The sequence below is a fragment of the Pseudactinotalea sp. Z1748 genome (genome assembly GCF_049725185.1).
Lineage (GTDB): Bacteria > Actinomycetota > Actinomycetes > Actinomycetales > Beutenbergiaceae > CALKWS01.
This window is the reverse complement of the sequence record NZ_JBMPQB010000004.1, coordinates 1-57,091: the sequence shown is the minus strand read 5'-3', so window position 1 is coordinate 57,091 and position 57,091 is coordinate 1. Positions and strand designations below refer to the sequence as shown.

The 57,091-nt window shown below is 69.3% G+C and carries 50 protein-coding genes (1 of these 50 cut by a window edge); 27 read left to right on the top strand and 23 right to left on the bottom strand.

Going from position 1 to position 57,091, the window contains the following annotated elements:
* Positions 1-234, bottom strand: the start of a protein-coding gene (locus tag ACO0LU_RS10275) for a TetR/AcrR family transcriptional regulator (RefSeq protein WP_424791272.1). The gene continues 546 nt to the left of window position 1, outside the view; 234 of the gene's 780 nt are visible here — the first part of the coding sequence; the start codon lies at positions 232-234; the stop codon falls past the left edge of the window.
* Positions 235-485: 251 nt separating this feature from the next.
* Here ACO0LU_RS10275 and ACO0LU_RS10270 point away from each other — a divergent pair, with 251 nt between their 5' ends.
* Positions 486-872 (top strand): STAS domain-containing protein, encoded by a 387-nt coding sequence (locus ACO0LU_RS10270; protein ID WP_424791271.1) that lies wholly within the window; start codon positions 486-488, stop codon positions 870-872.
* Between the two features lie 99 nt (positions 873-971).
* Here ACO0LU_RS10270 and ACO0LU_RS10265 read toward each other — a convergent pair whose 3' ends face one another.
* The 4 genes from ACO0LU_RS10265 to smc form a co-directional block, all read right to left on the bottom strand.
* The gene (locus ACO0LU_RS10265) at positions 972-2,231 is read right to left on the bottom strand and encodes an ammonium transporter (protein WP_424791270.1); all 1,260 of its coding nucleotides are present in this window, start codon (positions 2,229-2,231) and stop codon (positions 972-974) included.
* A 165-nt stretch (positions 2,232-2,396) separates the two neighbouring features.
* The gene (gene ftsY / locus ACO0LU_RS10260) at positions 2,397-3,611 is read right to left on the bottom strand and encodes a signal recognition particle-docking protein FtsY (RefSeq protein WP_424791269.1); all 1,215 of its coding nucleotides are present in this window, start codon (positions 3,609-3,611) and stop codon (positions 2,397-2,399) included.
* A 122-nt stretch (positions 3,612-3,733) separates the two neighbouring features.
* Positions 3,734-4,015: a hypothetical protein gene (locus tag ACO0LU_RS10255; RefSeq protein ID WP_424791268.1), complete on the bottom strand. Its 282-nt coding sequence runs from the start codon at positions 4,013-4,015 to the stop codon at positions 3,734-3,736.
* A 97-nt stretch (positions 4,016-4,112) separates the two neighbouring features.
* On the bottom strand, positions 4,113-7,679 hold the full coding sequence (smc, locus tag ACO0LU_RS10250; protein WP_424791267.1) for a chromosome segregation protein SMC: 3,567 nt from the start codon (positions 7,677-7,679) through the stop codon (positions 4,113-4,115).
* A 162-nt stretch (positions 7,680-7,841) separates the two neighbouring features.
* On the opposite strand from smc, the gene ACO0LU_RS10245 reads away from it, so the two are divergent.
* Positions 7,842-9,089, top strand: coding sequence for a CehA/McbA family metallohydrolase (locus tag ACO0LU_RS10245; RefSeq protein ID WP_424791266.1), 1,248 nt, complete (start codon positions 7,842-7,844; stop codon positions 9,087-9,089).
* 32 nt (positions 9,090-9,121) lie between these two features.
* Here ACO0LU_RS10245 and ACO0LU_RS10240 read toward each other — a convergent pair whose 3' ends face one another.
* The gene (locus ACO0LU_RS10240; RefSeq protein WP_424791265.1) at positions 9,122-9,355 is read right to left on the bottom strand and encodes a hypothetical protein; all 234 of its coding nucleotides are present in this window, start codon (positions 9,353-9,355) and stop codon (positions 9,122-9,124) included.
* A gap of 194 nt (positions 9,356-9,549) precedes the next feature.
* Between ACO0LU_RS10240 and ACO0LU_RS10235 the strand changes: the two genes are divergently transcribed.
* The gene (locus tag ACO0LU_RS10235) at positions 9,550-9,957 is read left to right on the top strand and encodes a RidA family protein (RefSeq protein ID WP_424791264.1); all 408 of its coding nucleotides are present in this window, start codon (positions 9,550-9,552) and stop codon (positions 9,955-9,957) included.
* A gap of 7 nt (positions 9,958-9,964) precedes the next feature.
* Here the strand turns inward: ACO0LU_RS10235 and ACO0LU_RS10230 are convergent, their stop codons facing one another.
* Positions 9,965-10,873, bottom strand: a complete 909-nt coding sequence (locus ACO0LU_RS10230) for a LysR family transcriptional regulator (RefSeq protein ID WP_424791263.1) — start codon at positions 10,871-10,873, stop codon at positions 9,965-9,967.
* Positions 10,874-11,054: 181 nt separating this feature from the next.
* Between ACO0LU_RS10230 and ACO0LU_RS10225 the strand changes: the two genes are divergently transcribed.
* Both ACO0LU_RS10225 and putP read left to right on the top strand, forming a co-directional pair.
* The gene (locus ACO0LU_RS10225) at positions 11,055-14,525 is read left to right on the top strand and encodes a bifunctional proline dehydrogenase/L-glutamate gamma-semialdehyde dehydrogenase (protein WP_424791262.1); all 3,471 of its coding nucleotides are present in this window, start codon (positions 11,055-11,057) and stop codon (positions 14,523-14,525) included.
* 62 nt (positions 14,526-14,587) lie between these two features.
* A complete protein-coding gene (putP, locus tag ACO0LU_RS10220; RefSeq protein WP_424791261.1) occupies positions 14,588-16,102 on the top strand; it encodes a sodium/proline symporter PutP in 1,515 nt (504 codons plus the stop codon).
* Positions 16,103-16,175: 73 nt separating this feature from the next.
* Here the strand turns inward: putP and ndk are convergent, their stop codons facing one another.
* The 5 genes from ndk to dhaK form a co-directional block, all read right to left on the bottom strand.
* Positions 16,176-16,613: a nucleoside-diphosphate kinase gene (gene ndk, locus ACO0LU_RS10215; RefSeq protein ID WP_424788421.1), complete on the bottom strand. Its 438-nt coding sequence runs from the start codon at positions 16,611-16,613 to the stop codon at positions 16,176-16,178.
* Positions 16,614-16,651: 38 nt separating this feature from the next.
* On the bottom strand, positions 16,652-17,104 hold the full coding sequence (locus ACO0LU_RS10210; RefSeq protein ID WP_424791260.1) for a DUF4233 domain-containing protein: 453 nt from the start codon (positions 17,102-17,104) through the stop codon (positions 16,652-16,654).
* Between the two features lie 74 nt (positions 17,105-17,178).
* The gene (gene dhaM, locus ACO0LU_RS10205) at positions 17,179-17,904 is read right to left on the bottom strand and encodes a dihydroxyacetone kinase phosphoryl donor subunit DhaM (RefSeq protein WP_424791259.1); all 726 of its coding nucleotides are present in this window, start codon (positions 17,902-17,904) and stop codon (positions 17,179-17,181) included.
* The gene (dhaL, locus tag ACO0LU_RS10200; RefSeq protein WP_424791258.1) at positions 17,897-18,553 is read right to left on the bottom strand and encodes a dihydroxyacetone kinase subunit DhaL; all 657 of its coding nucleotides are present in this window, start codon (positions 18,551-18,553) and stop codon (positions 17,897-17,899) included. The genes dhaM and dhaL overlap by 8 nt, the downstream gene beginning before the upstream one ends.
* Positions 18,553-19,560, bottom strand: coding sequence for a dihydroxyacetone kinase subunit DhaK (dhaK, locus tag ACO0LU_RS10195; protein ID WP_424791257.1), 1,008 nt, complete (start codon positions 19,558-19,560; stop codon positions 18,553-18,555). Before dhaK ends, dhaL begins: the two co-directional genes overlap by 1 nt.
* A gap of 161 nt (positions 19,561-19,721) precedes the next feature.
* On the opposite strand from dhaK, the gene ACO0LU_RS10190 reads away from it, so the two are divergent.
* Entirely contained in the window at positions 19,722-20,960 is a 1,239-nt protein-coding gene (locus ACO0LU_RS10190; protein WP_424791256.1) for a DUF418 domain-containing protein, read from the top strand.
* Positions 20,961-20,972: 12 nt separating this feature from the next.
* Here ACO0LU_RS10190 and ACO0LU_RS10185 read toward each other — a convergent pair whose 3' ends face one another.
* Positions 20,973-22,646: a gamma-glutamyltransferase gene (locus ACO0LU_RS10185; protein ID WP_424791255.1), complete on the bottom strand. Its 1,674-nt coding sequence runs from the start codon at positions 22,644-22,646 to the stop codon at positions 20,973-20,975.
* Between the two features lie 137 nt (positions 22,647-22,783).
* On the opposite strand from ACO0LU_RS10185, the gene ACO0LU_RS10180 reads away from it, so the two are divergent.
* Positions 22,784-23,896, top strand: coding sequence for a DUF418 domain-containing protein (locus tag ACO0LU_RS10180; protein WP_424791254.1), 1,113 nt, complete (start codon positions 22,784-22,786; stop codon positions 23,894-23,896).
* A gap of 77 nt (positions 23,897-23,973) precedes the next feature.
* A complete protein-coding gene (locus ACO0LU_RS10175; RefSeq protein ID WP_424791253.1) occupies positions 23,974-24,336 on the top strand; it encodes a hypothetical protein in 363 nt (120 codons plus the stop codon).
* An 80-nt stretch (positions 24,337-24,416) separates the two neighbouring features.
* Here ACO0LU_RS10175 and ACO0LU_RS10170 read toward each other — a convergent pair whose 3' ends face one another.
* The 4 genes from ACO0LU_RS10170 to ACO0LU_RS10155 all read right to left on the bottom strand — a co-directional run bounded on the left by ACO0LU_RS10170 (position 24,417) and on the right by ACO0LU_RS10155 (position 30,037).
* Positions 24,417-25,841, bottom strand: coding sequence for a bifunctional folylpolyglutamate synthase/dihydrofolate synthase (locus ACO0LU_RS10170; RefSeq protein ID WP_424791252.1), 1,425 nt, complete (start codon positions 25,839-25,841; stop codon positions 24,417-24,419).
* On the bottom strand, positions 25,838-29,143 hold the full coding sequence (gene ileS / locus ACO0LU_RS10165) for an isoleucine--tRNA ligase (protein WP_424791251.1): 3,306 nt from the start codon (positions 29,141-29,143) through the stop codon (positions 25,838-25,840). Before ileS ends, ACO0LU_RS10170 begins: the two co-directional genes overlap by 4 nt.
* Before the next feature lie 353 nt (positions 29,144-29,496).
* On the bottom strand, positions 29,497-29,712 hold the full coding sequence (locus ACO0LU_RS10160) for a DEAD/DEAH box helicase family protein (protein WP_424791250.1): 216 nt from the start codon (positions 29,710-29,712) through the stop codon (positions 29,497-29,499).
* Positions 29,675-30,037, bottom strand: a complete 363-nt coding sequence (locus tag ACO0LU_RS10155; RefSeq protein WP_424791249.1) for a hypothetical protein — start codon at positions 30,035-30,037, stop codon at positions 29,675-29,677. The genes ACO0LU_RS10160 and ACO0LU_RS10155 overlap by 38 nt, the downstream gene beginning before the upstream one ends.
* A 145-nt stretch (positions 30,038-30,182) precedes the next feature.
* Here ACO0LU_RS10155 and ACO0LU_RS10150 point away from each other — a divergent pair, with 145 nt between their 5' ends.
* The 8 genes from ACO0LU_RS10150 to ACO0LU_RS10115 all read left to right on the top strand — a co-directional run bounded on the left by ACO0LU_RS10150 (position 30,183) and on the right by ACO0LU_RS10115 (position 35,322).
* Positions 30,183-30,440: a type II toxin-antitoxin system Phd/YefM family antitoxin gene (locus ACO0LU_RS10150; protein WP_424791248.1), complete on the top strand. Its 258-nt coding sequence runs from the start codon at positions 30,183-30,185 to the stop codon at positions 30,438-30,440.
* 2 nt (positions 30,441-30,442) lie between these two features.
* Entirely contained in the window at positions 30,443-30,703 is a 261-nt protein-coding gene (locus ACO0LU_RS10145) for a Txe/YoeB family addiction module toxin (protein ID WP_424791247.1), read from the top strand.
* A gap of 316 nt (positions 30,704-31,019) precedes the next feature.
* A complete protein-coding gene (locus tag ACO0LU_RS10140; protein ID WP_424791246.1) occupies positions 31,020-31,397 on the top strand; it encodes a YciI family protein in 378 nt (125 codons plus the stop codon).
* A gap of 5 nt (positions 31,398-31,402) precedes the next feature.
* Positions 31,403-31,789: a YciI family protein gene (locus ACO0LU_RS10135; protein WP_424791245.1), complete on the top strand. Its 387-nt coding sequence runs from the start codon at positions 31,403-31,405 to the stop codon at positions 31,787-31,789.
* A gap of 22 nt (positions 31,790-31,811) precedes the next feature.
* A complete protein-coding gene (locus ACO0LU_RS10130) occupies positions 31,812-33,047 on the top strand; it encodes an RNA polymerase sigma factor (protein ID WP_424791244.1) in 1,236 nt (411 codons plus the stop codon).
* 85 nt (positions 33,048-33,132) lie between these two features.
* A complete protein-coding gene (locus ACO0LU_RS10125) occupies positions 33,133-33,483 on the top strand; it encodes an ArsR/SmtB family transcription factor (protein ID WP_424791243.1) in 351 nt (116 codons plus the stop codon).
* A 2-nt stretch (positions 33,484-33,485) separates the two neighbouring features.
* A complete protein-coding gene (locus ACO0LU_RS10120) occupies positions 33,486-34,139 on the top strand; it encodes an SRPBCC family protein (RefSeq protein WP_424791242.1) in 654 nt (217 codons plus the stop codon).
* A gap of 124 nt (positions 34,140-34,263) precedes the next feature.
* Positions 34,264-35,322 carry an AI-2E family transporter gene (locus ACO0LU_RS10115; protein ID WP_424791241.1) on the top strand — a complete coding sequence of 353 codons (1,059 nt, stop codon included), beginning with the start codon at positions 34,264-34,266 and terminating at the stop codon, positions 35,320-35,322.
* A gap of 112 nt (positions 35,323-35,434) precedes the next feature.
* On the opposite strand, the gene ACO0LU_RS10110 is transcribed toward ACO0LU_RS10115, so the two are convergent.
* Positions 35,435-36,547, bottom strand: a complete 1,113-nt coding sequence (locus tag ACO0LU_RS10110) for an NYN domain-containing protein (protein ID WP_424791240.1) — start codon at positions 36,545-36,547, stop codon at positions 35,435-35,437.
* 59 nt (positions 36,548-36,606) lie between these two features.
* Positions 36,607-40,005: an efflux RND transporter permease subunit gene (locus tag ACO0LU_RS10105; RefSeq protein WP_424791239.1), complete on the bottom strand. Its 3,399-nt coding sequence runs from the start codon at positions 40,003-40,005 to the stop codon at positions 36,607-36,609.
* Positions 40,006-40,244: 239 nt separating this feature from the next.
* Here ACO0LU_RS10105 and ACO0LU_RS10100 point away from each other — a divergent pair, with 239 nt between their 5' ends.
* On the top strand, positions 40,245-41,063 hold the full coding sequence (locus ACO0LU_RS10100) for a hypothetical protein (RefSeq protein ID WP_424791238.1): 819 nt from the start codon (positions 40,245-40,247) through the stop codon (positions 41,061-41,063).
* A 30-nt stretch (positions 41,064-41,093) separates the two neighbouring features.
* Positions 41,094-41,909 carry a hypothetical protein gene (locus tag ACO0LU_RS10095; RefSeq protein ID WP_424791237.1) on the top strand — a complete coding sequence of 272 codons (816 nt, stop codon included), beginning with the start codon at positions 41,094-41,096 and terminating at the stop codon, positions 41,907-41,909.
* A 62-nt stretch (positions 41,910-41,971) separates the two neighbouring features.
* On the opposite strand, the gene ACO0LU_RS10090 is transcribed toward ACO0LU_RS10095, so the two are convergent.
* Entirely contained in the window at positions 41,972-42,718 is a 747-nt protein-coding gene (locus ACO0LU_RS10090) for an SDR family oxidoreductase (protein ID WP_424791236.1), read from the bottom strand.
* Positions 42,719-42,868: 150 nt separating this feature from the next.
* Between ACO0LU_RS10090 and ACO0LU_RS10085 the strand changes: the two genes are divergently transcribed.
* The 4 genes from ACO0LU_RS10085 to ACO0LU_RS10070 are packed head-to-tail and all read left to right on the top strand — an operon-like array spanning position 42,869 to position 47,072.
* Positions 42,869-43,891 carry a putative F420-0 ABC transporter substrate-binding protein gene (locus tag ACO0LU_RS10085; protein ID WP_424791235.1) on the top strand — a complete coding sequence of 341 codons (1,023 nt, stop codon included), beginning with the start codon at positions 42,869-42,871 and terminating at the stop codon, positions 43,889-43,891.
* Positions 43,888-44,988, top strand: a complete 1,101-nt coding sequence (locus tag ACO0LU_RS10080; RefSeq protein ID WP_424791234.1) for a putative F420-0 ABC transporter permease subunit — start codon at positions 43,888-43,890, stop codon at positions 44,986-44,988. Before ACO0LU_RS10085 ends, ACO0LU_RS10080 begins: the two co-directional genes overlap by 4 nt.
* Positions 44,989-44,996: 8 nt before the next feature.
* On the top strand, positions 44,997-45,779 hold the full coding sequence (locus ACO0LU_RS10075; protein WP_424791233.1) for an ABC transporter ATP-binding protein: 783 nt from the start codon (positions 44,997-44,999) through the stop codon (positions 45,777-45,779).
* 9 nt (positions 45,780-45,788) lie between these two features.
* Entirely contained in the window at positions 45,789-47,072 is a 1,284-nt protein-coding gene (locus tag ACO0LU_RS10070; protein WP_424791232.1) for a phospholipase D-like domain-containing protein, read from the top strand.
* Between the two features lie 30 nt (positions 47,073-47,102).
* On the opposite strand, the gene cofE is transcribed toward ACO0LU_RS10070, so the two are convergent.
* Positions 47,103-47,834 carry a coenzyme F420-0:L-glutamate ligase gene (gene cofE, locus ACO0LU_RS10065; protein ID WP_424791231.1) on the bottom strand — a complete coding sequence of 244 codons (732 nt, stop codon included), beginning with the start codon at positions 47,832-47,834 and terminating at the stop codon, positions 47,103-47,105.
* Positions 47,834-48,838, bottom strand: a complete 1,005-nt coding sequence (locus ACO0LU_RS10060; protein ID WP_424791230.1) for a TIGR03557 family F420-dependent LLM class oxidoreductase — start codon at positions 48,836-48,838, stop codon at positions 47,834-47,836. The genes cofE and ACO0LU_RS10060 overlap by 1 nt, the downstream gene beginning before the upstream one ends.
* A 163-nt stretch (positions 48,839-49,001) precedes the next feature.
* Between ACO0LU_RS10060 and lipB the strand changes: the two genes are divergently transcribed.
* Together lipB and lipA are read left to right on the top strand one after the other, a co-directional pair.
* Positions 49,002-49,673 (top strand): lipoyl(octanoyl) transferase LipB, encoded by a 672-nt coding sequence (lipB, locus tag ACO0LU_RS10055; RefSeq protein ID WP_424791229.1) that lies wholly within the window; start codon positions 49,002-49,004, stop codon positions 49,671-49,673.
* A complete protein-coding gene (gene lipA, locus ACO0LU_RS10050; RefSeq protein ID WP_424791228.1) occupies positions 49,670-50,653 on the top strand; it encodes a lipoyl synthase in 984 nt (327 codons plus the stop codon). Before lipB ends, lipA begins: the two co-directional genes overlap by 4 nt.
* A 27-nt stretch (positions 50,654-50,680) precedes the next feature.
* On the opposite strand, the gene ACO0LU_RS10045 is transcribed toward lipA, so the two are convergent.
* Positions 50,681-51,997 (bottom strand): 6-phospho-beta-glucosidase, encoded by a 1,317-nt coding sequence (locus ACO0LU_RS10045; protein WP_424791227.1) that lies wholly within the window; start codon positions 51,995-51,997, stop codon positions 50,681-50,683.
* A 56-nt stretch (positions 51,998-52,053) separates the two neighbouring features.
* Between ACO0LU_RS10045 and ACO0LU_RS10040 the strand changes: the two genes are divergently transcribed.
* From ACO0LU_RS10040 to ACO0LU_RS10030, 3 genes are all read left to right on the top strand, one after another.
* The gene (locus ACO0LU_RS10040) at positions 52,054-53,274 is read left to right on the top strand and encodes a carbohydrate kinase family protein (protein ID WP_424791226.1); all 1,221 of its coding nucleotides are present in this window, start codon (positions 52,054-52,056) and stop codon (positions 53,272-53,274) included.
* 72 nt (positions 53,275-53,346) lie between these two features.
* Positions 53,347-56,007 carry a valine--tRNA ligase gene (gene valS, locus ACO0LU_RS10035; RefSeq protein ID WP_424791225.1) on the top strand — a complete coding sequence of 887 codons (2,661 nt, stop codon included), beginning with the start codon at positions 53,347-53,349 and terminating at the stop codon, positions 56,005-56,007.
* A 135-nt stretch (positions 56,008-56,142) separates the two neighbouring features.
* On the top strand, positions 56,143-57,091 hold a 949-nt coding region (locus ACO0LU_RS10030), incomplete at its 3' end, for an IS481 family transposase (RefSeq protein WP_424791224.1).

The window sequence follows — 57,091 nt, the reverse complement described above, 5'->3', positions numbered from 1 at the left end:
GTACAGGGCCATCGCCTCAACGCCGATCTCCGCGCCCAGGCGGCGCATGCTGAGCGCGCCGACCCCCTCGGCGTCGACCAGGGCGATGGCGGTTTCGATGATCTGGGCACGCGTCAGGCCCCCGCGCGCGTCCGAACCGGAACCGTGGTCCTCGGGATCGCCGTCAGTTGCTGTGGAGCCCATGGCGCCGGCCGGGGCGCTATCGTCCGCGCGCTCGGCATCCGTATCGGCCATGACAACTCCTTGATCAGCCCTGGGCGTGAGGGCCCATTGTGGCATCCGCGGCAGACCCCGTCCTGCCGAGAGTTCAGTGCCCGCACTCCCTTGGTCACCGACGCTCTCCGCGCCCAGCGGGAGTGGCAACCCGCGCCCGGGTCCGTCCGCTCGGAAAGTTCCCGATGCGTGGCCGTAGCCACTTTCGCATTTACACTGTAAACTCCGCGTGAATGCGTACCATGACGACCACGAGAAGACACGAGGCCATTATGACAGCCACGGGCAAAGTCCTGCCGTCGGCCGGCGAACCCGGTTCGGTCGCCGTGCTGACGTCATCGAACCGCTCCCGTCTTGTGCTCGCCGGTGAGATCGACATCGCCGTCGAGGCCGAACTGGCGGAAGCCATCGGTGAGTTGCTCTCCCTGGGACTCCCAGTGGACATCGATGCCCGCAACATCAGATTCATGGACTCCTCGGCGCTGTCCGGGATCGCGAGGCTGAGCAGCCAGCTCGGGCACCGGCCGCGGATGATCTGCCCGCCCGAGTCGGTACTCTTCCTCCTCGACGTCACCAGGGTCGCTGAGGACGTGGACGTCCTGGATCAGGACCCGGGCTTCGAGGAGGACGCCACGCAGGTGCGGGTTTCGCAGGATTGACGGCCATTCGCGCCTCGGCGCGCCGCGGACGTCGGCCATAACGCCCTGGTGGGCTCCGCGCCTACGTGGCACGGAGCCCACCTCCGCCGGGGCCGGCGGTTAGTTCGTCGGGACGATTCCCTCGTACGCGCTCTCGGCGTGTTCGAGCAGGTCGATTCCGGAGAGTTCCCCCTCCTCGGGGACCCGCCATCCCAGGGTGGCCTTGAGAGTGAGGCCGATGATCGCCGTGACGACCCCTGAGAACACGATCGCAACGAGCACCACCAGGGCCTGGACGAGGAGCAGGCTGGGTCCACCGCCGTAGAAGATGCCACCGTCGGTCGCCAGGAACCCGATCATCAGTGTTCCGATGAGCCCGCCGACAAGGTGGACACCGACCACGTCGAGTGAATCGTCGTAGCCCAGCGTGTACTTCAGGCCCACGGCCAGCGCACACGCGGTGCCGGCGGCGAGGCCCAGCACGATGGCCCCGACCGGGCTCAGCGACCCGGCTGCGGGGGTGATCGCGACCAGACCCGCGACGATGGCCGATGCGACCCCCAGGGCGGTCGGCTTGCCCTGCCGGATCTTGTCCACCACCATCCAGCCGCAAACCGCAGCGGCGGTAGCCACGGTGGTGTTCACCCAGGCCAGACCCGCCTCACCGTTGGCTCCATAGGCAGATCCGGCGTTGAATCCGAACCAGCCGAACCACAGCAGCGCAGCACCCAGCATCACGAAGGGCAGGTTGTGTGGCCGGATCACCTCGGTCTTGAAGCCCCGGCGCACGCCGATGATGAGCGCGAGCACCAATCCGGCCACGCCGGCGTTGATATGCACCACGGTGCCGCCGGCGAAGTCGATCGGTTCGGCGATGCGCGCGAACGGACCATCCTCGGAGAGCAGGCCGCCGCCCCAGACCATGTGAGCCATGGGGAAGTAGGCCAAGGTGACCCACAGGCCGGCGAACACCAGCCAGGTTCCGAACTTGACGCGGTCGGCGATCGATCCGGCGATCAGTGCGGTGGTGATCATCGCGAAGGTGACCTGGAATCCCACGTCGACAAGCGTCGGAATCGCCTGGCCGGTCTCCTCATCGACCACCGTGAGTTCGGCGAAACTGCCCCCCAGGCCGAACTGGTCCAACGGGTTGCCCACGATGCCTCCGAGGGAGGCGCCGTAGGACATCGACCATCCCCACAGGACGTAGATGACCCCGATCACGGCCATCGCGCCGAAGCACATCATCATCATGTTCAACACGGACTTGGAGCGGGCCATACCGCCGTAGAACAGCGACAAGCCGGGGGTCATCAGCAGTACCAAGGATGCCGAGACGAGCATCCAGGCGCTGATACCGGTATCGATGAACGGTTCCATTCGCTTCTCTCCCAACGCCAGCCCGGGCGGCTGGTCCGCGCTAAATCGTCGGGGGAAACTTATGGTGTTGTCAAGACTTTGAGTTTACTATCTATATATCTTTGAATGGGCTGGACTTGGCTGCCATAGGCAGCAAGAATGGTGTTCGACTATGCTGGATCCGGCTCAGGTCAGGAGCGCATCCACGAACTCCTCGGCGTCGAAGGGCGCCAGATCGTCCGGCCCCTCTCCCAGACCGACCAGTTTGACCGGAACTCCCAGTTCACGCTGCACCGCGACCACGATGCCGCCCTTGGCGGTGCCATCCAGCTTGGTCAGCACGATGCCGGTGACGTCGACCACCTCGGCGAACACCTGCGCCTGTCGCATCCCGTTCTGGCCGGTGGTGGCGTCCAGGACCAGCAGTACCTCGGCCACCGGAGCCGATCGGGAGACCACCCGCTTGATCTTGCCGAGTTCGTCCATCAGTCCGGACTTGTTCTGCAACCTGCCGGCCGTGTCGATCATGACCACATCGGCCCCCGCCTCGCGGCCGGCGCGCACCGCGTCGAAGGCGACCGAGGCAGGATCGGCTCCCTCGCGGTCCGAGCGGATCACCGGCACGCCCACGCGATCTCCCCAGGTGGTCAGCTGCTCGGCGGCGGCGGCCCGGAAGGTGTCGGCGGCGCCGAGATAAACGTCGCGGTCCTCGGCGACGAGTAACCGCGCGAGCTTACCGATCGTGGTGGTCTTCCCGGTGCCGTTGACGCCCACCACCAGGATGGTGGCCGGGTGGGGTTCACCGTCGTCTCCCAGGCCGGCGTCGATACTCAGGCTCCGGTCCATATCCGGGTCCACGATGTTCAGCAGTTCGGTGCGCAGGATGGCTCGGACCTGCTCGGGTTCCTGGGCCGCATCGACCCGAGCCCGGGTGCGCAGCGCCGCCATCAGGTCATCGGTGGGTCCGGCACCGACGTCGGCCAGGAGCAGGGTCTCCTCGATCTCCTCCCAGTCGGCCTCGGTCAGGGAGTCCTTGGACAGCAGGTTCAACAGGGTGGTACCCAGGGTTCCGGAGCGCGCGAGCCGGCTGCGCAACCGGGCCATCCGGCTTCCGGCCGCCTCCGGGCGGTCCAGCACAGGCTGGGCAGGTTCGGTCACCGTCGCTTCGGGCTCGACCGTCCCGGTCGCGGTCGGTGGTGCGGTATCGACGCCGGTGCCGCCGCCGCTGGGCTCAGCGCCCTCCGGTTCAGTCTCGGGCGGTCGCGCCGGTGGTGCCTCCTGCTCGCGCTCAGGTGCGGTCGGGGCGCCGCCACGGCGGCGGCCCACCGCCACCAGGGACAGGCCCAGCACCACGAGGGCGAGCAGGCCGAGGAGCAGATACAGCCAGATGTTCTCGATCACGAGATCCAGTGTGGACCACCGAAGCCACTACCGGCCAACCGCAGCGCACGGGGACACGTCGGTGCCGCCGAGCCCCGGGGCGTGCGTCGGAGCGGTCGCCCCGAGCGTGGGCGCAGCCGGGATCAGTCCCGGCTGCGGTGCCGGCGCAGCATTTCACGCAGGTCCGGCGCTTCCTCGTACCCGTTGCCCTGCTCGGCCAGCGCGGCGAGGTCCTGGACCAGGAGTTCCTCGCCCTCATCCTCCGACAGGCCCCAGCCGGGTCCGCCGGTGTCGCGCACGGCCGTGAACGCCTCCGCAACCCAGGCCCGGTATCCGCCGTCCGGTGCGTGTGCGCGCAAGAGCACCACCGCCACCAGGGTGGCGATGAACGTGCTGAGCACGACGACGGCGACTACTTCCCACACGCTGAGGATTATCACCCGGCGTTGCCCTTCCGGGGACGTGTGGGGCAGCGTGTCGCGAGCGTGTTGCCGGTGACGAGCAGCACACCGTGATCCGGGCTTACTTGTCCTCGCGCAGCCGCTGGGAGATCACTTGGGTCACTCCGTCCCCGCGCATCGTCACCCCGTAGAGTGCGTCGCCGACCTCCATGGTCCGCTTCTGGTGGGTGACCACGATCAACTGGGAGTCCTGGCGGAGTTCGGTGAAGATCTCCAGCAACCGGCCGAGGTTCACATCGTCCAGGGCGGCTTCGACCTCGTCCATCACGTAGAACGGACTCGGCCGCGCCTTGAAGATCGCGATCAGCAGCGCCACCGCGGTCAGGGACCGTTCCCCGCCCGAGAGCAGCGAGAGCCGGTTGATCTTCTTGCCCGGGGGCTGGGCCTGCACCTCGATGCCGGTGGTGAGCATGTCGTCCGGATCGGTCAGCACCAACGCGCCCTTGCCGCCGGGAAAGAGCCGGGCGAAGACCTGCTCGAACTGCGCGGCGGTGTCGTGGTAGGCAGCGGTGAAGACGTGCTCCACCCGTTCGTCGATCTGGGCGACGATCTGCATCAGGTCGGCCTTGGACTTCTTCAGGTCGGCGAGTTGCTCGGCCAGGAACTGGTGACGCTCCTCCAACGCCGCGTGCTCCTCCAGGGCCAGCGGGTTCACCTTGCCCAACAGGCTGAGGGCCCGCTGGGCGGCCTTGTACCGCTTCTCCTGCTCGGCCCGCACATAGGGGCGCGGCTCCTCGGCGTCGGCTTGGTCGCCGTCGGCGGCCGCCGTACCCCGTGCAGGGACCGGTGGCACCAACTGGTCCGGCCCGTACTCGGATACCAGTACCTGAGGGTCCAGGCCCAGTTCCTCCACCGCACGTTGCTCGAGTTGTTCGATCCGCAACTTCTGCTGGGCGCGGGCCACCTCGTCGCGATGTACCACATCGGTCAGTTCGCTGTGCCGTGCGCTGAGTTGCTCCAACTCTTCGCGCACAGCCCGAAGGGCCTGCTCCCGCTCTTCCCGGGCGGCCTCTGCCTGCTCACGGCGCTCGCCGGCCAGGGACAGGGAGTGCTCCAGGTGCTGCAGCGCCGTCTCGGCGGCCGCGTGCACCTCGGTGGCGATCGCGGCCTGCACCGCACGACGCCGCGCCCGCTCCTGGGCCACCTCACGGGCGTGCCGTTCCGCAGCCGCGGCGCCCTCCAGGGACTCGGCTCGGGCGGTGACGGCGCGGAGGCGTTCCTCGAGGGTGCGCAGGGCAAGGCGCGCCTCGGTCTCCAGACCGCGTGCCTGCGTCGCGGCCTCGGCGGTGCGATCGCGCTGTGCGGTCGCACCCTCCAGGTCGGTCGCCTGCTCCTCCGGTTCGGCCTGCGCCCGCTCGAGCCGCTCGGCGAGTTCGGCCAGTTCGGTGCCCACCTGCTCCTTGGTGAGTTCGGCCGTCTCGATCGCCGGCCGGATTCGATCGGCCTCGGCGCCGGCGGCGCGTATGGCGGCCTGGTACTGCCCGAGTTTCTCGGCCACGGCCGCCAACTGGGCGTCGGACTCGTGCAGGTCGGCCAGGGTGGCGTCGACCCGCTCCTGAGCGGTCTGGACCTCCTCGCGTGCCGGACCGAGGGCGAACCGGACCTGCTCCGCCCGTCCCACCGCTGCCTGCAGGTTCTGCTCGGCCTCGTCACGCGCAGCGTGCAGTTCCAGCACCGAAGGGCCCCCGGGTGAGCCGCCCCGGATCTGGGTGCGGGCCACCACATCACCCTCCAGGGTGACCGCCATCACGTCATGGGCACCGACCACCCGGCGGGCCTGGGCCAGATCCTCCACCACCACCACACCGGCGAGTAGCCGGGCGATAGCGGGTCGCAGCATCTCGTCGGCGGAGACCAGATCGTTGGCCCACTTCCCGGCGGGCGCCGCTGCGGCCGCGGGTTCGCCGTCACCGGGTTCACCGGCCACCACCAGCCGTGCCTGACCGGAGTCATTGCTGCGCACCAGCCGGACCGCGTCCACCCCGGCGGCCACCGACTCCACCGCGGCGGCATCGGCCAAGGGCCCCAAGGCAGCCGCGATCGCGTTCTCGTACCCGCTGGCCACGGTGATCAGATCGGCCAGCGAGCCCAGCAACCCGGCGGGCCCGTCCGCACCGAGCAGCGTCCCGGTGCCGTCCTTACGGTCCATCGACAGGTCCAGCGCGTCCCGCCGGGCGGCCCAGGTGGACCTGGCCGACTCCGCCTCACGTTCGGCCTCGGTCAATTCGACGACCTTCGCCTGCGCCGCCTCCAGGGTCTCCAGGGCCGCCTCATGGGCGGCATCCAGTCCGACCTCACCCTCCTGGGCCCCGACCACGGTCTGCTCCAGCTCGGCGTAACCGGAGCGGGCCTCCTCCTGGCGGGCTTCAGCCGAGCGCAGGTCCTCGCGCAGGCGCGCCAGTTCGGACTCGATCCCCTCCAGGCGGCTCCGCCGGGCGCCGACCTGCCCGGTAAGCCGGGCCAGCCCTTCGCGCCGATCGGCCACGCCCCGGTGCACTTCGGCCAGTTCCCGCTCCGCCGTGGCGGCGGCCTCCTCGGCCTCCTGGCGCGCGGCCTGCGCAGCGGCCAGACCCTGCTGGGCCTGCTCCCGCTCCGCGCTCAGTTCGGCTGCGGCCTCCCGGGTGCGCTGGGCCTGGGCCTCAAGGTCGTCGGGATCCTGGCCCTCCTGCGGCGCCGCCGCCGATCCCAGCAGCCGGGTGCGCTCGGCCGCCAGCGTGGCGGTGCCGCGGAGCCGTTCGCGCAGACCGGACAGCCGGTACCAGGTCTCGGTGATCTCACTCAGCCGGGGTGCGGCTGCGGCGGCCTCCGCCTCCAAGTGAGCCAGCCGCCGTCGTCGGTCCTGCTTTGCCCGCTCGACCTGCTCCCGCTCGGTGCGCAGCGCCGTCTCGTCCGCGATCTCCGCCGCGAGCGCCGAGGAGAGCTGGATCAGATCGTCGGCGAGCAGCCGGGCGCGGGCGTCGCGCAGATCCACCTGCACCACCTGGGCCCGGCGCGCCACATCGGCCTGCTTGGCCAGTGGCCCCAGCTGCCGCCGGATCTCCGCCGACAGGTCGCTGACCCGGGCCAGGTTCGCCGACATGGTGTCGAGTTTGCGCAGGGCGCGTTCCTTGCGCTTGCGGTGCTTGAGGATGCCGGCCGCCTCCTCGATGAAGTGCCGCCGTTCCTCCGGTCCGGCCTGCAGCACCGAGTCCAACCGCCCCTGCCCCACAATCACGTGCATCTCCCGGCCCATACCGGTGTCGGAGAGCAGGTCCTGGATATCCAGCAATCGGCAGGGGGTGTTGTTGATCGCGTACTCCGAGGCGCCGCCGGAGAACAGGGTGCGCGAAATCGTCACCTCCGAGTACTCGATCGGCAGCACACCGTCGGAGTTGTCGATCGTCAGGGAGACCTCGGCCCGGCCCAACGGCGGACGCTTGGAGGTGCCGGCGAAGATCACATCGGCCATCGCCCCACCGCGCAAGGACTTCGCGCCCTGCTCCCCCATCACCCAGGCCAGTGCATCGACCACGTTGGACTTCCCGGACCCGTTCGGGCCGACCACGCAGGTGATCCCGGGCTCGAAGTGCAGCGTGGTCGCCGAGGCGAAGGACTTGAACCCACGCAGCGTCAACGTCTTCAGGTGCACGTCGGTCACTCTAGCCGTGCCGGTGGTGACCTTCGTGGCGCACGCGCGCGAACGTCCGGGCCCGCGTGGCATGGCCCGCAGCCGGGCGCTCCAGGCACCGGGGGCGCGGGTGCATTAGCATCAGCCGGGCCCCCGCCACGCACGCTTGGATGCCCGCCGCGCATGATCGACAGCCGCCACCTGACCATCGATGACCAGATCGCCGACCGCTACCGCGCGGTACCCGTGGAGGTGCCGGCCGGGGCGGGGGGTCTGCACGTGGAGTTGGACTATGACGATTCGGCGGCCGTGATCGACCTGGGTTGTGCCGGCTCCCACGGCTGGCGTGGCTGGTCCGGCGGGGCGCGACGGGAGTTCTGGATCGGGCCGAATGCCGCCACCCCCGGGTACGTCCCCGGGGAACTGGAGGGCGGCACCTGGGAGGTGATCCTGGGGCTGCATCAGATCCCGGCCGCCGGGGTGGGGGTGCAGGTGCGCGCCGAGGTGGTGCCGTCGGTGACCGTCCCGGACGAGCCGCTGGCGCCGGTGGCCACTCAGCGGGTGCGTGGTTCGGACCGGCAGGTACCCGCGGAGCCGGGGCTGCGCTGGTATGCCGGGGACTTCCATGCCCACACCACCCACTCCGACGGCGTCGAGAGCATCGATGAACTCGCCGCCCGCGCCGCCGCGGCCGGACTCGACTTCCTGGCCGTGACCGACCACAACACCATCAGTCACCACACCCACCTTCCCGGCTCCGGAGCCCGGCACGGCATCACCCTCATTCCCGGCCAGGAGGTCACCACCGCAGACGGGCACGCCAACGCCCTGGGGGATGTCGGCTGGGTGGACTTCCGCGCCCCGGCCAGGCACTGGGCCGAGGCGGTCCATCGCGACGGCGGGGTGCTGAGCATCAACCACCCCCTGGAAGGCGACTGCGCCTGGATACAGCCGCTCGACCGCGCTCCCCGCGCGCTGGAGGTGTGGCACATCGGCTGGTTCCGGGACCTGAGCGCCACCGGCCCATGGGCGATCTGGCAACGCTGGCGCGAGGCCGCCGGCGGCGCCCCGGTGGTGCCGTTGGGCGGCAGTGACTTCCACCGGCCCGGACAGGGCTTCACCGTGGGCACGCCCACCACATGGGTCGCGGCGCAGGACGATTCGCCCGAGGCGATCCTGGCCGGAGTGGCCGCCGGGCGCACCGCGATCAGTGTCGGGGTGCGCCCCGACGCCACGCCCGACCCGCTGCACAGCCCGTTGCTGGTACGCGTCGAGGGCGATCTGATCGCCCTGGGTGCCGCGGGTGCCTTTCTCGTCGATGCCGAGGGACGGCGCCGGCGACTGGCCGGTTCCGCCGAGCGCCTTGCCGCGGGGTCCGGTCCGTACCGGATCGTGGACGACCAACGCCGGATCCTCGCGATCAGCCCGTAGGCCCGACTCCTCCGGCGGCGTCCCCGGCGCACTCAGCCGTCGTCGTCGTCGTCCAGGTCCTGGGCCGGGACGGCCGCCGCGGTGTCCGCCACATCGGCCTCGCTGGCCCGCCCCTCCAGATCCGGTCGTGCGGTGCGGGGACGGTAGTCCTCACCGGACTCGGGGGACGGAGCGGACGTCTCATCGGCCAGGCTGACCGGTTCGTGGGCATCGGGATCGACCAGCCCGGCATCCTGCCAGGACTGCTCACCGGGGACGGTGCTCATGTCTCCTCCTTCGGCTCACCATGTCGAGGACTCAGCCACCGGTACACCGGCGGGGCGCCGGCGGCGATGCCAGCCTAACCCGCGAGATGCCGGCGCGACAGCGGGGTGCGCGAGGGCGGCTGGTGCCGGACCGATCCGAAGAGGCTCCGTTATCCCCTTTACGGCGCCGGCCCCTGCCTGCCAGGGTCGCCACCATGCCCTCCGCCGTTGAACTGATTCGCTCGGCCACACTGTCCGACGTCGCCGAGTATGCCTATGCTGCCACCGCGCCCCAGGATGCCCGGTTGATCTTCCTGGCCGGCGCGTGCCCGTTGGACGCCGGCGGCGGCACCGTCGCGGTTGGCGATTACGCCGGCCAAGCCGCCGCGTGCGTGGCGACCATGAACCGCGCACTGGCCGATGCCGGGGCCTCGATCACCGACGTGATCAGCACCCGGGTCCTCGTGGCCTCGGCTGACCAGGCCGATCTGGTCGCGGCTTGGGAGGTGGTGCGCGATGCGTTCGGCAACCATGACGTGCCCTCCACCCTGATGGGGGTCACGGTGCTGGGCTACGACGATCAACTCGTGGAGATCGAGGCCATCGCCGCCGTCGTGGACTGACGGCTGCTCACCCGGCTCCATCCGGTGGTGTGCGCTGGACCGCCTCGAGCGCACCGCGCAACGCCGCGCGTACGGTCACGATCGCCGGGCGGGTGACCGCGGCCCGGCGCACCGAGGTGAACAGCTCCCGGTAGAAGGGGCCGGGCAGGCTGATCCGGCGCACCCCGCGCGGCTGCGTCGTCCAGATCAGGTCCGGGAGCAGGCTGACCGCGTGCCCCGCCCGGATCAGGTGGATGTGCACGCTCAGGTCGGCGGAGTAGTACCGGATGTCGGGCTCGAACCCGGCGGCCCGGCACTGCTGGACCACCCAGTCCTTGGCCGCGGTCCCCTTCGGCTCGACCACCCAGGGCACGTTCCGGGCATCGCTCAACGACTGGATGCCGCTGCGCCCGGGCACCACCAGGCGCATGGTGTCGGTGCCCAGGAGCTCCCGGTGCAGTTGATCGTGGTGCGCGCGGGTGTACCCGGGGTACTGCTCGGCCATGGCCAGGTCGAACCCGCGGGTGGGCAGTTCGGAGAGGCCGAACTCCGGAGGCACCACCGACGCCTCGATCCGCAGGTGTGCAGCCTGCTTCTCCAGGGTGGTGAGGGCGTAGGGAACCAGCGCCCGCGCCGCCGTCTCCAGCGTGGCCAGCCGGATCGTCTCGGGCACCGGACGCTCCGGTGCCAGTTCGCTCTGCACGCCTTCCTGCAGTTCGATCACCTGAGCGGCGTAGCGGGCCACCCGGGTGCCGGCCGGGGTCAGCCGTACCCGCCGTCCGTCCTGCTCCAGCAACGGCACACCGACCTCGCGCTCCAGGCGCGCCAACTGCTGGGAGACCGAGGACGGGGCATAACTGAGCGTCTCGGCAACGGCGGTGATCGTGCCGCGCAGCTGCAGTTCCCGTAGCAGGCGCAACCGGTGCAGATCCCACACTTCGCTGACCTTTCGTCAGAACCGAACGGTATCATTCACTTTTTCACGCTTATCACGAAACGTATGTCCTGACACACTGACAGATCAGGATCAGTCGGGAAGGTCATATCGGCGTGGGCTACCCGCTCGAAGCCGATGACCGGCCCGCAACCGAGTCCGACCTGGACGTGGAGGTCAGAACGTGAACGAGCAGTCAACACCCGGTATTGACCAGGCACTGGCGAACGAAGCCGTGGAACTGGTGCGACGATGGCTGCACGCCAGCCGCGACGAACCCGTCGACGCCGCCGCCAAGCGGTTGTCCGATGTGCTGCGCGATGAGAACGGTCTGGCCTTCACCGTCGGATTCGTCGACGGGGTGATTCGTCCCGAGGACCCGCACGCCGCGGCGCGGCACCTGCAGACCCTGGTGCCACTCATCCCCCGGTTCCTGTCCTGGCCGCTGCGCACCGCCGTGCGCCTGGGCGCCTCCCTGAGCACGGTCGCCCCCGGCATCGTCATCCCGATCGCCAAGGCTTCGTTGCGCCAGATGGTGCGCCACCTGGTGGTGGACGCCTCCGAACGCAAACTCGGACCAGCGCTGAAGCAGATCCGCGCCAAGCAGCCCGGTGCCCGGCTCAACATCAACCTGCTCGGCGAGGCCATCCTGGGCAAGGAGGAGGCGGCTCGGCGGGTGGAGGGCACTCGGCGCCTGCTGGCCCGTGACGACGTCGACTACATCTCGATCAAGGTCTCCTCCACCGTCGCCCCGCACAGCCCGTGGTCCTTCGATGAGGCCGTGGCCGAGGCCGTGCAGGCACTGGTGCCGCTGTTCGAACTGGCTCGGACCGCCCCGGGCGGGCCCAAGTTCATCAACCTGGACATGGAGGAGTACAAGGACCTCGACCTCACCCTCGCCGTGTTCATGCAACTGCTCGACCGGCCGGAGTTCACCAACCTGCCCGCCGGCATCGTGCTGCAGGCCTACCTGCCCGATGCCCTGGGCGCGACCATGCACCTGCAGGAGTGGGCCAGCGCCAGGGTGGACGCCGGTGGCGCACCGATCAAGATCCGCGTGGTCAAGGGTGCGAACCTGCCGATGGAGCACGTCGACGCCGAGGTGCACAACTGGCCCGTGGCCACCTGGGATTCGAAGAAGGCCACCGACGCCTCCTACAAGGCGGTCCTCGACTACGCCCTGCACCCCTCTCGAACCCGCGCGGTGCGGGTGGGCGTGGCGGGGCAGAACCTGTTCGACCTCGCCCTGGCCTGGCTGCTGGCCGAGCGCCGAGGCTGCACCTGCGATGTGGACATCGAGATGCTGCTGGGCATGGCCACCGCAGAGGCTGCCGCCATCCGCAAGGACATCGGCAACCTGCTGCTCTACACCCCCGTCGTGCACCCACAGGAGTTCGACGTGGCGATCGCCTACCTGGTGCGACGGCTCGACGAAGGCGCCTCGGATGAGAACTTCATGTCCGCGGTGTTCGACCTGAGAAGCGATGAGTCGCTGTTCGAACGTGAGCGCGCCCGGTTCATGGACTCCCTGGCGATCATGCCCACCGAGGTGCCGGCCTCGAACCGGGACCAGGATCGCAGCCGGCCCCAGCCCGCCGGTCCGAGGGAGGGATTCCGCAACACCGCCGACACCGACAGTTCGGTGGCCGCGAACCGCGACTGGGCCGAGCAGATCCGGTCCCGGATGCCCACCAGCACACTCGGGGTGGAGACCGCCGAAGCCGGGCTGCTCACCACCCGGGAGGCGCTGGAGGAGGTCATCGGCACCGCCCGGTCCGCCGCCAAGGGCTGGCAGGAGTTGGGCGCCGGCGCCCGGGCCGAGATCCTGCACCGGGCCGGCGACGCCCTGGAAGCACGCCGGGCGGACCTGCTGGAGGTGATGGGGGCCGAATGCGGCAAGGTGATCGAGCAGGGCGACCCGGAGGTCAGCGAGGCGATCGACTTCGCGCACTATTACGCCGAGTCCGGTCGGCGCCTGGAGCAGGTGGAGGGAGCCGCCTTCACCCCCTCGGACCTGACCGTGGTCACCCCCCCGTGGAACTTCCCTGCCGCGATCCCGGCCGGATCCACCCTCTCCGCCCTCGCGTCCGGTTCGACGGTGGTAATCAAGCCCGCCGAGCAGGCCAAGCGCACCGGCGCGGTGATGGTGGAGGCCCTGTGGGAGGCCGGTGTGCCCAAGGACGTGCTCCAGTACGTCCAGCTCAGCGAGCGCGATCTGGGCACCGAGTTGATCTCACATCCCGGCGTGGACCAGGTGATCCTCACCGGTGGTTACGAGACCGCCGAACTGTTCCGCTCGATGCGCCCGGACCTGCAGTTGCTGGCCGAGACGAGCGGGAAGAACGCGATCATCGTCACCCCCAGTGCCGATCTGGATCTGGCCGCCAAGGACGTGGCCAACTCCGCCTTCGGTCATGCCGGACAGAAGTGCTCGGCGGCCTCCCTGGTGATCCTGGTGGGGTCGGTGGCCACCTCCGCACGCTTCCACCGCCAACTTCTCGATGCCGTCACCTCCATGGAGGTGGGCATGCCGTGGCAGGAGTGTGCCCAGGTGGGCCCGGTCATCGCCCCGCCGGAGGGCAAACTACAGCGCGGCCTGACCACGCTGGGTGCGGGTGAGAACTGGGTACTGCCGCCCAGGAAGCTCGACGACGACGGCCGGTTGTGGCGCCCGGGGGTGCGCGCCGGGGTGGCCCCGGGCTCGGAGTACCACATGACCGAGTACTTCGGCCCGATCCTGGGCGTGATGACCGCCGAGACGCTCACCGAGGCCATCGAGATGGTCAACGAGGTCGAGTACGGGCTGACCTCGGGTCTACACTCCCTCGATTCGGCGGAGATCGATACCTGGTTGCAGAGCGTGCAGGCCGGCAACCTTTACGTCAACCGCGGCATCACCGGTGCGATCGTGCAGCGCCAGCCCTTCGGAGGGTGGAAGAAGTCGAGCGTGGGCAACGGCACCAAGGCCGGGGGCCCCAACTACCTGGTGTCCTTCGGCACCTGGGCCGATCGGCAGGTCACGGCCACCGACGTCACTGATCCGGTCAGCCTGCGCGCACTACGCGCGGCGGAGGATGCCGGGATCTCCCAGGAGGACCGGGACTGGCTCGCCGGTGCCCTGCACACCGACGTGAACGCCTGGGAGCAGGAGTTCGGCATCGTGCGCGATGCCACCGGTCTGCAGAGTGAACACAACGCCCTGCGCTATCACCCCACGCCGGTGACGGTGCGGTTCGAGAGCGAGCGGTTGCGGGATCTGCTGCGCATCCTGGCCGCCGCCGCTCGCAGCGGCGCACACGTGACGGTCAGTTCGGACACCGACGTCGCACCCGCGCTGCAGCCGTACGTAGGCGAACTCGGCATCGACGTCTTCCACGAGGACGGCAGCACCTGGCGCGCCCGGGCGAACGGGTTGGCCCGCGTCGGCGGGCGGGTTCGTCTGATCGGCGGTTCCGGTAACGACCTGGCCCGGGCCACGGACGGCTCCCCGCTACTGGCGATCTATTCCGGCCCTGTGGTCAGCGCCGGACGAGTAGAGTTGCTGACATTCTTGCGGGAACAGGCTGTTTCAATCACCGCACATCGCTTCGGAACGCCTCGACCGCACAGAATTCCAGCATCCGTGCCGGTGCCCGCGGGGGGTGTCTCGGGCTGATTCGACGATAACCAGAATTCCTTTATCACCCACCATCACCCAATTGGCAAAGGGGCCACGAAGTGTCTGATCAAACATTCCAAATCATCGCCCTGCTCCTCTACTTCGCAGCAATGATCGGGATCGGCGTCTACGCCTTCCGGCAGACGGCCGATCACGAGGATTACATGATCGCCGGGCGCAAGTTGAGCCCGACGACGGCAGCGCTGAGCGCCGGTGCCTCCGACATGTCGGGCTGGCTCATGATGGGCCTGCCCGGCGCAATTTACGTTGCCGGGCTGATCGAGTCCTGGATTGCGATCGGTTTGACCATCGGCGCTTATCTGAACTGGAAGTTCGTGGCCCCCCGGCTGCGTTCCTATACCGAAGTGGCGAAGAACTCGATCACTATTCCGAGTTTCTTCGAGAACAGGCTGCATGACACATCCCGCGCGCTGAGGATCGCCTCGGGTGCCATTGTGCTCATCTTCTTCACCTTCTACGTGTCTTCCATGATGGTGGCGGGTGGCGAATTCTTCATCGTCTCCTTCGACACCTCCTACATGACCGGGATGCTGATCGTTGCCGCGGTGACCCTCGCCTACACCCTCATCGGCGGCTTCCTCGCCGCCTCCCTGACCGATGTGGTGCAGGGCACCCTGATGATGCTGGCGCTGTTGATCATCCCGGTGCTCACCATCTTCGCCGTCGGTGGCTTCGGGGACACCCTGGACGCCATCCGCGCGGCCGAGCCGGGCGCGCTGTCCTTCACCGCAGGGCAGGCCGTCACCGGTGGGGCGACGGTTGCCATCATCTCAGCACTGGCGTGGGGACTGGGGTACTTCGGTCAGCCGCACATCATCGTGCGGTTCATGGCGATGCGCGAGGCCGCCTCCGCCGGTTCCGCGCGCCGGATCGGGATCGGCTGGATGGTGATCTCCCTGTTCGGCGCGACCGTCACGGCGTTGGCCGGCATCGCCTACTTCCAGGTCAGTGACCTCACGCTGGGCAACGCCGAGCACGTGGTGCTGGCCCTGTCGCAGATCCTGATGCACCCCTTCCTGGTCGGCCTCGTGTTCGCTGCGGTGCTTGCGGCAATCATGTCCACGGTGTCCTCCCAGTTGATCGTCAGTTCCTCGGCGTTCGTCGAGGACCTCTACCGGGTGTTCAAGAAGGACTCCTCCCCCAGGCACCTGATGATCCTGGGACGGGTAGTCGTGTTCGCGGTGGCCATCATCGCGATCATCCTGGCGATCGATCCCGGTGACACCATCCTGGGCCTGGTCGCCTTCGCCTGGGCCGGGTTCGGTGCCTCCTTCGGACCGGCCATCCTGCTGTCGCTGTTCTGGCGCAAGTTGACCAACTGGGGCGCGCTGGCCGGGATGGTGACCGGTGCGGTGACGGTATTCCTGTGGAGTTCCTTCGGACCGGAGATCTTCGGCGCTTCCCTGTACGAGATCGTGCCCGGGTTCGGCCTCAACGTCCTGGTGTCCGTTGTGGTCAGCAAGTTGACCTACAAGGCCAACCCCAACCTGGAGCACGAGTTCGACCAGGCCGTGGAGTTGGCCAAGCGCAAGATGAAGGCGCCCGCCGCCTGATGCTTCGCAGATCACCATGAGGCGGGCCGCCTGCCCCGATAGGGGTAGGCGGCCCGGTGGACCGGCGGTTGGTTCAGGCGCTGGCGCGGTCAGGGAACCACAGGGCGATCTCCCGAGCCGCCGACTCCGGTGAGTCCGAGCCGTGCACCAGGTTCTGCTGCACGTTCAGGCCCCAGTCCCGGGCCAGATCACCGCGGATCGAGCCGGGTGCGGCGGCCGTGGGATCGGTCGCCCCGCACAGGGCGCGGAACCCCTCGATCACGCGCTGGCCCTCGACTACCGCGGCCAGCAGCGGACCCGAACTCATGAAGTCCATCAGCGGGCCGTAGAAGGGCTTGCCCTCGTGCTCGGCGTAGTGTTCGGCGAGCAGGCGCACGTCGGCGGTGCGCAACTCCGCGGCGGCCAGGGTGTATCCCTTGGCCTCGATCCGCCGGAGGATCTCACCCACCAGGCCACGCCGCACGCCGTCGGGCTTGATGATGACCAGGGTTCGCTCGGTGTTCAGGCTCATGGATGCACACACTACTGGCCAGGGCGCAGTGTGCCGACTCAGCCCGCGTCGGTTCCCCCGGCGGGTTGGTCCTGCGCCGGTGCGGCGCCGGCCCGCTCGGCTTCGTCGCACTCGGCGCGCTCGACGTCGATCCGCCGGCCCAGCCGCAGCGCCACCACCCAGATCACGGCGAAGATGATGCCGACCACGACCATCATCGGGATGATCAGACCGGAGGCGATCAACAGTCCCTGCATCACCGACCCCAGGATGCGTCCGATACGGTGGCGCGCCAGTCCGGCGAGCACCAGGCAGGCCAGCGCGCTCACCCCGCCCACGGCCCAGACCAGAGCCGGCTCGCCCAGGTCCAGGCCGATCCCCACCAGGGTGGCGAACAGCACCACGAACGCCTCCAGGGTGAGCACGGTGGTGCAGAAGATCACCCGGGCGGACCGTCTGGGTCGCTCGCCCGGTGCGGTCTGGCCGGCCTGGGTGGCGCCGGAACTGTTCATCCCTCCAAGATACTGCCGGGGCCGGCATGCCCACGCCTGCCCGCGAGCGCCACGAGGGCTCCGCGGCCGGCGCCTCACTCCTCCCCGAAGCCGGCCTCCACGTCTGCTGTGATGGTCTCCACCGCCTGCTCGGCCTGTGCGCCACTGGCTACCAAATCGATTCTGGCCCCCCCGGTCAGGCCCAGGCCCATCAACGCGAGCACGCTGGTGGCATCGACGCCGTTGATACTGACCCGGGCATCGAACTCAGCGACCTGACGGGCCAGCATCGCCGCCGGGCGCGCGTGCAGACCGAGGCGATTGCGCACCGTCAGGGTGCGCTCGATGGTCATCCCGGTGCCGTCCTCGCCGACTGCTGCCCCGTCATCTGCTGCGTTCCCGGGTGCGGACCCGTGCCCCTGCACCTCCGGTGGGCCGAATGTGTCGATGGCGTCGTGGGCTGCCGCACGCACCTGTGCTCCGACGGCGCCGGACTGGGCCGATACCGCCGCTGCGACTGCGCCCTCCACGAAGGGGGCGTGGGCGATGAGTACGCGCTCGTCCGCGAGCATCTCCAGCACCGACTCCGCCGTGAGCAGCGCCGAGCCGAGGTCGGTCAGCAGCACGACGTACCCGGCACCGTCGGCGAGCGCGCGCCGGACACTGGACTCCACGAGGTCATAACTGGTGCCGATACCGCCCTCGCTGGTGCCGCCGGCCGCCAGGATGGTCACGTCCGGCGCCATCTGCGCGGCGACCTGGGCACAACCACGGGCCAGGTGCCCCGAGTGCGACACCAGCACCAGTGCGGTCTCAACCATCGGCGGACTCCTCCGCCCCGGCCAGGCTCGCCGGTATAGCCGCGGCCAGCATCAGGGCGCTGGATTGTGCCCCGGGATCCCGGTGCCCCCTGGCCCGCTCGCCGAGGTAACTCGCCCGGCCTTTGCGCGCGACCCAGGGCTCGGTATCCCTGGCCCCCTGCGCGGCGGCGGCGGCCGCCGCGTTGAGCACCTGGGTCACATCTGCACCCTCCTGGGCCGCAGTCCGGGCGGCATCGGCCGCCGGCAACCAGGCGTCGACCATGGTCTTGTCGCCGGGTTCGGCCCTTCCGCGGTCGATGATCCCCTGCACGGCGGCGGCGAGGACCTGGGCCAGTCCGGTGGCGTCCAGGCCTCCGGTCCCGGCTGCCTTGGCGGCGCGCAGGAACGCGGTCCCGTACAGCGGGCCGGCCGCCCCGCCCACCGCGGACATCAGGCCCGTTGCCACCAGGCGAAAGACCTCCCCGGGAGTGTCGGTGGGAGTCTGCGCCAACGTGGCCGTCACCGCGCTCAAGCCCCGGTCCAGGTTCTGCCCGTGGTCACCGTCCCCGATCGCCCGGTCCAACTCGTTCAGCGCCACCCGATGGTTCGCCACGTCCTCGGCGCAGGCCTTGATCCAGGCCCTGGCCCAGGTCACATCCAACGTGCTCATCAGGCACCCCACCGTAGGGCCGGAGTGATCACCGGCGCGTCGAAGAGGCCGGTCAGTTCCTCGTCCAGGCGCAGCACCGTGACCGAGGCGCCCTGCATCTCCAGGGAGGTCACGTAGTTGCCGACCAGGGACCGGTGCACCGTGATCCCGGCTGCCTCCAGCCGTTCCCGGGCGTGCCCGTAGACGATGTAGAGCTCACTCAGGGGCGTCCCGCCCATCCCGTTCACGAGCAGCAACACCTGCTCCCCGGCCTGGAGGTCCATGTCGGCCAGCACCGCGTCCAGCAGCAGGTCGGTCACCTCATCGGCCCCGGCCATCGGGACGCGCTCGCGCCCCGGTTCACCGTGGATGCCGATCCCGATCTCGATCTCACCACCGCCCAGGTCGAAGGAGGGCCGGCCCGCGTGCGGGACCGTGCACGCGCTCAGCGCCACCCCCATCGTGCGCACGTTCCCCACGACCCGCTCAGCGATCGCGACCACCGATGCCAGGTTCTCACCTCGCTCGGCGGCGGCGCCGGCGATCTTCTCCACCAGCACCGTCCCGGCGACCCCGCGACGCCCGGCGGTGTACAGCGAGTCCTGCACCGCCACGTCGTCATCGACAGTGACCGAGGCCACCTCGAGTCCCTCCATCTCGGCCAGTTCGGCCGCGGTCTCGAAGTTCAGCACGTCCCCGGTGTAGTTCTTCACGATGTGCAGGACACCGGCGCCGCCGTCGGCGGCCCTGGTGGCAGCCAGGACGGGGTCGGGGGTAGGTGAGGTGAACATGGCCCCGGGTACGGCGGCGTCGAGCATGCCCACCCCCACGAAACCCCCGTGCAACGGTTCGTGACCGGAACCACCCCCGCTGACCAGCCCGACCTTGCCGGTCACGGCACCACCGCGCCGGTGGATGAAGAGCGCGTCCTGCCCACCACCGGCGCTGACCAGGTCGGCATGGGCGCACACGAACCCGGTGACACTCTCGGCGACGATGTCGTCGGCGTGATTGATCAACTTCTTCATGAGGGCTCCTTGGATGCGCCGTGGAGTGTTACGTCCCACTGTGGACCGGATGGACCGGCTTGGCCAGATCGCACCCCCATTCTCCCAGCCGAACCGCCCACGCGTGCATTGGTGACAGGCGTCAGATGTGCCCATCCGGGCCGTCTGCCACGATCTCGTGCATGAGCCGCACACCGCGAACCACCATCCCCGCGCCACGGGGCCCGGTCGGTTCCGGTGAACGTGCCCTGGCCCCGGACCTGGCCCGGGGGGCGATGCTGCTGCTGATCGCCCTGGCGAACGTCCCCTGGTTCCTGTACGGGTCCACCCAAGGCGCCACCACGATGCACCCGGTGGAGGGGTCCGGCCCGGACCGGGCCGTGCAAGCGGTGATGATCGTGGCCGTGGACGGGCGTATCTACCCGCTGTTCGCGTTCCTGTTCGGGTACGGCATCGTCCAGCTCTACCGCCGGCAGCGCGAGGCCGGAGCCGATGACGGCGCGGCGCGGCGACTGTTGCGGCGACGGCACCTATGGATGATCGTCTTCGGCTTCCTGCACGCCGCCCTGCTGTGGGTCGGTGATGTGGTCAGCGCCTACGGCCTGGCCGGGCTGGTGCTGGTGGCGCTGTTCTTCCGCCGCAGGGACAAGACCCTGATCATCTGGGCTGCTGTGATCACCGGGCTGCTGGCGCTGATGGCCGTGGTGTCGCTGATCAGTCTGCCGTTCGTGCCCACCGACATGGTTGCCGAGGAGACCCTCGGCGCGGAGTTCTACGGGATGGGGGTGGCCGTCAGCGCAGAGTCGAACTACGTGACATCGGTGCTGATGCGAGGCGCCGGCTGGCCGGTGACGTTGCTGACCCAGGCGTTCGTCAACGTGGTGGTGCCGGTGATGATCCTGCTGGCGTTCTGGGCCGCTCGGCGTGGGATCCTGGAGAACCCCGGGGCGCACCTGCCGCTGTTGCGCCGTACCGCGGTGATCGGCCTGGGGGTGGCCTTCGGCGGCGGCCTTCCGCACGCGCTGTACCACGTGGGCGCGTTGCAGGTCGGTGATCACGTCTCGTGGATCTTCGGCAGCGTGGAGATGCTCACCAACGTCTTCGGCGGCCTGGGCTACGTGGCTCTGTTCACCCTGCTCGCCTACCGGATCCAGAATCGTCCGGTGGCCTCGAGCCTGCCGGTGGTGGCGGTGGCCGCGGTGGGCAAGCGGTCCCTGTCCAGTTATCTGGGCCAGTCGGTGCTGTTGGCTCCGGTACTGACGGCATGGGGCCTGGGTCTGGGGGCCACGATCGGTTCGGCCGCGGCGGCGGGTCTGGCCATCGCGACCTGGGCCGTGCTGGCCGTGCTGGCCTACCTGTGGGAGCGGCAGCACTACCGCGGCCCGGCCGAGACCCTCCTGCGTCGGCTGGTCTACCGATGAGCGGTGCGCCGGTCACGGCTCTGCGATGACCACGGCCGCCTCCCGTCGTTCGTCGACCGGTCCGGTGACCTCCCCGGTGTCGTAGTCGACCTCCAAAGCCTGCAGGGAACCGAAGTAGGCCCACTCCCGCGGGACCACCTCGTAGGACTCGCTCACCCCCTGGGCGAACCCGGCCGAGGGTTCGGCCTCGAGCAGCAACTGACCGTCCTCGTAGGAGAACCGCGGGGCTTCGGTGGCCTCCGCCAGGGTCTGGTCATGTACCGCCCAGCGGCTGATCACCTGGGCCAGGACCTGCGGGATCCGCTCGGCGCCCGGGGTGCCGATGCCCAGGACCGCTCTGCCCTCGGCGTCGACGAGCACGGCGGGCAGGGACCAACTCACGGAGCGTCTGCCCGCTTCGGGCTGGTTGGCCGCGGTGGTGCCGATGGCGTCGAACCGGGTGAGCTGGTTGTTCAGGAAATACCCACCGATGTGCTGTTGGGAGCCCCAGAAACTGGTGATGGTGTTCGTCATCGAGATCAGCAGCCCGTCGGTGTCCACGGCGGTCAGGTGGGTGGTGTTGCCGGCGGTCCCCGGATCGGGCGGCCCGAAGGTCGGCGGCTGCACCGTGCCGCCGGCCAGTCCGGCGTTGGCCTGGGCGTTGGTGAGTTCGTCCACCGGCACGTCCACGAACGCCGGATCGCCCAGCACCGTGGTGGTGGTCTCGTAGCCGGACTCCCAGCCCCGGCCGATCAGTTCGATGAACGCCGCCGACCCCGGGTCGGTGCCGGCCAGCCCCCCGGCCTCGGCGATCTGCAGCATCTGGATCAGCGACACCCCGGGCAGCGGGGGCGCCGGACCGAGCACCTCGTACCCGGCGAACTCCCCGCGCACCGGTGCGGAGGTCACCACCTCATAGTCGGCGAGCGACTGTGCGTCCAGGCCGTCGACGACGCTGAGATCCTGTGCCAGGGAGCCGGTGTAGTAGGCATCCGGGCCCTCTTGGGCGATGGTTGACATGGTGGTAGCCAGGTCGGCCTGCACCAGCAGGTCGCCCTGGTCAAGAGGCTGCCCGCCGGGGGCGTAGTGCTCCAGGCCGCTGATCGCCTCCGGCCCGTAGTCAGAGCGCATCCGCAACGCCAGGAACGGGCTGACCTCGAAACCGTCCTGGGCAAGGTCGATGGCCGGAGCCAGTACCTGGTCCCACTCCAGCTCGCCGTATTCCTCGTGCAGATGACCTAGGCCCGCCACGAATCCCGGAACTCCGGCACCACCGGCGCCGATCGTCCCCGAGTTCGCCACGACCTCGCGATAGTCGTAGGCCTGCGCCTGGCCCTCGGCGGGCACCACGATGGCCGAACCGCCGCCACCGATGCCGGAGGCAAACGGTTCCACCACCGACACCGCGAAGGCAGCCGCCACGATCGCATCGGCGGCGTTGCCGCCGGCATCGAAGATCTCCTCCCCCGCGGCCGCTGCCAGTGGGTGAGCGGCACTGATGCCGTACTGGGCCAATGGACTCTCCGGCTCCGGCTCCGGTTCCGGCTCCTGCGTGGGCTCGGACGGTTCATCGGTCGGCTCGTCGGTGTCGGTGGGCGCGGGCTGCTCCGCGGTCGGGGTCGGTTGGACGTCGTCCTCCGGCGGCGCCGAACAGCCGGCCAGCAGCAGGGCCGCGGCCGCCACGGTGATGGTGAGTTGTCGGGACATGGCCAGGTCCTTCCCGTCGATCGGCTGCCACCGTACCCGCCCGATCACGTCCTCGCGTGTCGGGCCGGGTCAGCAGCCCCTGCGGCAACGGCGTGCCTGAACGGGCAGCGCCAGGGGGCCACGGCTACATTGAATCGGTGGACTCGGCACCGGATTCGCACCTGGGAAAGCCCGGCGGGAGCGCGCACTCTCCCACCGCGGAATCCTCCGGGCGCCGGGTCGAGGGCCTGGATGCCGCCCGTGCGTTGGCGATTCTGGGCATGCTCGCGGTGAACGTGGGCCCGCTGGACGGTTCCGGGATCACGGGCAAGTTGCTGGTGCTCCCGCACGGACGTGCCTCATTGCTGTTCGTGCTGCTGGCCGGAATCGGCTACACCCTGCTCACCCGCCGGGCCCGCCAGGGTGGTCCGGTGCCGTGGCAGCAGGTGCTGTGGCGGGCGGTTCTGCTGGGCCTGATCGGACTGAGCACCCAACTGCTCGACCACGAGATCGACGTCATCCTGACCACCTACGCCGCGCTGTTCGTCGTGGCATTGTTGTTCGTGCGCGCTCCGAACTGGCTCCTTCTGGCTAGCACCGGTGTCGTCACCTTGGCGGGGCCGGTGTTGTGGCTCGTGATCCAGTCCGGTGGTGCCGAGTTCGACCGGGAGCCGGCCACCGTGCTGGATCCGCCCCTACAGATCCTCGTGTCCACGGTGGCCTCCGGGCCTTACCCGATGCTGACCTGGCTGGCCCCGTTCCTGTTCGGGATGTGGCTGGGGCGCCTGCGCCTGGGTGAGCGAGACGTGCAGTTGCGCCTGCTCACCCTCGGCGGCGTGGTGGCCGTGGCCGCCGAGGTGCTCACGCGGGTGCTGGAGGCGGCCGTGGGCCCTGCGGGTGAGGCCCTGGGCGCCGAGCGGCTCATCTCCGGGGGGGCCCACTCGCAGATGCCGCTGTGGCTGGTAGCCGGCACGGCAGCAGGAGTGTTCGTGCTGGGGTTGGCGCTCCTGATGCAACCCGCCTTGGGGTGGGCGGCGTGGCCGCTGGTGGCCACCGGGCAGATGGCCCTCACCGTGTACGTGGCGCACATGGTGCTCCTGGCGGTGTTCGTACGCCCCGGCCCGCACACCCTGATCGGTGGTGCGCTGACGGCGGTGGCGCTCGCCCTGGTCCTGGTCGTTGCGGCCACATTGTGGCGCCATTTCGTGGGCCGTGGCCCCCTGGAGGCACTACTGCGCTGGGGACCGCGAAGGTCGCACACGGCCCCCTGAACCACCCCGTGCGCCCACCCACTCCTGAGCGGGCCGTTGATCCCAGGGATGCGGTCATCGGTCGCCGTAGCCTGGCGGTGCAGCACTCAACCTGGGATGTGAACTATGACCACGACCACGGTCCGGTCCGGACTCCAACCGCCGTGGCGCGGGCTCTGCGCGGGGCCATGGACATGCTGCGGATGCGCGACGATCAGGCGGTCCGGGCCGACGACGTGCTGGCGCTGGTGCGCCGGTACCGCGCCGTGTTCGCCGCGACCGGCGGCGAACACACCCTCTCCGGCGGCGAGGTGCTGATGCAGCCGGCCTTCGCCGCCCGGGTCCTGACCGGGGCGCGACAGATGGGCGTGCACACCGGGGGTTGCGGCTCAGGTGGCCGCGTGGTCGTCCGTGGCCCGGGTGGAGGTGCTGCCGTTCCTGCCCGCCGTCCCCGGAACTGATCGAGCGAGTGCGCGGGCAGTTCCGGGCACGCGGGCTCAGGACGTACTGATCACACGACCGGCGCGAGGTGCGCGGCCACTCACCCGTGACCGAGAATCGCACGCGCCTCTGCGGCCAGGATCACCGATCCGGCCACCAGCACACCGGTGCCGGAAGCGATCTGATCGGCCTGACCCTGCTCGGCCAGATCCGCGGCGAGGGCGATCGCATCCCCCACGAACGGGGCCACGTGCACCTGATCGGGGTCGAAGATGTCGCGGGCGATCTCGGCCAGATCCTCGGCATCCATCGACCGCATCGAGGTGGACTGGGTGATCACCACCTCATCGAGCGCCGGTTCCAGTTCGACCAGGATCCCGTCCACGTCCTTGTCCGCCATGATGCCCACCACCCCGACCAGGCGGGTGAAGGAGAAGGCCTCCTGCAGGGCCTCGACCAGCGCCTTGGCCCCGGCCGGGTTGTGCGCGGCGTCGAGCAGCACCGCCGGGCTGGATCGAGCCAGCTCCAACCGTCCCGGTGACGTCACCGCGGCGAAGGCTGCCTCGACCAGGCTGCCGTCCAGCGCCCCGCCGCCGAAGAAGGATTCCACCGCAGCCAGCGCCAGCAGCGCGTTCTGTGCCTGGTGTGCGCCGTGCAGTGGCAGGAAGATCTCGGTGTACAGGGCCCCGGCGCTGCTCAGGTCGAGTAACTGGCCACCCACCGCCACAGCCCGGTTGGCGATCCCCAGGTCGAACCCCTGGGCCAATACCCGGGCCCGGCGCCGGACGGCGGTGCGGGCGATGATCGAGGCGACCTCCTCGGTCTGCTCGGCGCTGATCACCACCACTTCGGGATCGAGTTCCTTGATGATGCCGGCCTTGACCTCGGCGATCTCCTCCAAGGTGTCCCCCAGCCAGCGCTGGTGGTCCCGGGCGATCGGGGTGAAGACCGCCACCTCGGCGTCGGCAACGTTGGTGGAGTCCCAGAGGCCGCCCAGACCCACCTCCACCACCGCGACGTCAACGGGGGCGTCGGCGAAGGCGGCATAGCCCATCGAGGTGAGCACTTCGAAGAAACTCAGCCGGGACTCCCCCCGCTCGGCGAGTTGTGCATCGACCATCTGCACATACGGCTCGACGTCGTCCCACACGGCCACGAACGCCTCGACCGAGATCGGCTCGCCGTCGATGCTGATCCGCTCGCGCACCGTGTGCAGATGCGGGGAGGTGAACCGTCCGGTACGCAGACCGGCTTCGCGCAGGAGTTGCTCGATCATCCGAGCGGTGGAGGTCTTGCCGTTGGTGCCGGCCACCTGGATCACCCGGAAGGCATCCTGCGGGCGTCCGAGCAGGTCGGTGAGCATCTGGACCCGCTCGATGGTGGGCTCGATGTCGTGCTCGGGCCTGCGCTGGACGATCAGCTGATAGATCTCCTCGGCGCGGGCGGCGAGTGCGGGATCCGCCGGTGCGGCATCTCCTCCGGTCCCGGGCCGATCCGGGCCGGGAACTCCGGGCAATCGGCTCATGCGCCCCACTCCTCATCCCGGGCCAGGTCCACCCCGAGGTCTGCGCCGTTGCCGGAGTGGACCTGCACCGAGGTGGCCAGCGTCTCGGCGGCGATGAAGTCGGCGTGAGCCTGCACGGCTGCAGCCCATTGCGCCGGCGCGGTCAGCGTCAGGGTGATCCGGTCGGCCACGTGCAGCCCCGCACTCTTGCGGGCGTCCTGGACCTGGCGCACCACGTCACGGGCGTAGCCCTCGGCACGCAACTGCTCGTCCAGTGCCAGTTCCAGCACCGCGAATCCGCCGCCGGGCAGTATCGCCACCGCTTGCCGGCCGTCGGCGGCCTCGGCTACCTGGGTGACCAGCTCGTACTCGCCGTCGTGCAGTTCGATGCCGCCGGCCACGACGGTGCCGTTCTGCTCGGCCCAGTCCCCGGCACGGGCGCCCTTGATCGCCGTCTGCACGTCCTTGCCCAGGCGTGGTCCGGCTGCCCGGGCGTTCACACTCAACCGGGTCGTCACCCCGAACCGGTGTGCCGCTTCTTCTCCGGCACGGAGCAGTTCGACCTCCTTGACGTTGAGCTCCTCGGCGATCAAGCCGCTGAAGGGCTGGACCGCTCCGGGCTCCTCCACCGCGATGTACACCCGCCGCAGGGGCTGGCGGACACGTAGTTGGTGGGCCTTGCGCAGGCCGTGGGTGGCCGAGACCGCGGCCCTGGCCTGGTCCATCGCCGCGACCAGGTCCGCGTTGGGAACCAGGCCGTCCTCCATCACGGCATCGCCGACCGATCCGGCGATGCCGCTACCGTCGCGCACCGGCCAGTCGGTCAGGTGCACCGACCGTGCACCGGTCAGTCCGCGCCAGATCTCCTCGGTCACCAGCGGGGCCAACGGCGCCATCAGCCGGCACAGCACTTCCAATGCGGTCCAGAGGGTGTCGTAGGCGTCGGCGTCCTCGGCCCAGAACCGGTCGCGTTGAGTACGCACGTACCAGTTCGTCAGCACATCGAGGTGGTCGCGGATGAGTTCAGCCGCCCCGGCGATGTCGTACTCATCCAGCGCCGTGGTCACCGCCAGCGCCAAGTCGTGGGTGCGGGCCAGCAGGTACTGATCCATCTCCCCCAGTTGCGCCACCCGCTCGGTGGTGACGGGCTTGGCCTGGTACCCCGCGCCGTCATTGGTGGTGTTGGCGTACAGGCTGAAGAAGTACCAGGTGCTCCACAACGGCAGCAGGATGGTGCGCACCGCGTCACGGATGCCGTCCTCGGTGACCACCAGGTTGCCGCCGCGCAGGATCGGGGAGGCCATCAGGAACCACCGCATCGCATCGGAGCCGTTGCGATCGAACACCTCGCGAACGTCCGGGTAGTTGCGCAGCGACTTGGACATCTTCTGCCCGTCGTTGCCCAGCACGATGCCATGGCTGACGCACGCAGAGAACGCCGGCCGGTCGAACAGCGCGGTTGCCAGGATGTGCAGGGTGTAGAACCAGCCTCGGGTCTGGTTGATGTACTCCACGATGAAGTCGGCGGGGAAGTGGTGCTCGAACCATTCGGCGTTCTGATACGGGTAGTGCACCTGGGCGAAACTCATCGACCCGGAGTCGAACCACACATCCAGCACGTCCTCGATCCGGCGCATCGTGGAGGAGCCCGTGGGGTCGTCCGGGTTGGGCCGGGTGAGTTCGTCGACGAACGGACGGTGCAGGTCCACCTCGCCGTCGGCGTTGCGGGGTAGGCGCCCGAAGTCGCGCTCGATCTCCGCAAGCGAGCCGTACACGTCGGTGCGGGGGTAGTCGGGGTTGTCGCTGCGCCACACGGGTATCGGGGTGCCCCAGAAGCGGTTACGGGAGATCGACCAGTCCCGGGCGTTGGAGAGCCACTTGCCGAACTGGCCGTCCTTGACGTGTTCGGGCACCCAGGTGATCTGCTGGTTCAGTTCGACCATCCGGTCCTTGAACTTCGTCACCTCCACGAACCAGGAGGACACGCCCATGTAGATCAGCGGTTGGCGGCAGCGCCAGCAGTGCGGGTAGGAGTGGTCGTAGGTCTCCCGGCGCAGCAGCACCGTGCCGGTGGTGACCGACCCGGAATCCCCGTGCCCGGTGGTGGCGGCCTTGAGGTGCTCGATGATGGGCAGGTTGGCGTCGAAGACGAGCATCCCGGCGTACTCCTCCACCGGGGCGGTGAAGGCGCCGTCGGTGCCCACCGGCCGCACCGGTTCGATGCCCTCGCGGTCGGTGGTCTGCTTGTCCTCCTCACCGAAGGCGCCGGCGTTGTGCACCAGCCCGGTGCCGTCGGTGGTGGTGACGTAGTCATCGGCCACGATGCGGTGGGCCCCTTCGTGGCCCTGGAAGTAGGTGAACGGCGGGGTGTAGGACCGCCCGACCAGGTCGGCGCCCTTGAGCCGGGCCACGATCCGGGAGCGGGCCAGGTCGGCGTCGCCGCCGGCCAGTTCCCGGGCGTAGGCCTCCAGGCGCTCCTCGGCCAGGATGTAACGCTCGGTGCGCGAGTCATCGCCCGGGTGGGGTGCTTCGACGACGACGTAGTCGATGTCCTCCCCGACGACGACCAGCAGGTTCGACGGCATCGTCCACGGGGTGGTGGTCCAGATCAGCGCGAGTTCACCGGTCTCCAGGCGGTAGCCGACGGTGACCGAGGGGTCCTGGCGGGACTGGTAGACGTCCTCGTCCATGCGCAGTTCGTGGTTGGACAGCGGGGTCTGGTCGTTCCAGCAGTAGGGCAGCACCCGGAAGCCCTCATACACCAGGCCCTTGTCGTAGAGCTTCTTGAACGCCCACAGCACCGACTCCATGTAGTCGGGGTTGAGGGTCTTGTAGTCATTGTCGAAGTCCACCCAGCGGGCCTGGCGGGTGACGTAGTCGCGCCACTCGTCGGTGTACTTCAGCACCGACGCCCTGGAGGCGGCATTGAACGCCTCGATGCCCATATCCAGGATCTCGTCCTTGGTCTTGATCCCGAGCTGGTCCATCGCCTCCAGTTCGGCGGGCAGGCCGTGGGTGTCCCAGCCGAAGCGGCGCTCCACCCGCTTGCCCCGCATGGTCTGGTACCGGGGCACCACGTCCTTGACGTACCCGGTGAGCAGGTGGCCGTAGTGGGGCAGTCCGTTCGCGAACGGGGGCCCGTCGTAGAAGACGTACTCGTTGGCGCCGTCGGTGCCGGCCTCACGCTGGTCGATGGAGGCGGCGAAGGTGTCGTCGCGCGCCCAGTAGGCCAGCACTTGCCGTTCCAGGGCCGGCAGGTCCGGGGAGGACGGCACACCCGAGATGTCGGTGTGCCGGGGGTAGTGGTTGGCCTGATGCGCCATCGTGGTCCTTCTCCTCGTCGCCTTCTCGCTCGAGGACGAGGCCCGGCGTCCTGACCGGCTCCCGCGGTACCACCTCGATTGCCGCGCGCACCTGCGCCCGGCCTCTCGTCGTCGGCTGTGACGGGCCTACCCGTCCGGGTCTAATGAGGCCTGCGCACCCGCGCCGGCCCGTTCTTCCGGATGGCTCGCCGGTGATCGCCGGGTCACTGCCAACGGCCATTCTATCGCGTGGCACACACTCGGGTACACCGCAGGCGCGAGGTGTCCATCACCCGGGAGCGCACGGCGACGTGGCCGGGCAAGCATGGAAGGCACCCGCGCGCTCGGTGCCGGGAACGCAGCAGCGATGCTCTTTACGCCGCTTCCTGGACCTCATCCCTCGCGGTGGCGGTCAGGCCCACGAGCATCGCATCGAAGTACTCGAAGATGGCTCCGTACTTGGCGTAGACAGACCGATGGGCCTCATCGATGATGACCAAGTCGAAGTGTCCGGGCCCGAAGCGCTGCACCCGGGCACCGTCGTCGTCGGCCTCATTGAGGATGTTCAGCATGGTCGGGTAGGTCGACACGTACATTCGCTGTCTCGTTCGGTGACCAGGTTGACGGTGGTGACGGCGCGCAGGTGCTCCCTGCTCCTGGAATGAGGTTGAGTTTCTGGTTGATGCCATCGCCGGTGCGGGTCTTGAACGCCCCGTCGTTCATCCGTGCGACCAGGTCGTTCCGGTACGGCTCACTCAGATTGAGTACCTCGTAGAGGTAACCGACCAGGTGCTCAATGGCGCGCCTGCTGGAGAAGCACGCCGCGCGGGGATCAGTGGTGAGGTAGGGCTCAACTTTGAGGCAATCGGGATGTGCGGTGGGCAACGCAACCTTGGCGAAGGCGAAGTTGCTCACGGCGCTCCCTCCCCCGAACGATCCATCTCGGTTCGCCCTGCAACTCTAGTTCGGTTTCGGCGGACGTTTCGCGGAAAGACGATCCTCTTTACTCGGCAGCCCGGGAGGCTGTACAGTTTTTTGTACAAACAACGTGGAGGCCTACGTGCGAACAATGAGTTATAGCGAGTCCCGACGTCGCTACGCCGAGGTTCTCGATTCTGTGGTGCAGGACCGCGAGGAGATCGTGATCACCAGGGCGGGTCACGACCCCGTCGTCATCATGTCCCTGGACGATTTCGAGGCACTGCGCGAGACCGCGTACCTTATGCGCTCCCCCGCCAATGCTCGGCGCTTGCTGGATGCGATGGAGCGACTCGAGGCGGGCGAAGGTGAATCGCGCGACCTTGTCGATGCCGACTGATCATGCGGCTGGTCTGGGACCGTAACGCCTGGGAAGACTACCTCTGGTGGCAGGCGCAGGACCGGAAGACCCTCAAGCGCATCACTGCCTTGATCGAGGATGTCGTTCGCAACGGCAACCAGGGCATCGGCAAGCCCGAGCCGCTCAAGCACGACTTCGCTGGATACTGGTCCCGGCGCATCACCGATGAACACCGGCTCATCTACAAGGTGACCGAGACCGAGGTACGAATCGCTGCGTGCCGATATCACTACGGGCGATGAAGCCAAGGAGGCACCTAACGCCAAGGTGATCGGCTACTCGAAGAAGTCCTCGTCGATCTGGACGATCTGCACGGTGCGCTTGGCCTGCACGCCGACTCCGTAGTGGATCATCAGGGCGGGGCGCGGGTCAACCTGCCAACTCCGTACCCCTGGGCGTCGATCTCCGTACCTCAGGCACCGGCACGAACGGCACCGAGGTGAGCACCTCCGGGAAACTGTCGTATCGGAACAGCCCCGTTCGTGGAATATATGCCGGACCCCACCGCGGCCCGTGCAACAAGCCGATGTCATTCGAACTACCCGAGAGGAGAGGATCATGCCGGAGTACCTGATCGCGTTCAACGACGAGTGGGTGCCCGACCACACGCCTCAAGAGGTGCAGCAGAAGAGCGAGGCCAGCATGGCAGTGGTCGAGGAGATGAGGAACGAGGGTGTCTTCGTCTTCGGGAACGGGGGGATCGATGCCTCCTCCGTGGTCTGCAGCGTGGAAGCCAGGGAGGGAGAGCCTGTCTTCACCGACGGCCCCTACGTGGAGACCAAGGAGCATCTCGGCGGCTTCTGCGTCGTGCGCGTGCCCGATGACGCCACTGCGCGGTACTGGGCCGGCCGCCTCGCCGTCGCGCTCGACTGGCCGCAGGAAGTGCACCGCTTCCCGGGTCGACCACCACAGGCCGCCGGCCTCGATAAGGACTGATCACCATGCCCAGGTATCTCTTGGCCGTCTACGGACCCGCCGAACCCACCGACTACGGCCCCTACCCCTCCAAGGAGGCGATGCTGGAGTCCTTCGCCGACACCGGCGCCTTCAATGACAAACTCCAGCGCGAAGGCTACTTCGTGTTCGCCGACGGGCTGGAGCCCGCGACGACCGCCACGACGGTGGACGGTCAGGGCGAGAGCCCGGTGATCCTGGACCGGCCCTACCTGGAGACCAAGGAATACATCGGCGGCTTCTGGGTGATCGAGGCCCCGGACCTGGACGTGGCCCTGAAACTCGCCGCTGAGGGATCGAAGGCATGCCGGGGCAAGGTGGAGGTGCGTCCCTTCCAGACCGCAGAGTCCGTGCAGAGGCTGCTGCACTCGTGAGGCTCCTGCAATAGTGAGCAGGATGCGCCTCGAGGAAGCGATGACCCGCATCCACAAGCAGGAGTGGGCGCGGGTCGTCGCCAGCCTTGCGCGCCGGTTCGGTGACCTCGATATCGCGGAGGACGCCGCTGCCGAGGCATTCGTCACGGCGGTGCAGCGGTGGCCGCGCGACGGGATACCCGCTCATCCCGGCGGGTGGCTCACCACGACCGCGAACCGCAAGGCGATCGATCGGATCCGGCGCGAGTCCCTGCGCGAGACCAAGCACCGGGCGGCCCGGATCCTGCACGATGACACACCCGCCGAGCCGACCGGTCCGATCGAGGACGACCGGCTCCGACTGATCTTCACCTGCTGCCACCCGGCCCTGGCGATGCAGGCCCGGGTGGCCCTGACCCTGCGCCTGCTCGGCGGGCTGACCGTCGCCGAGATCGCCCGGGCGTTCCTGGTGCAGGAGACCACGATGGCCCAACGGATCACCCGTGCGAAAAGGAAGATCAAGGCGGCGCACATCCCTTACCGGGTGCCCTCCTCCGAGGACATCCGTGAGCGGCTGGCCGGGGTGCTCACGGTGGTCTATCTGATCTTCAACGAGGGCTACCTCGCCGGCGAGGGTGTTGAGCCGCTCCGCCCCGATCTCATCGATGAGGCGATCGTACTTGGCCGCCTGCTGCACGACCTGCTGCCCGAGGACGGCGAAGTGGCCGGCCTCCTGGCCCTGATGCTCCTCACCGACGCCCGCCGGCCAGCACGCGTCTCGCGCACCGGAGAGTTGGTGACGCTCGAGGAGCAGGACCGCAGCGCGTGGGACCGGTCTCTCCTCAACGAGGGCCATGACCTGGTCCGCGGCCGACTCGCAGCGGTGGCCGGCGGCGATGAGCAACCCGGACGCTACCAACTGCTGGCGGCGATCAACGCTGTGCACACCTACCACCTTTCGGCGCGGGACACCGACTGGTCCCAGATCCTCACCCTCTACGACCGTCTGATGCTGGTGGACCCCTCCCCGATCGTACGGCTGAACCGGGCGGTCGCAGTCGCCGAGGTTGACGGCCCCGATGTCGCACTGGCCGAGATCGACCGGTTGGCCGGACCTCTTCACGGTTACCACGCGTTCCATGCCGCACGCGCCGATCTGCTACGTCGGCTCGGCCGCGGTGGCGATGCGCTCGGCGCCTATGACCGGGCCATCGAACTGGCCGGGAATCGCGCCGAGCGGACCTACCTCACCCGCCGGCGCGACCAACTCGCGACCTGAGGCGAACCCTCGGCCGGAGCGGCGAGCCCGAAGTCACCTCATTTAACCATTGCCTTATATAAGCAGAATCTAATACTGTCGTGCCATGCACGCGCTCGACGTCCTCGGTGACCCGGTTCGACGCCGCTTGCTGGAGTTGCTCGCCGAAGGTGAGCGACCAGCGGGTGAACTCGCCACCTGGATCGGTGCGGAGTTCGGCATCAGCCAGCCGGCGGTGTCCCAGCACCTACGGGTGCTGCGCACGCAGGGCTTCACCACGGTGCGCGCCGACGGCTCCCGGCGGCTGTACGCCGTCGACACCGAGCCGTTGCGGCAGGCCGATGACTGGCTCTCACCGTTCCGCGCGTTCTGGGCGCCCCGCCTGGCTGCCCTCGAGACCGAGATCGCCCGCGGCAAGCGCGAGCGACGCCACCACCCCATTGACGGAAAGGAGTAACCATGACCGATAACGTCACCACCATCAGCGCCGGACAGGCCGACCACGTCACGCGTGGCCTGACCGTGACCGAACACGGCGAGACCGCGACGGTCGTCGCCACGATCAGCCAGGTCTACGCCACCAACGTGGAGGACCTCTGGAACGCCTGCACCTCCACCGAGCGGCTCCCCCGCTGGTTCGGGCCCGTATCCGGCGACCTCGAACTCGGCGGTAGATACCGGATCGAAGGCAACGCCGATGGCACGATCGAGGCGTGCGAGCCTCCGTCGCGTGTCAAGGTCACCTGGGAGTTCGCCGGGAACATCTCCTGGGTCACCCTCCGCATTACTGAGGACGACGACGGCGCCCGCCTCACCCTTGAGCACGAGACGACCGAGGACTTCCCGAGCGACTTCTGGACCACCTACGGGCCGGGCGCGACCGGGGTGGGCTGGGACCTGGCCTTCCTGGGCCTGGCGCTGCACATCGCCACCGGAGCCTCGAAACCGCCGGAGGGCTCGGAGTGGGAGCGCAGCGAAGCCGCGCGCGAGTTCATCGCCGATAGCAGCCGGCGCTGGGCCGATGCCTCGGTCGCCGCGGGCACGCCCGAGGACGCCGCCCGCGCCGCCGAGCGCAGGACCACTGCCTTCTACACCGGCCAGGAGGTCGAGTAGCACGCGAGACGAGTGATCGCGCCAAGCAGTGCTCACCTTCGCAAGCACGGGGCCATGACGGCGTCCGATCCGTTCACCGTGACACCGGCACCCGGACCGGGTGGTGCGCACTAATCTAACCAGCATGCCCCTAGCGCCCGACCGTCCCGACGTCGTCGCCGGCCTGGAGCGGTGGGGGCGCGGGGCCTGGTACCTGGTCGGGATCGCGTTGGCGGTCATCATCGCCTACTTGGGCTTGTCGCTCATCTCCGGACTGGTGGCTCCCCTGATCGTGGCGGCCGTGATCGGCGCGTTGTTCGCGCCGCTGTGCCAGTGGCTGGGGCGGTGGGTACCGCGACATCTCGCGGCACTCATCGTGCTGGTCGGGCTGCTGACCATCGGTGTGGGCACGGTCGTGGTGGCGGTGCGCGGTGTGATCGCCCAAGCGGGCGAGATCGCACGGCAAGTCACGGTCGGACTGGAGTCACTGCAGGTGTGGGCCGCTGAGCTGGGCGTGGGCGATCTCAGCCTCGATGACGCCCAGACGACGATCCAGAACACGGGGCAGAACCTCGCCTCCGGACTGGGCACCGTGTTCTCCGGGACCGCGAGCCTGGCCCTCGGGTTGTTCGTCGGGCTCTTCCTGCTCTACTTCATCCTCGCCGACTGGAACCTGCTGGTGATGTGGACGGGGCGCAACCTCGGGCTCCGCAGCGACGTCGGTGCGGGCGTCATCAACGACGCCACCTGGGCGATGCGCCGCTACTTCGTGGCGCTGACCGCCTCGAACATCGTCTCCTCCACGATCGTGGGAGTCAGCGTGTGGGTCATGGGCCTGCCCTTGGCGTTCCCGATCGCGGTGGTGACGATGGTGACCTCCTACATCCCCTTCCTCGGGGCTATCTTCTCCGGAGCATTCGCCGTGCTGGTGGCACTCGGCTCCGGAGGGATCACCGACGCGATCATCATGCTGGTGATCGTGCTTGCCGCGCAGAACGGCGTGCAGACCGTCATCCAGACCTTCATCACCCAAGGAGCCCTGAAACTGCACCCGATCCTCATCCTGGGCACCACGATCGCCGGTGGTGCACTGTTCGGGATCCTGGGCGCAGCGTTGTCGACACCGGTATTCGCCAGCGGCCTGAAGATCATCGAGCGGTTGCGGGACCACGGTGACGCAGGACCAGCGCCGGCTCGACGTTAATGGACCGCCACCGGGTACGGCTCGGAACCCAGCACCTTGATCCCGGTACTGAACACCCCCGAGAGGACCGGGGAGGTCATGATCTCCGCTTGGGTGCCGGAGCGGATGATGTTCAGGGCGCGGGTGTGAGCAGGTAGTCTTCCGCGTCCCCGTCCCAGCGCAGGTCCACGAAGCCGTCGGCATTGGCGGCGCGCACGAACTGCAGGAAGTTGCGGTACCCGAGGGTCTTCTCGGAGAAGCCGGGGCGCTGCTTGCGCATTTGGTCCTTGAAGCCGGACAACGGCACCGCCTCCCCTGCACCACCGACCAGGTCAGCGACCGCAGCGAACGCCAGTTCACGTTCACCGCGCTCGGGCAGGGACACCTCGGGGTCCCCGGCCGCGGGGCCGGAACTGATCTCCACCACCCCACGCTCGGCCAGGTGGCGCAGACATTCTCCGAAGGAGCGGAACCCGTAGTCGGACTCGCTGAAGGTGGGATCCTTGCGCAGCAGGGTGCGCTTGAGCACCGAGGCGGTCACCGCCCCGGAGGACGAACTCAGGTCCGCCAGGGTCTGGGCCACCAACACCGCCAACGACGGCGAGCGCTCCTCCGCGTTCGCCTGCTCGGTACCGGTGGCATCGTCCTCGGTCGGCTCGGTCGGCTCGCTCGGGTCCGGCCGCTCGGACTGCTCCGGCTGCTCGACCGCGGCCTCCGGGGGCTTGGGCGCCCCGGGGCGGCGGCGCCGCCCGGAGCGTTCGGAACCGCTGGGTAGGTCCACGCCCTCCAGTCGGTCGTAGAAGAGGAACTCATCGCAGGCCGAGGGCAGGAGTTTCGAGGTGGAGTTGGCCACCCCGATCCCGATCACCTGCTTGTTCATCTCGCGCAGCTTGTGCACCAGCGGGGAGAAGTCGCTGTCGCCGGTGCAGAGCACGAAGGTGGAGATGTAGTCGCGCTCGAAGGCCATCTCCACCGCGTCGACCACCATCTTGATGTCCGCAGCGTTCTTGCGTGAGGCCCCCTGATGTTGGGGCATCTCGATCAGTTCCACGTGTTCGCTGGTCAGGTCGTGGCGATCGGAGGCGAAGAACGACCAGTCCGCATAGGCCCGGCGTACCACCACACGTCCGCGAGCGGCGAGGGCATCGGCGATCGAACGGAACTGGAACGTGGTGCCCAGATCACGCACCCCCAGCGCGAGGTTCTCGTAGTCCAGGAACACGGCCAGACGCTCATCAGATTCCATGCCGCCACCCTAGCCCTGGGGCCTGTGCGGTGCTGACCGGGACAGCGCCCCCGCGCTCCTCAACGTTTGCGAGCCCGTCGCCAGCGGCGCCGGGCCCTGGACTTCTTCGCCGTGGCACCGCTCTGCTCGGTGTCGGTGGCCGGGGCCGCCGCCACGGCCGACGGCGTTGCCGCCCCCGTCGTAGCACCGGCACCATGGCGCACCCGGGGCGGGTCGTCGAAGGCGTCCACGTCGGTGAACTCCACGCCACGCCGCTGCTTCCGTGCCTCGACGAGCCAGTAGAGCACTGGCACCAGCACCAGGGTGAGGATCGTGGAGGTGAACAACCCACCGATCACCACCAACGCCAGGGGCCGGGAGATGAAGGCTCCCCCACCGGTGATTCCCAGCGCCATCGGGACCAGGGCACCCATCGTGGCGAAGGCCGTCATCAGGATCGGGCGCAGTCGGTGCCGGGCGCCGTCCTCGATCGCCCGGGCCAGTCCCATCCCGGCTCGGCGGTACTGGTTGATCAGGTCGATCAGCACGATGGCGTTGGTGACCACCACACCCACCAGCATCAGAGCACCGACCAAGCCGGCCACGCCCAGCGGGGTGCCGGTGATCAGCAGCAGGCCGATCGAGCCCGTGGCCGCGAACGGCACCGAGATCATCAGGATCAGCGGCTGCACCAGGGACCGGAAGGTGCCCACCATCACGAGGTAGACGATGGCCAGGGACAGCAGCAGGGCCAGGCCCAGGTTGGCGAAGGCCTCGTCCTGGTCGGCCATCACGCCCCCGACCTGAACGCTCGCACCCTCGGGCAGGTGGAGGTCGTCCAGGGCTTCCTGAAGTGCCGCACCCTGGGCGCCCAGGTCGGTTGCGGTGGAGGACGCGGTGATCGTGGCGGACTGGATACCTCCACTACGGGTGACCGAGGTAGGCAGGTCGACTTCCTCGACCTCGGCGATATCTGCCAGCAACACCGGGTCGGGTTCACCGACCGGCGCCGGACCGGGCTGGTCGAGGCCTTCGGGAAGGTCGCCGGGGGCCATTCCCTCGGGCGCGTCCGTCGGTGCATCGCCGGGAATCTGCCCCGGGGCATCCCCTGGTGCCGGGGAACCGGCGGGTTCGGCGGGCACCGTACCCACCGGCAGTTCTTCCAGCTCGGTCATCGACAGCGGCGCCTCGCCGATCTGCATGACCACGTCGATCTCACCGGTGTCGGTGATGATCTGGCCCAGCGGGATGCCGTTCAGGGCGGCCGCGACCGACTGCCCCACCTGAGCCTCGCTCAGGCCCACCTCCGCGGCCCCGTCGCGGTCCACGCTCACCGTCACCGTCGCCAGGTCCTCGGCCAGGTTGCTGGCCACGTCGGTGGTGTCGGGCACCTCGACGACGGCGTCGCGCACCTGCTGTGCGGCATCGGCCAGATCCTCGGAATCAGCGGCGGTGACCACCACTTCCACGCCTCCGGCCAGAGCCGCCTGTCCCGGGCTGACGGTGAGTTCCCCCGCGTCGGAGCCCAGGTCCGCCAACTCCTCGCGCAGCCGCTGTTCCACCTGCGCCGCGTCGGCTTCCAGGTCCAGGCTCACCATGAACGTCGCGTCCTGGCCCGCGCCGACGAACGCCATCACGCCCTCGGCCTCACCGCCGGTCACCTGATAGGTCTGGACCTCCTCGATGTCCTCCAGGATCGCCTCGACCTGGGCAGCCGCCTCGTCGCGAGCCTGCAGCGAGGTGCCGCTGGGCAGCGACTGGGCGATGCTGACGGTGTTGTCCCCGGAATCCCCGATGAACTCGGTCTCCATCTGCGGCACCAACGCCACGGTCCCGCCGAGCAGGCCGGCGGCGATCAGCAGAGTGATCACCGGGTGGGCCAGGGCCAGGCGCAGCGTCGCCAGATAGCCGCGCTGCAGCGGGCCCCGGCGCTCCTGGGCCTGCTCGTGCGCCCCCACGTGCCCGCGCTGCCCGGCACCGGCCGTGGGTTCGGCTTCTGACGGGGCGCCCTTGGCAAGGGGCAGCAACCACCACGCGAGCACCGGCACGATCGTCAACGCGACCAACAGCGAGACGAGCAATGCGGCGGCAGCGGTGAAGGCGAACGGGCGGAAGAGTTCGCCCACCAAACCCCCGACCAGACCGATCGGCACGAACACCGCTGCGGTGGCCACGGTGGCCGAGGTGATCGCACCGCCCACCTCCCGCACGCCCGTCAGCACCGCCTGGTGCTTGGGACCGCCGTAGGACAGGTGCCGTTCGATATTCTCGATCACCACGATGGAGTCATCGACCACCCGGCCGATGGAGACCGTCAACGCCGCCAGGGTGAGCAGATTCAGGGTGTACCCCACCACGTTCACGCCGATGATCGTGATCAGCAGGGACAGCGGGATGGACAGCGCCGTCACCCCGGTGGGCCGCCAGGCGCGCATGAAGATGAGGATGACGATCACGGCGAAGATCAGACCGAGCATGCCCTCGACCCCCAGGTCCTGCACGGACTGGGTGATGAACGGGGCTTGGTCGATGATGACCGAGATCTCCGCGCCCTCGGCCAGGAACTGCTCCAACTCCGGCAGTAGGTCGGCGACCTGGTCGGAGATCTCTACCGTGTTTCCCTCCGGGGTGGCCGTCACCGCCAGTCCGAAGGAGGTCTGGCCGTTGGTGCGGGCGAAAGAGGTGGCCTCCTCCTGTTCCACCGAGACCTCGGCCACCTCATCCAGGCGCAGCACCTCGCCCTCGGCATTGCGCAGGGGTAGGGCGGCCACGTCGTCGACACCCTCGAGTGCCTCACCCACCTGAACGTTGAGCGCGCGCGGATCATCGCGCAGGGTGCCCGCCGGGATCACCATGCCGTGGGAGTCCAGGGTGCTGACGATCACGTCCGGGGACAGTCCGGCCATAGCCAGAGCGCCCGCGTCCACATCAATGGTGACCACCTCATCGACCGCACCGCTCAGGGACACGTCCCGTACGCCGTCGAGCGCCTCCAGTTCCGGCACCACCACGTCACGCAGCGTCTGCACCGTCTGCTCCGGATCCTCGGGCGCGGTCACCGCCAGTTGCACTACCGGCAGATCGTCGAAACTACCCACCATCACCTGCGGGTCGGCCGCCTCGGGCAGTGACAAACGGGACAACGCCATCTGCATCTGCTGCTGTGCCGTACCCGCCTCGGTGCCGTACGCCAGTTCCAGCAACACCGTGGACACGTTCGCGTTCGACGTCGCCGTGGTGGATTCCAGGCCCTGCACAGCCGTGGCCGCCTGGCTGATCGGCACGCTGACCTGGTCATCGACCACATCCGGGGAGGCTCCCGGGTACGGGGTGATCACCACCACGATGGGCAACTCGAAATCCGGGATGAGTTCTTGTTTCAACGTCGCCGCCGACCAGAGGCCCCCGAGGACGGCGATGATCGCGGCCAGGGCCACCAGGGCACGGTTGCGAAGGCTGAAGCGAGCGAAAGCGATCACGGCGTGGTGTCTCCGGTGCAGGTACGGGCGCAGAGGTGCGGCCTCGCGCGGGAGGAGGGGCTCGGGCGGGCCGCGCCTGAAGGCGTTGCCGTAGCCACCTCAGATTACCTGGGTACCCGGCCGGCCGGCACCGGCGCCAGCGCGCCTGGCACAACGGTGTACCTCGCCGTGAAACACTCGGGACACTCACAACACAGACCATGTGCACCGGCGTTAACCCATCAGCAGGGAGGCTGACGATGCTCCGCACCCGCGTCTGCGCCGCCGTCCTGGCCGCGGGCCTGGCCCTGGGGCTGGGTGCGTGCACCGGCGATGAGTCCGAACCGGACGGCGAGACCGGTGCGGACCAGTCCCCCACCGCCGACGACGCCGGGGACAGGGCCGACGGTGATGTCGAGGACGGCGAGGACAGCGAGGACGGCGAGCCGGAGACTGACGAGGGCGGCTCCAGCGCCGGTGGCCACAGCGACGACCTGCCCGGTGAGGTCATCGAGATCTTCCCCTGGGAGGGCGATGAACTCGCCGTGGTCGTGGTCGATCATGACGACGTCCTGAACGTGCGCGAACTCCCCGACCCGGGCGCCACCGTGGTCGCAGAACTTGATCCGCTCACCCGGCCCGTGGTGGCTACCGGGCACAACCGCAGCGTGGACGACTGGGGGATCTGGGCCCAGGTCCAGGCCGAGGGCGTGACCGGGTGGGCGAACGTGACGTTCCTGGGCTACCTGGGCCGGACCGCCGACGCCGATGAGGACTTCTCCGATGTGGACCCGGCCGACTCCGTCGAGGACCTGGCCCTGGCCGTGGGCGCCCGAGCCGCCGAACTCAACGGTGCCGCCGAGATCGACAACGCCCGGATCGCCGTTTCCGGCATCTCCGGCCCGGTCAACTCCCCCGACGTCACCGTCGATGTGACCGGTATCCCCGACGACGCCCAGAAGGGTGAACGACTCCTGATGCGCGCCGGGACGACCGCATCGGGGACGATCCAGGTCGAGTTCGTCGAACGCACCATCATCTGCACGCGCGGGGTCTCCGAGGATGGTTTGTGCCTCTGACCCGCAGGACCACGAGCCCAGGAGGCTGACATGCTCCGTACCCGAATCACCGCCACCGCTGCCGCGGCTCTGGCCGCCGCACTCCTCCTGAGTGCCTGCACCGGCGACGGCGAGGAACCACCGCCGCAGGAGACCACCACCGAGGCCGAACAGGACGAGACCGGACCGGACTCGGACGAGACCGACCCGGACGAGACCGAACCGGGCGAGGGCGAGCAGACCGATGAGGAGGAGAACGGCTTCGGCGGCCCGGGGACCGAGCCCGCCGACCAGGCAGATCTCCCGGGCCAGACGGTAGACCTGTACACCGAGGGCGAGACCGTCGACGTGGTCGGGGTGGCGCACGACGACGTGTTGTACGTGCGCGAGTTGCCCGACCCGGCCTCCCCGGAGGTGACCGCCCTGGCCCCGCTGACCTCCGACGTCGCCCTGACCGGGCGCGCCCGGCAGCTGGATGACATGGCGATCTGGCTGGAACTGGACGTCGAGGACCGGGTGGGCTGGGCGAACCTGCGTTACCTGGCCTATCTGGGCATGGTGACCGACGAAACCTCGCAGATCAGCGACCCCGGGCCCCAGGACTCGATGGCGGACCTGGCCGCCGCCGTGGTCGAGGAGCTGCAGGAGGACGGCGCTCCCGACTTGGACATGACGGTGGCCGAGGACGTCCAGGAAGGGGACCTGACCACCATCGTGGTCGACGTCCAGGGCTATGCCGACGACTCCATCAACGGCCACCGGCTGCACATCTTCGCCAGCGACGAAGGTGGTGACGGCTACCGGCTGGTCAGCGTGGAAGCCACCCAGATCTGTACGCGGGGGGCCACCGAGCAGGGCTGCCTGTAAACGGAGTTGTCCGGGGCTGCTCGGGGCTGCCGGTCAGCCGCGGCCGGCGGCCAGGGGCCCGCTCAGCGACGGGCAACCACGGTGTTGGAGGCCTGGGCGACCGGCCGGATCGTCAGGGAGTCGATGTTGACGTGCCGGGGCCGGCTCAGGGTCCAGGCGATCGCCTCGGCGACATCGTCGGCCACGAGCGGCTGGTCCACTCCGGCGTAGACCTGTTCGGCCGCCGCGGCATCCCCGAGCCGGCGCAGTGCGAACTCCTCGGTCTTGACCATCCCGGGGGCGATCTCGATCACCCGGATCGGCTCGCCGACAAGTTCCAGGCGCAAGGTGCCGGCGATCACGCGTTCGGCGTGCTTGGCCGCGACGTACCCCGCGCCACCGGGGTAGGTGTCGTGGGCGGCGGTGGAAGTGACGACGACGACGTCCCCACCCTCGCCTCGTCGTAGCGCCGGCAGCAGGGCCTGGGTGGTGCGCAAGGTGGTCAGCACGTTGATCCGGTACATCTCCTCCCACTGGTCCACGTCAGCATGTTCCACCGGGTCCGCGCCACGAGCCCCGCCGGCGTTGTTCACCAGGGCGTCCAGACCCCCGCCCGCGGTGACGGCCGCAGCCAACTGCGCCACGCCGTCGTCACTCGCCAGGTCCGCCACGACATAGTCGGCGCCGGACTCCTCGGCCACCACGGCCAGTCGCTCGGCCCGCCGTGCCACCGCGATCACCTGGGCACCTTGGCTGCTGAGCAGCCTGACCGTTGCCGCCCCGATACCGCTGGAGGCTCCTGTCACCACAATGCGCTTACCGCTGTTCATGCCACCATCCTGCCAGCCGGCCCGGGACCTGCGTAGGATGGTCGGTGGACACCGGGTCCTCTCTGCCCCGGCCAACCCCGGACCGACTCTGTCCGGACGTCCGGGCCCGGCTCTGGCCCGCCAGATCACCGATCCATCCGGAGAGCCCCCGTGAACCCTCGTGTCCGTCACGCTGTGCCGCTGACCCTTGCCGCGCTCGTCCTGGTCGGATGCAGCACCGCCGCACCCACCGGCCCGGCCACCGGACCGCAGTCCGCCCCGGACGCGGCCGACGACGGCGGGGCCGGTCATTACCCGGTCACGGTGGACAACTGTGGCACCGAGGTGACCTTCTCCCACTCCCCGGAGCGGATCGTGACCGTCAAGTCCACCACCTTCGAACTGGTGCTGGCTCTGGGGATGGGGGAGGCCGTGGTCGGGCACGCCTTCCTGGATGGTCCGGTACCCCCCGAACTGACTGACGCGGCCGCACCGGTGCCCGAACTGGCCGAACGGGACCCGTCCACCGAGGTGGTCCTGGCCGCCGACCCGGACCTGATCTTCGCCGGCTGGGAGTCCACGTTCACCGATGAGGGCCTGGGGTCGCGGGAGTCCCTGCACGAGTTGGGCATCGCCACCTACGTATCCCCACCGGCCTGCCAGGGGGAGGACTACATGCCCGACCCCCTGACCTTCGCCGACATCGCAGACCAGATCCACCAGGCCGGGGAGATCTTCGGCGTGCCAGAGGCCGCCGCGCAACTCGTCACCGCGCAGCAGGCCCGCCTCGAGGAGGTGACGGCGTCCGAGGCCGGGCTCAGCGCCCTGTGGTACTCCTCCGGTTCGGACACCCCGTTCGTGGGGGCGGGTATCGGCGCACCACAGTTGCTGATGGAGACCGTGGGGCTGGAGAACATCGCCGGCGGAATCGAGGACAGCTGGGCGTCGATGTCCTGGGAGGCGGTGGCCGATGCCGAACCGGACGTGATCGTGCTGGTGGACTCGGACTGGAACACCGCCGAGCACAAGATCTCCGTGCTGGAGTCGGTGCCGGCCATGGCCGCGCTGCCCGCGGTGAGCGAGGGGCGGTACCTGATCCTGGACTTCCCCACCACCGAGGCGGGGATCCGGTCCGCGGCCGCCGCCGTCGACCTCGGTGAGCAGTTGGCGCAGGTAGAGGCCGGGTCACCATGACCGCCACCGTCACCCCACGCCGGGGGCTGGAGGCCCCCACCGGACCCGCGCTACCGCAGCGGCCGCGTCTGGCTCCCTGGTTGGTGCTGGGCGTGCTCGGGCTGGTCCTCTCTGGCGTGGTGGCGATGGGGATCGGGCCGGCGGGGGTCAGCGCCGCGGAGATTCTCGGTTCGGGCTGGCACCACCTCAGCGGGGTGCTACCTGGGGTGGAGCAGGCCGCGAACCCGCTGAGCCCGGCCCGGGATGCGATCGTGTGGCAGGGCCGGGCGCCCAGGGTGCTGACCGCCATGGCGGTGGGAGCCGGGCTGGCGCTGTGCGGAGTCGTGATGCAGGGCCTGACGCGCAACCCGCTGGCCGATCCCTACCTGCTCGGGGTCTCCTCCGGAGCGGCGCTGGGTGCGGTGGCGGTGCTGCTGCTCGGGGTGGGACTGTGGTTGCCGGTCGCGGCGTTCGCCGGTGCTCTGCTGGCCCTGGCGGCCACGCTCGCGCTCGCCGGAGTCGGTGGGGCCCTCACACCGGCGCGCACCATCCTGGCCGGGATCGCGGTGGCGCAGGCCTGCTCCGCGCTGGTCTCCTTCGCGATCTTCTCCACCACCCGCGGGGACTCCTACCGGGAGATCCTGGGCTGGCTGCTGGGGTCGCTGGCACGGGCCAGCTGGGCCTCGGTGCTGATCGCCGGGGTGTGCCTGGCCGTGATCGGGGTGGTGCTGATCGGGGCGGGCCGGTCCCTGGACGCCTTCGCCTTCGGGGACACCTCCGCGGCCTCGCTCGGCGTGAACGTGCGGGGGATGCGTTGGATGCTGCTGACCATGAGCGCGCTCCTGACCGGGGCGATGGTGGCCGTCAGCGGCGCGATCGGGTTCGTCGGGCTGGTGATCCCGCACATCATCCGGCTGGCCCTGACCCGCCGCCACCGTTGGTTGCTGCCGCTGTCGGCCTGCGCCGGGGCGCTGTTCCTGCTCTGGGCTGACACCGCGGCCAGGGTGGTGTTCGCACCGATGGAGGTGCCCGTCGGGGTGTTCACAGCCGGGATCGGGGCGCCGGTGTTCGCGTGGTTGCTGATGCGCAACCGCAAGGCCACGGCAGGTGGCACATGATAGTGCCGGTGCTGACCGCGCGCGGGCTGACCTACCGCGTGGCACCGCACGTCACGTTGTTGGACGGGGTGGATGTGAGCGTGCGCGCCGGAGGGATCACCGGTGTGCTCGGCCCCAACGGGGCGGGGAAGTCCACCTTGCTGCGCCTAGTCGTGGGGGCGCTGTCACCGCAGGCCGGCCGGTTGCACCTACACGGCACGGACGTGGCCACGATGAGCCGGCGCGAGCGTGCCCGGACGGTGGCGTTCGTGTCCCAGGACTCCCCCACCGAGGTGTCCATGGACGTGCTCGACGTGGTGTTGCTGGGGCGCACCCCCCACCTGGGCGCATTCGCCGCGGATTCCCCGGCCGACGTGAAACTGGCCATGGACGCCCTGGAGCGCACCGGCGCGGCCCATCTGGCACAGCGGGACATCGCCACCCTCTCCGGCGGTGAGCGCCAGCGGGTGCACCTGGCCCGGGCACTGGCGCAGGAACCTCAGGTGCTGGTGCTGGACGAGCCGACCAATCACCTGGACGTGGCGGCGCAGCTGCAGGTGCTGGACCTGATCCACGCCGTGGCCGCCGCCGGCACCGGGGTGCTGGTGGCGATGCACGATCTGGACCAGGCCGCCCGGACCTGCGATGACCTGCTGGTACTCCAGGACGGCCGCACCGCCGCTTCCGGTACGGCCGCGGAGGTCCTGACCGCCGACCTGATCGGCGCGGTGTGGGGTGTGGGCGCGGAGTGGGTGTCGACATCCGGTGGGCGCGCGCTCATCCTGTCCCGTCTCGGGGTGCCGATCACCTAGGTTGGACCTATGACGAATCGGGGGCCGCGGCTGCAGTTTGACCTCCCGCGCCCGAGTTGGACGTCCCTGGGCCGGGCCGCCCAATGGTGGATCCGGATCGTCGCGGCGGTGCACCTGGCTGCGCTGGTGGGTGTGGTGGTGGCCGAGCACCTGCGGAAGTTGCGCGACCCCTACCGCGGTGTCTTCCCCCGCATGGCGCCCCGGTCCACCGAGATCGCCGGCACCAAAGCCACCACCTTCACCTTCGGTGAGGACCTGTATGCGGCAATGCTGGACTCCATCCGCAGTGCCGAGCACTCCATCTACTTCGAGACCTTCATCTGGAAGGGTGATGAGGTCGGTGCGGCGTTCAAGCAGGCATTGATCGCCGCCGCCCGGCGTGGTGTGCAGGTGTACGTGGTGGTGGACACCTGGGGCAACCTGGTGGTCGATCCACGGTTCAAGAGATTCCCGAAACTGCCCACCCTGCACCTGCTGCACTTCCCGCTCTTCCGCCCGGGGCTGCTCACCTTCAACCTCCGTAAGACCGGCCGGGATCACCGCAAGATCCTGGTCGTCGACGACGAGGTCGGGTACATCGGCGGGTACAACATCGGTTCCCTCTATGCCACCCAGTGGCGCGACACCCACCTGCGGCTGGAGGGGCCGGCCACCTGGGAACTGTCCAACGCGTTCGTGGACTTCTGGAACGACCACCGCAAGGCGCGCCACCCCGAACTTCCCGACCAGGGCGTCAAGCTCTGGGAACCGCGGATCCGGGCGGCGCAGAACGCCCCGAGCCGGATGCTGTTCCCGGTGCGCGGGGTCTACCTGGACGCGATGGACCGGGCCGAGCACCACATCTATATCACCCAGGCCTACTTCATTCCGGACCGGGAGATCCTGCGCGGCCTCATTGCGGCAGCCCGGCGGGGTGTGGACGTGCGGGTGGTGATCCCGGAGATCTCCAACCACATCGTCACCGACTGGGCTGCGCGCTCCCACTACACCCAGCTGCTTGAGGCCGGGGTCACGTTGTGGCTGTTCCAGGACGCCATGATGCATGCCAAGACGATGACGGTGGACGGACGCTGGTCCACCATCGGTACCGCGAACATCGACCGGATGTCGTTGATCGGCAACTTCGAGATCAACCTCGAACTCTTCGATGCCGCACTGGCGCAGCACATGGAGGAGATCTTCGCGGTGGACCTGACCAACTGCCGCCAACTGACCGCCGAGGAATGGAACGCCCGCAGCCTGGGCCACCGGGTCCTGGAGAGGCTGATCCGCCCGTTCTCCCCCTTGCTGTGAGCCAGCCGCCGCGCGCAGCAGGCTGACAGGTCAGGTGCCGGTGCGGAACATGTCCTCCTCCGGGGGGCGGATCGCCACCTGGGCCCCGGGGCCATCCTCGGTCCGGGTCACGCTCAGCCCGCGCACCACCGCTACCGGGCGCCCCCCGGTCTTGCCGCGGACCAGATCCGCGGCGGCGGCGATCTCGTCGGCCTGGGCGATGATCGTGGCCTGCAACGGCACCCCCTGGGCGTCATGCTGCCCGCGCAGGTCCGCCAGTACCTCGATACCGGCGGCGCCGATGGCGATGTCGGCGACACCGCGGCGCCAGGGCCTGCCCACGGTGTCGGTGATCAGCACCGCCGGGCGTGCCCCGAGCCGGGCGTGCAGGCCGCGCCGGATCGCCCGGGCGGAGGCGTCGGGGTCCTTGGGCAGCAGCAGCACCGTGCCCGGGGGCACGTTCGAGGTGTCCACTCCGGCGGCGGCCAGGACCAGGCCGTGATGGGTCTGCACGATGCGCAGCGGCGGTCCGTCCTCGCGGTCCCGCCGGGCGACCTCCCGCACGCTCTCGGCGTCGATGGCCTCCTCCCGGCTGGCTGCGGCCATCAACCGCCCCTCGGCCTTGGCGACGATCTTCGAGGCGATCACCACCACGTCGTCATCGGCGATGCCGGCTTCTCCGCCCGGCCAGGTCAGGCGCCCCAGCACCGGGGTGAGTACGGCGGCCAGGTCCGTGCCGGAGGTGATCTCCGGCAGGCCTTCGGGGGCCTGGGCGAGAAGCATCAGGTGCGTCCTTTCAATGCGGGCAGTACCTCGGCGCCGAAGACCTCGATCCACTCGGCCTGGTTGCGACCCACGTTGTGCAGGTAGATCCGGTCGAATCCCAGGTCGATGTAGCGCTGCAGCGCCGAGCGATGCACGTCGGGGTCGGAGGAGATCACCAGCTGACCCTCGAAGTCCTCCGGACGGAGCATCCTGGCCATCTGGGCGACGGTGAACGGGGAGCGGACATCGGCGGTGGAGAACCGCATCGCCCCGGTGGGCCATTGCGTCATGGCATTGTCCAGCGCCTCGCCGTCGGTGGGCGCCCAGGACAGGTGCACCTGCAACACCTTGGGCATCACAGCCGGGTCCTTACCCGCTTCCCTGGCGCCCTCGGCGAACCGGGCCAACAACATCGCCAGGCGCTCCGGTGGCGCCTCCTGGGTGATCAGCCCGTCGGCACGGGCACCGGCGCGGCGCGCCGTCACCGGGCCTGAGGCCGCTACCAGGATGGGCGGGGGTTGCTCCGGCATGGTCCACAACCGGGAGGACTCCAACTGGAAGTACTCCCCGGAGAACTTGGCGTCCCTACCGGCGGCGGAGGCGGTGAAGAGTCGGCGGATGATCTCGATCGCCTCGAACAGCCGGGCGATCCGGCTGGGTGCCTCGGGCCAGTACTGCCCGGTGACGTGTTCGTTCAGAGCCTCCCCCGAACCCAGTCCGAGCCAGTGCCGCCCGGGGTACATCGCCGCCAGGGTGGCACTGGCCTGGGCCACCACCGCCGGGTGATAACGGAAGGTCGGCGCGGTGACGCCGGGGCCGATGTCACCGCTGGTGCGTTCGGCGATCGCGGTCAGGACGTTCCAGACGAACGGGGCCTGTCCCTGCGCCGGCACCCAGGGTTGGAAGTGGTCGGCCGCCATGGTGCCGGTGAAGCCGTGCTCCTGCGCCAACGCGCTCAGGGCGACCGCCGCGGCCGGCGGGAACTGCGCCAGCATCGCCGAGTACCCGATCGCGCAGCCCATGGACGTCAAGCCTACCGGCGGCAGGCAGGGCCGAGGGTCCTGCCGGCACTCGTGCGGCCGCACCGCTCCCGCCGCACCCCGCGCGGCCCGGACAGGACGTCCCAACGAACGAGACCCCACCCCGCATTTTTGGGCCGCGTCCAATAACCCGTACGCTACATCCATGCTCACCGTCAGGACCGCCGGCCTCGCGCCCGCCTACCTCGACTACCAGCGCGGACTCGATCTGCAACGCGAGGAACGGGAACGGGTGCGCACCGGCGCTTCCGCCGGCACGCTGTTCCTGCTGGAGCACACCAGCGTCTACACCGCAGGCCGGCGCACCAGGGCCGAGGAACTCCCCACCGACGGCTCGGCCGTCGTTGAGGTCGACCGTGGCGGGAAGGTGACCTGGCACGGCCCCGGTCAGTTGGTGGGCTACCCGATCCTGGCCCTGCGCCGCCCCCGCGACGTGGTGGGGTACTTGCGCCGGGTGGAGTCCCTGGTTATCGACGTGCTCGCCGAGCACCAGGTGACCGGGTTCCGGGTACCGGATCGGTCCGGGGTGTGGGTGGACGTCGGAGAGGCTGTTCCGGCGAAGGTCGCCCAGGTCGGGATCCGGGTGGCCCGGGGCCTGACCGGTCACGGCTTCGCGATCAACTGCTCCAACAGCCTCGAGCCCTTCGCCGCGATCGTCCCGTGTGGCATCGCCGACGCCGGCGTCACCACCCTCAGCGCCGTGCGGGGCTCCCGGATCGACCCTGCCGACCTGATCGGGGCGATCCACGCCCATGTCCCCGACTTCAGCCGAGAGGTGGCGACGGAACCGATGACGCACGCGCTGGTGGCCCGGTGAGCGCCCCACCGGAGGGCCGCAAACTACTCCGGCTCGAGGTCCGCAACTCCCGGACCCCGATCGAGAAGAAGCCGGAGTGGATCAAGACCCGGGCCCGGTTGGGACCCGAGTACCGACGGTTGCGATCCCTGGTCGGCGAGCAGAGCCTCAATACCGTCTGCCAGGAAGCCGGCTGCCCGAACATCTACGAGTGCTGGGAGGATCGCGAGGCCACGTTTCTCATCGGCGGCTCCCAGTGCACCCGCCGCTGCGACTTCTGCCAGATCGACACCGGCAAACCGGCCGCCTACGACACCGACGAACCGCGCCGGGTCGCCGAATCCGTCCGGGAGATGGGGCTGCGCTACGCCACCGTCACCGGGGTGGCTCGTGATGACCTGCCCGACGAGGGCGCATGGTTGCACGCCGAGACCGTACGGCAGATCCACCGGCTCAATCCGGGCACCGGTGTGGAGCTGCTCGCCACCGACTTCTCCGGCAAGGCGGCCCTCCTGCGCGAGGTGTTCGATGCCGGCCCGCAGGTGTTCGCGCACAACGTCGAGACCGTGCCGCGGATCTTCAAACGGATCCGGCCGGCGTTCCGGTACGAGCGCTCCCTCGCGGTGATCAGCCAGGCCCGTGACTACGGCTTGATCACCAAGTCGAATCTGATCCTGGGGATGGGCGAGGAGCCCGAGGAGATCGTGGGCGCACTGCGGGACCTGCAGGAGGCCGGCTGTGACCTGATCACGCTGACCCAGTACCTGCGCCCGAGCCCGAGGCATCTGCCCGTCCAGCGCTGGGTGCCTCCGGCGGAGTTCGTCGAGCTCAAGGAGGTCGCCGAGCGGATCGGCTTCCTCGGGGTGCTCGCGGGGCCGCTGGTGCGTTCCTCCTACCGGGCCGGGCGGCTGTGGGCGACGTCGATGCTCGCCAAGGGGCGTCCGGTGCCCGAGCACTTGCAGCACCTGGCCGACAGCGTGGACTTCGCACAGGGCGTCTGAGCCGGTTCCGCGGCCGCCGGACGGGAGTCAGGGGTTGATCAGCACCTCGGCGATGCGGGAGTGTGCTCGGGCGTAGGCCCGCACCAGGGCCTCAGCCCGCGCCCGTCCACCGACCAGTGGGTGCGCAGCGAAGGCCTGCACGGCCAGTTCGCGAGACCCTGCGCCGACCGCTGCGACCAGGCTGGTCTCGGCACCGATGACCGAGCGCATCAGGGCCGCCTGCTCCTGTCCCAGTTCGGTGCGGGGCGCGATCGGGTGAGCCCCGTCGTCGTCGACTGTGCACGGCACCTCCACGACTGCCTCGTCCGGCAGGGCGGCGATGGTGCCGGCGTTGCGTACGCCCAGGATCATCCGGGCCGGGCGTCCGGTCCGCAGCGCTGCCATCAGGTCCACGGCGACGTCGTGGTAGCCACCGACGGCGACGTCGTCGCTGCGGCGCTCCTGCGAGCGCGCCTCCGCCATGTACGTGGACTCCCGCTCGTCGAGCACCGCCTGCCAGCGTCCGTAGGCGTCGCCGTCGGCACCGGCGTCGTAGAAGGCGGCCTGCTGGGCGGCCAGGAACTCCCCGCGGGTGGTGGGCGGGGCCTGTGGTTCCGCGACGTAGTAGTACAGGTACTCGTTCGGGATCGCCCCGGCCCGCCGGATCCGGTCGGTACCGAGGATTCGTGCCTCCTCCAGCCGGCCCAGCCGCTCCGGATCGGCGAGCAGGGCCGGCAGCAGATCCTGGCCCTCGTGGAAGAAGCCGGTGAGGAAGCCCAAGTGGTTGATGCCCTGATAGTCCGGGCGGGACTGCTCGGCCGGTACCCCCAGCACCCGGGCCACCCGGGCCACCAGGGCCAGAGGGGTGTCGCAGATGCCGAACACCCGATCCCCCAGGTGGGCGCGCATCCCCGCGGTGATCATCCCGGCGGGGTTGGTGAAGTTGATCGTCCATGCATCCGGGGCCAGCCGGCCGATGCGCGTGGCGATCCTGGTGGCGATGGGCAGGGTGCGAAGGGCGAAGGCCAGTCCACCGGCGCCGATCGTCTCCTGGCCCAGCAGCCCGGCCTCGATCGCGATGCGTTCGTCGACGACCCGTCCGGCGGTGCCACCGACGCGGATAGCGTTGAAGATGACGTCGGCACCGCGCAGCGCCTGGTCAAGGTCCGAGGTGGTACGCACTGGTGGGGCGCCCGGGACCGCGGCAGCGATCGTGGTGCAGACCTGCGCGATCACCTTCAGGCGGTGCGGGTCGACGTCGTAGAGCACCACCGACGTCGGTCTCGCCCGCTGGTGAGCCCGGGTGAGCGCGCGATAGACCAGCGGAACCCGGAAGCCCCCACCGCCGAGGATGGTCAGTTGCATACCGGTCACAGTATCGCCGTGACGCTGACGGAGGGCGAGTGGCACACTCAGGGGCGATGGCTGCCACCAACCCGACCGGCCCCGAGGGTGGGGCCGACACCGCTGAGCAGGTTGATGCTGAGCGGGAGGGCGCTGCGCCGGTTGACGCTGAGCCGACCGGCACGGAGCGGGCCGGCGGCGACGCCGAACCTGTGGTCGACGTGATGCTCTCCGGAATGGTCTTCTTCGACATCGTGTTTACCGGCTTTCCCCATCCACCCGCCCCCGGCACCGAGGTGTGGACCGGAGGTATGGGCTCCAGTCCCGGCGGCATCGCGAACCTGGCGGTGGCCACCGCCCGACTCGGTCTGCGCACCGCTCTGGCGGCCGCGTTCAGCGACGACCTGTACGGGGACTGGATGTGGCAGGTGCTCAGCGAGCAGGAACACATCGACCTGTCCGCGTCCCGGCGCCAGTCCGGCTGGCACACCCCGGTGACCGTGTCGTTGGCGGTCGAAGCCGACCGGGCGATGGTCACCCACGGCCATCCGCCGCCGCACTCGGTGACCGCTGCGCTGCACCGCCCGCCGAGCGCTGCGAGCGTGCTGGTGGACCTGGGCGATCCGGCCACCAGGGAACAGCACTGGTGGCGCCGCGCCGCCGCCGAGGGTGCGCTGGTGTTCGCCGACGCCGGCTGGGATCCGGAGCAGACGTGGGACCCCGCGGTGCTGCGCGCCCTGGATGGATGCCACGCCTTCATCCCCAACGCGGCGGAGGCGATGGGCTACACCCGCACCGACACCCCGGACCGGGCGCTGGCCGCACTGGCCGACCTGGTGCCCCTGGCCGTGGTGACCGATGGTGCCGCCGGGGTGGCCGCGATCGACCACTCCACGGGTGAACGCGAGCAGATCCCGGCACTGGCGGTGGAGTTGACCGATGCCACCGGGGCCGGAGACGTCTTTGCCGCGTCATTGGTGGCGGGCACCCTGCGAGGCTGGCCGCTCCGCCAGCGCCTACGGTTCGCGGCCTTGTGTTCGGCGCTGGCGGTGCAACAGTTCGGTGGTTCCCTGGCCGCCCCGGGCTGGGGTGACCTGGCCGACTGGTGGCACCTGGTGCAGGCCCGGGCCGGCACCGGCGATCCCGTCGCCGAACGGACCCGCGCCGACCACGCCTTCATGGGCGACGCCCTCGCCGGCGCCGACACCCGGCGGGTGCGCCGGGCCGAGGCCACCATCGCCCGGTTCTCCGACGCCGATACGCCCGCGACGTGCCCGCAGCGCCCACCGGGCGGGTGAGGTCTCGCGCGTGAGCCCGGGACCGTGGGCACGATTTCCGGCCACCCCACTGAGTCTGGGAAGATACCGCTCATGACTACCTCCAGCCCCGCAGGTCCCCCGCCCGTGCCGACCGAGCCCATCCGCCCGGTCGCGCAGGTACCGGACAAACCAGGCGTGGACGGACTGGAGGATCGCTGGGCTCAGACGTGGGCGGAGCAGAACACCTACGCCTTCGACCGCAGCGCCACCCGCGAGCAGGTCTTCTCCATCGACACCCCACCACCGACGGTGTCCGGGTCGCTGCACATCGGGCACTGCTTCTCCTACACCCATACCGACCTGGTGGCCCGCTACCAGCGCATGCGCGGCCGGGAGGTGTTCTACCCGATGGGGTGGGACGACAACGGCCTGCCCACCGAGCGCCGGGTGCAGAACTACTACGGGGTGCGCTGCGACCCGACGCTGCCCTACGAGGAGAACTTCACCCCTCCCGGTGATGGCTCCAAGACCATCAGACCGGCCGACCAGGTGCCGGTCTCGCGCCGCAAGTTCGTGGAACTGTGCCTGGCGTTGACCGCGCAGGACGAACAGGCCTACGAGCACCTGTGGCGACACCTGGGGTTGAGCGTGGACTGGTCGCATCAGTACCAGACCATCGATGCCCGCGCCCAGAGGGTCGCCCAGACGGCGTTCCTGCGCAACCTCGCCCGCGGGGAGGCCTACCAGGCGCAGGCACCGGGATTGTGGGACACCACGTTCCAGACCGCAGTCGCGCAGGCCGAGTTGGAAGCCCGGGACTATCCCGGGCACATGCACAAGGTCGCCTTCCACTCCGACACCCCGGACGGCGGCGAGCAGGTGGTCATCGAGACTACCCGCCCGGAGTTGCTGGTCTCCTGCGTGGCACTGATCGCTCATCCCGACGACGAGCGCTACGCCCCGCTGTTCGGCACCACGGTGCGCACCCCGCTGTTCGGCGTGGAGGTGCCGGTGCTGGCCCACCCGGGCGCGGAGATGGACAAGGGCACCGGGATCGCGATGTGCTGCACCTTCGGTGACCTGACCGATGTGGGCTGGTGGCGGGACCTGCAGTTGCCGACCCGGTCGGTGATCGGTCGCAACGGCAGGCTGCAGGGAGAGTCGCCGGAGTGGATCAGCGGGGCGGGCGCGGCGCTGTACGATTCCGCATTGGCGGGCAGGACCACCTTCTCCGCCCGGGCCGCCACCGTGGAAGCATTACGGGACAGCGGTGACCTCCTCGCCGAACCCGAAGCGGTGCAGCGCAAGGCGAACTTCTTCGAAAAGGGTGACCGGCCCCTGGAGATCGTCACCTCCCGGCAGTGGTACATCCGCAACGGCGGCCGGGAGGAGTCTCTGCGCAGCGAGTTGACCGCGCGCGGGAAGGAACTGCAGTTCCACCCCGACTTCATGCGGGTGCGCTACCAGAACTGGGTTGATGGCCTCTCCGGTGACTGGTTGATCTCCCGGCAGCGTTTCTTCGGCGTGCCCTTCCCGGTGTGGTACCCGGTGGACACCGACGGCGAGGCCGACTTCACCACCCCGATCCTCCCGGATGAGGCAGCCCTGCCGGTGGACCCCTCCGCACAGCCGGCCCCGGGGTACACCGAGGACCAGCGCGCGGTGCCCGGCGGGTTCGTCGGCGACCCGGACATCATGGACACCTGGGCAACGTCCTCCCTGACCCCGCAGATCACCGGCGGGTGGCTGGACGATGAGGACCTGTTCGCCCGGGTCTACCCGATGGACGTGCGCCCGCAGGGTCAGGACATCATCCGCACCTGGCTGTTTTCCACCCTGCTGCGCTCCCACCTCGAGCACGACCGGTTGCCCTGGAAGCACACCGCGATCTCGGGCTGGATCGTGGACCCGGACCGCAAGAAAATGTCGAAGTCCAAGGGCAACGTGGTCACCCCGATGGGCCTACTGGAACAGCACGGGGCCGACGCGGTGCGTTACTGGGCAGCCTCAGCCCGGCTGGGCGCGGATGCCGCGTTCGACCCGCAACGACCCACCCAGATGAAGATCGGGCGGCGTCTGGCGATCAAGATGCTGAACGCCTCCAAGTTCGCGCTGTCCTTCGCGGGCGACGAACAGGTGCGGCTGGATCCCGCCTCGGTGAGTGAGCCGCTGGACCGCTCGGTACTGGCGAACCTGGCCCGGGTGGTCGAGCAGGCTACCGCGGCGATGGAGGCCTACGACCACACCCGCGCCCTGGAGGTGACGGAGACCTTCTTCTGGACCTTCTGCGACGACTACCTGGAACTGGTGAAGGAACGCGCCTACGGCGGCGGGGACGCCCCGGCGACCGCGGTGGCCTCGGCCCGGGCCACGCTGTGGCTGGGCCTGGACGTGCTACTGCGGTTGTTCGCCCCGGTGCTGCCGTTCGCCACCGAGGAGGTCTGGTCCTGGTGGCGCGAAGGCTCGGTACACCGAGCCTCGTGGCCCTCCGCGGAGCCGCTGCGCGCCGCGGGCGGCGGTGCCGACCTCGACCTGCTCGATGCCTCCGGGGCTGCGCTCAGCGCACTGCGCAAGTTGAAGTCGACCGCGAAGGTCTCCCAACGCACCCCGTTCGGCGATGTGCGGTTGACCGCACCGGACCCGGCGTTGCTGGAGCAGGCGCGGGGCGATCTGCGGGCCGCGGGAGTGGTCGGTGGCCAGTTGACATTCGCCGTCGGGGACGAAGTCGCGGTGCACGGGGACCTGCAGATCGAGGACGCTCCGGCTCGCTGAGCCCTGCCCGGCAGGGTCCGTGGATCGCCGTCTAGCTGTACTTCCTCGACACGTTGTGATCGGTCCGTGAGTTAGAAGGAGACCTCCGATATCGATGGGTGTACCAACCATTTCATCGAACGTTCGGAGGTCTCCGTGACTCACCGTAATGCACCCCTGACACCTGAAGGTAGAGCCCGGATGGTTGCCCTGGTCGTTGAGGCCGGCTGGTCCCAGCGCCGGGTTGGCGAACGGTTCCAGGTCTCACCGGCTACCGTGTCCCGGTGGGTGGCCCGCCACCGAAGAGGGGCCGGATTCGAAGACCGATCCAGCCGCCCGCATCGGTGCCCGTCCCGGCTGCCGCTGCGCGCCGAGCGGCGCATCATCTCCCTGCGATTCAACAAGCGGTGGGGCCCGCACCGCATCGGCTACCACCTGGGGATTGCCCGCTCGACTGTGGGTCGGGTGCTGGCCCGGTACCGAATGCCCAGGCTGGAGTGCATCGATCAAGCTACCGGCCTGCCGGTGCGCCGGCCCCAGCCTCACCGGTACGAAGTTGATCGGCCCGGCCAGTTGGTCCACGTCGACGTCAAGAAACTGGGCCGGATTCCCGACGGCGGCGGCTGGCGGGCTCACGGCCGCGGTTCATCACAGGATCGGCGCGCCGGTTCAACACGCGACAAGGCAGCCAGAGCTGGCGCGTCGCCCTCACGCGGGTACCGGTACCTGCACCACGCCGTCGATGACCACTCCCGCCTGGTCTACTCCGAAATCCTCGATGACGAGAAGAAACACACCGCCGCCGCGTTCTGGAACCGCGCCAACGCCTTCTTCGACGGGATCGGCGTGACCGTGGCGGCAGTGATGACCGACAACGGTTCCTGCTACCGGTCCGGGGACTTCAAGCACGCGCTGGGCCCGCAGGTCAAGCACAAGCGCACCAAACCCCGCCGCCCGCAGACGAACGGGAAAGCCGAGAGGTTCAATCGGACCCTGATAGTCGAGTGGGCCTACGCCAGGCCCTACTCCAGTGAGACCGAACGTGAAGCCTCCTACGAGGCATTCCTCCACGACTACAATCATCATCGAGCCCACACCGCTATCG

What these genes read in the sequence shown, in the direction of transcription:
- ACO0LU_RS10110 (WP_424791240.1), bottom strand. Translation starts at nt 36,547, where the DNA reads ATGGAATCTGATGAGCGTCTGGCCGTGTTCCTGGACTACGAGAACCTC.
- ACO0LU_RS10245 (WP_424791266.1), top strand. Translation starts at nt 7,842, where the DNA reads ATGATCGACAGCCGCCACCTGACCATCGATGACCAGATCGCCGACCGC.
- ACO0LU_RS10080 (WP_424791234.1), top strand. Translation starts at nt 43,888, where the DNA reads ATGACCGCCACCGTCACCCCACGCCGGGGGCTGGAGGCCCCCACCGGA.
- ACO0LU_RS10265 (WP_424791270.1), bottom strand. Translation starts at nt 2,231, where the DNA reads ATGGAACCGTTCATCGATACCGGTATCAGCGCCTGGATGCTCGTCTCG.
- ACO0LU_RS10210 (WP_424791260.1), bottom strand. Translation starts at nt 17,104, where the DNA reads ATGAACAGTTCCGGCGCCACCCAGGCCGGCCAGACCGCACCGGGCGAG.
- ACO0LU_RS10130 (WP_424791244.1), top strand. Translation starts at nt 31,812, where the DNA reads ATGCGCCTCGAGGAAGCGATGACCCGCATCCACAAGCAGGAGTGGGCG.
- ACO0LU_RS10040 (WP_424791226.1), top strand. Translation starts at nt 52,054, where the DNA reads ATGGCTGCCACCAACCCGACCGGCCCCGAGGGTGGGGCCGACACCGCT.
- ACO0LU_RS10240 (WP_424791265.1), bottom strand. Translation starts at nt 9,355, where the DNA reads ATGAGCACCGTCCCCGGTGAGCAGTCCTGGCAGGATGCCGGGCTGGTC.
- ACO0LU_RS10090 (WP_424791236.1), bottom strand. Translation starts at nt 42,718, where the DNA reads ATGAACAGCGGTAAGCGCATTGTGGTGACAGGAGCCTCCAGCGGTATC.
- ACO0LU_RS10100 (WP_424791238.1), top strand. Translation starts at nt 40,245, where the DNA reads ATGCTCCGCACCCGCGTCTGCGCCGCCGTCCTGGCCGCGGGCCTGGCC.
- dhaM (WP_424791259.1), bottom strand. Translation starts at nt 17,904, where the DNA reads ATGGTTGAGACCGCACTGGTGCTGGTGTCGCACTCGGGGCACCTGGCC.
- dhaL (WP_424791258.1), bottom strand. Translation starts at nt 18,553, where the DNA reads ATGAGCACGTTGGATGTGACCTGGGCCAGGGCCTGGATCAAGGCCTGC.
- ACO0LU_RS10115 (WP_424791241.1), top strand. Translation starts at nt 34,264, where the DNA reads ATGCCCCTAGCGCCCGACCGTCCCGACGTCGTCGCCGGCCTGGAGCGG.
- ACO0LU_RS10120 (WP_424791242.1), top strand. Translation starts at nt 33,486, where the DNA reads ATGACCGATAACGTCACCACCATCAGCGCCGGACAGGCCGACCACGTC.
- valS (WP_424791225.1), top strand. Translation starts at nt 53,347, where the DNA reads ATGACTACCTCCAGCCCCGCAGGTCCCCCGCCCGTGCCGACCGAGCCC.
- ACO0LU_RS10190 (WP_424791256.1), top strand. Translation starts at nt 19,722, where the DNA reads ATGAGCCGCACACCGCGAACCACCATCCCCGCGCCACGGGGCCCGGTC.
- ACO0LU_RS10060 (WP_424791230.1), bottom strand. Translation starts at nt 48,838, where the DNA reads ATGGGCTGCGCGATCGGGTACTCGGCGATGCTGGCGCAGTTCCCGCCG.
- ACO0LU_RS10070 (WP_424791232.1), top strand. Translation starts at nt 45,789, where the DNA reads ATGACGAATCGGGGGCCGCGGCTGCAGTTTGACCTCCCGCGCCCGAGT.
- ACO0LU_RS10185 (WP_424791255.1), bottom strand. Translation starts at nt 22,646, where the DNA reads ATGTCCCGACAACTCACCATCACCGTGGCGGCCGCGGCCCTGCTGCTG.
- ACO0LU_RS10125 (WP_424791243.1), top strand. Translation starts at nt 33,133, where the DNA reads ATGCACGCGCTCGACGTCCTCGGTGACCCGGTTCGACGCCGCTTGCTG.
- ACO0LU_RS10140 (WP_424791246.1), top strand. Translation starts at nt 31,020, where the DNA reads ATGCCGGAGTACCTGATCGCGTTCAACGACGAGTGGGTGCCCGACCAC.
- ACO0LU_RS10235 (WP_424791264.1), top strand. Translation starts at nt 9,550, where the DNA reads ATGCCCTCCGCCGTTGAACTGATTCGCTCGGCCACACTGTCCGACGTC.
- ACO0LU_RS10270 (WP_424791271.1), top strand. Translation starts at nt 486, where the DNA reads ATGACAGCCACGGGCAAAGTCCTGCCGTCGGCCGGCGAACCCGGTTCG.
- ACO0LU_RS10145 (WP_424791247.1), top strand. Translation starts at nt 30,443, where the DNA reads ATGCGGCTGGTCTGGGACCGTAACGCCTGGGAAGACTACCTCTGGTGG.
- ACO0LU_RS10135 (WP_424791245.1), top strand. Translation starts at nt 31,403, where the DNA reads ATGCCCAGGTATCTCTTGGCCGTCTACGGACCCGCCGAACCCACCGAC.
- ndk (WP_424788421.1), bottom strand. Translation starts at nt 16,613, where the DNA reads ATGAGCCTGAACACCGAGCGAACCCTGGTCATCATCAAGCCCGACGGC.
- cofE (WP_424791231.1), bottom strand. Translation starts at nt 47,834, where the DNA reads ATGCTTCTCGCCCAGGCCCCCGAAGGCCTGCCGGAGATCACCTCCGGC.
- dhaK (WP_424791257.1), bottom strand. Translation starts at nt 19,560, where the DNA reads ATGAAGAAGTTGATCAATCACGCCGACGACATCGTCGCCGAGAGTGTC.
- ACO0LU_RS10045 (WP_424791227.1), bottom strand. Translation starts at nt 51,997, where the DNA reads ATGCAACTGACCATCCTCGGCGGTGGGGGCTTCCGGGTTCCGCTGGTC.
- lipB (WP_424791229.1), top strand. Translation starts at nt 49,002, where the DNA reads ATGCTCACCGTCAGGACCGCCGGCCTCGCGCCCGCCTACCTCGACTAC.
- ACO0LU_RS10095 (WP_424791237.1), top strand. Translation starts at nt 41,094, where the DNA reads ATGCTCCGTACCCGAATCACCGCCACCGCTGCCGCGGCTCTGGCCGCC.
- ACO0LU_RS10170 (WP_424791252.1), bottom strand. Translation starts at nt 25,841, where the DNA reads ATGAGCCGATTGCCCGGAGTTCCCGGCCCGGATCGGCCCGGGACCGGA.
- ileS (WP_424791251.1), bottom strand. Translation starts at nt 29,143, where the DNA reads ATGGCGCATCAGGCCAACCACTACCCCCGGCACACCGACATCTCGGGT.